We start from the raw sequence: 55,185 nt of genomic DNA, 5'->3' as shown, positions 1-55,185 counted from the left end.
CGCGGCGTGCCGATCTGCCCGTCGCGCACCCGGCCGACCACGTCCTGCACGAGCGGCAGGCACCGGGTCCACATGGCCTCCATGGCGAACCGGCCGGCGGCGCGGGCCGCCTCGAAGATCCGCTCGGTGTCCCGCACGGTCAGCGCGGTCGGCTTCTCCACCACGACGTGCTTGCCGGCCTGCAGGGCGGCGACCGCCTGGTCGGCGTGGAAGGGATGGGTGGAGGAGATGTAGACGACGTCCACCTCGGGGTCGGCGTACAGCTCCTCGTACCCGCCGTACGCACGGGGAACCCCCAGGTCGCGGGCGAACTCCTGGGCCCTGCCGGCGTCCCGGGCGGCGACGGCGACGACCTCGCCCCCCTCGGCGTCGGCGACGGCCGCCGCGAAGGCGCGGGCGATCCGCCCGGCGGCCAGCAGCCCCCAGCGGACGGGGCGGTCGGTGATCGGGGGGTATGCGGTGCTGCTCGGCTCGCTCACGCTCCCACCGTAGTCTCGGCCGCATGGAGCGCGCACTCGTCTACGTCCGCGGCCGGGTCCAGGGGGTCGGGTTCCGCTGGTGGGCCCGCGCCCGGGCCCTTGAGCTCGGACTGGTCGGGCACGCCCGCAACATGCCCGACGGCCGGGTCGAGGTCCAGGCGCAGGGGGAGCGGGCCGACGTCGAGCGCCTCGTCGAGCTGCTCTCCGAGGAGGTGTCGGTGCGCAGCCGCCCGGGCCGGGTCGACGGCGTCACGACCCAGTGGCACGCGCCGCGGGAGGGCCTGACCGGGTTCCTCGAGCGCTGAGCCTGCCGGGCGCCGGGCCGCCGCGCAGGTATCGTGACGGCACCACCGCCCGTCGACCGTGAGAAGCCCGCCCGCGTGTACGTCAAGAGCCTGACCCTCAAGGGGTTCAAGTCGTTCGCCTCGACGACGACGCTGCGCCTCGAGCAGGGGATCACCTGCATCGTGGGCCCCAACGGCTCCGGCAAGTCCAACGTCGTGGACGCGCTGGCCTGGGTCATGGGGGAGCAGGGGGCCAAGAGCCTGCGCGGCGGCAAGATGGAGGACGTCATCTTCGCCGGCACCTCCGGCCGCCCGCCGCTGGGCCGGGCCGAGGTGTCGATGACGATCGACAACACCGACGGGGCGCTGCCGATCGACTACGCCGAGGTGACCATCACCCGGACGATGTTCCGCAGCGGCGGCTCGGAGTACGCCATCAACGGCACCGGCTGCCGCCTGCTCGACGTCCAGGAGCTGCTCTCCGACTCCGGGATCGGACGGGAGATGCACGTCATCGTCGGGCAGGGCCAGCTCGACACGGTCCTGCGGGCCACCCCCGAGGAGCGGCGCGGCTTCATCGAGGAGGCGGCCGGCGTCCTGAAGCACCGCAAGCGCAAGGAGCGGGCCCTGCGCAAGCTGGAGACGATGGAGGGCAACCTCACCCGGCTGGCGGACCTGGTCGCCGAGATCCGCCGACAGCTGGGTCCCCTGGGCCGGCAGGCCGAGACCGCCCGCCGGGCGGCCACGATCCAGGCCGACGTCCGGGACGCCCGCCTGCGGCTGCTGGCCGACGACCTGGTCCAGCTCACCAGCGCGCTGGAGCAGGAGCTCGCCGACGAGCAGGCCCTGCTGCGCCGCCGGCAGGCGGTGGAGCAGCAGGTGGCCGCCGCCGAGCAGGAGGTCGCCGGCCTGGAGGAGGCGGTCGCAGCCTCGGCGCCGGTGCTGCAGGAGGTCCAGGACCGGTGGTACACCCTCTCGTCCCTGCTCGAGCGGGTCCGCGCCCTGGGGGAGCTGGCCCGGGAGCGGGTGCGGCTGCTGGGCGTCGAGGAGGAGGACCTGCGGGGTGAGGACTCCGGTCCCGGCCGCGGCCGCGACCCCGAGCAGCTGCGCGAGCAGGCCCGCCGGGTGCGTGCCGAGGAGGACGCCCTGCTGGCCCGCGTGGCCGAGCTGACCCGGACCCTGGCCGCGGCGGAGGACGAGCGGGCGCGGGCGGAGCGGGCGCACGCCGAGGAGCAGGACCGGCTCGCCCGGTTGGCGCGGGCGGCGGCCGACCGGCGCGAGGGGCTGGCCAGGCTCGCGGGCCAGGTCTCCGCCCGTCGCTCGCGGGTCGAGGGTGGTGAGGGCGAGATCGCCCGGCTCACCGCCGCCGCCGGAGCCGCCGTGGAGCGTGCGGTCCGGGCGGAGCGGGAGCATGCCGCGCTGGAGGCGACCGTGCTCGACGTCGAGCGGGGGGAGGAGGACCTGGACCAGGCCTTCGAGCGGACGGAGCGAGCCCGCGAGGAGGCCGGGGCCGAGGTCGGCCGCCTGGCCGAGGAGCTGCGGACCGCGCAGTCCGCCCAGGCCACGCTGCAGGCGCGCGTGGAGGCCCTCTCGATGAGCCTGCGGCGCACCGACGGCGCCTCCGCACTGCTGTCCGCCGAGGAGGTCTCCGGCCTGCTGGGACCCCTGACCGACCACGTCCAGGTCCAGCCCGGACGGGAGGCGGCGGTCGCGGCCGCGCTCGGCTGGGCGGGGGAGGCGGTCGTCGTGGAGGGCCACGGCGCCGCGGGACGCGCCCTGGCCTGGCTGCGCTCGCAGGACCAGGGGCGGGCCGGTCTGCTCGTGCCGGGCGATCCCTCGCCGGAGCCCGCGGACCGGCCCGGGCTGCCCGCCGGGGCCGTGTGGGCCGTCGACGTCATCGGACCCGCGGGAGGCTCCGCGACGCTCCTGCCGGCCCTGGGCACCCTGCTGGACCGGGTCGCGCTCGTCGACGACGCGGACGCCGCCCGTCGGGTCGTCGAGGAGCTGGACGGGACGACGGCCGTCACGACCGAGGGGGACGTCTACGGTCCGGGATGGGTGCGCGGGGGTTCCAGCGCCGCGCCGAGCCTGCTCGAGCTGCAGTCGGCGCTGGAGCAGGCCCAGGACGGCGCCGGAGAGGCCGCCGCGCGGGCCGAGCGGCTCACGTTCGAGCTGGCCGCCGCCCGGGAGCGGCTCTCCGCGGCCGAGGTGGCGGCCGAGGATGCGCTCGAGGCCCTGCACGAGTCCGACGCGCGGATGACGGCGGTCGCCGAGCAGCTGGCCCACCTGGGGCAGGTGGTGCGGGCGGCCCGGGCCGAGCACGAGCGGCACTCCGCCGCGGTCCGGACCGCCGAGGAGGCCCTGGCCTCCACCCGGGAGGAGCTCGCCGACCTGGAGCGGCGCCTGGCCGACGCCGAGTCGACGACCCAGGGGCAGCCCGAGGAACCCGACACCGCCGAGCGGGAGCGGCTGGCGGAGGCGGCCGCCCGGGCCCGCAGCGTCGAGACGGAGGCCAGGCTGACGCTGCGCACCCAGGAGGAGCGGGCCCGCGCCCTGAGCGGGCGGGCGGAGGCCCTGGAGGCCTCGGCCCGCAACGAGCTGGCCGCCCGGGAACGCGCGGCCGCACGGCGCCGCCGCCGCGTCCAGGACCGGGCGACCGCCGACGCGGTCGCCGCAGGAGCGGCATACCTGGCGGTGCGGGTGGAACGCCTCCTCGCCGGGGCCGCCCAGGAGCGGGACCGCCTGCGCCTCGAGCAGGGGGAGCGGGAGCGGTCGCTGGGGCTGGCCCGCGGCCGGGTGCACCAGCTCGGGGCGGACCTGCGCGAGCTGACCGACTCCGTGCACGCCGACGAGATCGCCAGGGCCGAGCAGCGGCTGCGGATCGAGGCGCTCCAGGCGCGCTCGCTCGAGGAGCTCGGGGTCGACCCCCAGGTGCTCGTGGACGAGTACGGCCCGCACCTGCCGGTGCCGGTGCTGACCGGGAGCGATCGAGGAGGATCCCCGGGGCAGGACGAGGCCCCCGACGCCGAGGCTCCCCGGGAGGTCCCCTTCGTGCGGACCGACCAGGAGAAGCGGCTGCGCCGGGCTGAGCGTCAGCTGTCCGCGCTGGGCCGCGTCAACCCCCTCGCCCTGGAGGAGTTCGCCGCGCTGGAGGAGCGCCACCAGTTCCTCACCACCCAGGTCGAGGACCTGCGACGGTCCAAGGCCGACCTGCTGGAGATCGTCAAGGAGGTCGACGAGCGGGTGGAGCGCGTCTTCACCGAGGCCTTCCACGACACCGCGGCCCAGTTCGAGCGGGTGTTCGCGCGGCTCTTCCCCGGTGGGGAGGGACGGATCACCCTGACCGACCCGGACGACATGCTCACGACCGGCATCGAGGTCGAGGCCCGGCCGCCGGGCAAGAAGATCAAGCGGCTCTCGCTGCTGTCCGGGGGCGAACGCTCGCTCACCGCCGTGGCCCTCCTCGTGGCGATCTTCAAGGCCAGGCCCAGCCCCTTCTACATCATGGACGAGGTGGAGGCGGCCCTCGACGACACCAACCTGGGCCGCCTCATCACCCTCTTCGAGGAGCTGCGCGACTCCAGCCAGCTCATCGTCATCACCCACCAGAAGCGCACGATGGAGATCGCGGACGCGCTCTACGGGGTCTCCATGCGCGGCGACGGGGTGACCACGGTCGTCAGCCAGCGGGTCCGGGACGTGGCACCGGCCGGTGCGCACGCACCCTCCGTGTGAGACCGGTCACGATCCACGTCCGGTCCGGGACACGCGCGGGACGGATTGGGGCACCCGCCGGTGCGCACGGCACACTGGGACCATGTTCGCTCTCGTCCTCGCCATGCTCATGTGCGTCGCCCTCGGTGCCGGGGTCGTCGGCTACGTCATGCTCGAGGCCCGGCGGGAGGGGCGCGGAGAGTTCTGGACGCCCGAGGGCGAGGAGCTGCTCGCCGGGGCCCGACGGACCGGTCAGAAGGTCGTGACCCGGAGCGAGCGGATCGCGGGGACCGCCACCCAGCGGACCCAGGCCCTGCGCTCGCGGGGAGCCGAGCGCGACCGGCGCACCGCTGCGGCCCCGGACCGCGGTGCGCCCACCGGCGGCGACCACGAGGACGACGACCGGCTGCGCGCAGCCAGCTGAGCATCGGACGCGCCACCGGCTGAGCACCGCCGGCTGAGCACCGCCGGGCCGCCTCGGCCGGAGGAGGCCGGGCCAGAGCGTGCTCCGGGGGGTCGGGTCCGGCTCCGGCGTCTGGGAGACTGTCACCCGTGGGACCGATCAATGAGCTCTGGGAGATCCTGACCCTCGTCAGCGTCATCGTGGTCGGCGCGCTCGTCGCGCTGGTCGCCCTGGTCCGTGGACGAGGAGGCGGTTCGTCGACCCTTCCGCGCACCCCCGGCCCCGGCCGGGGAGCGGAGCGCGAGGGTGACGTCCTCACCGAGGACCGGCCCGACGGCACCGGGGTGGAGGACCGCGGCGGGGGTGTGGCGGTCGAGCCCGAGGCCGGGCCCAGGGCCCCCACGCTGGAACGGCCCGACTCCGCGCGCGGGCGGCTCCAGCGTCTGCGCGCCCGGCTGGCCCGCTCCAACTCCGCCATCGGCAACGCCCTGCTGGCGCTGCTGTCCCGGGGCGGGCTCGGCGAGGAGGACTGGGAGGAGGTCGAGGACACCCTGCTGGCCTCCGACCTCGGGGTCGAGGCCACCGAGGAGCTGGTGACCTCCCTGCGGCGGCAGGTGAGCGTGGACGGGACGACCGACCCGGTCCAGGTCAAGCAGTGGTTGCACGACGACCTGCTCGCCCTCGTGGACCCCACCATGGACCGGCGGATCGCGGCCAGCCGCACCGACGGCCTGCCGGCGGTCATCCTCGTCGTGGGGGTCAACGGCACCGGCAAGACGACCACCGTGGGCAAGCTCGCCCGCGTCCTCGTGGCAGGACAAGGACGTCGTCCTGGGCGCCGCGGACACCTTCCGCGCGGCTGCCGCCGACCAGCTGCAGACCTGGGGGGAGCGCGTGGGCGTCCCGGCGGTGCGCTCCCACCAGGAGGGCGCCGACCCCGCCTCGGTGGCCTACGAGGCGACCAAGGCCGGCATCGAGATGGAGTCCGACGTCGTCATCATCGACACGGCCGGCCGCCTGCACACCAAGCGCGGGCTGATGGACGAGCTCGGCAAGATCAAGCGGGTGGTGGAGAAGCTGGCCCCCGTGGGCGAGGTCCTGCTCGTCCTGGACGCCACCACGGGGCAGAACGGCATGCGTCAGGCGGAGGAGTTCGCCAAGGAGGTGGCGATCACCGGCATCGTGCTGACAAAGATGGACGGCACGGCCAAGGGTGGCATCGTCGTCAACGTCCAGCGCAAGCTCGGCGTGCCGGTCAAGCTCATCGGCCTGGGGGAGGGCGCCGACGACCTGGCGCCCTTCGACGCGGAGGCGTTCGTCAGCGCGATCGTCGGCTGACCGCCGTCGTCAGCTCCGGGTCGGTCGGCGAGGGTTTCCAGGACCGGCCCGAGGAGGGCAGCTGCGAGCTGCCCGGCCGGTTGCGCGGGTCGGCCGGGTCGCTGAGCGCCCAGCGGACCCCCGCGGTGCCGAGCCGGCCCAGCGGCCCGGCGACGGTCCGCAGGGCGAGCGCGTCCGCCCTGCGCAAGGGCCCCGGCAGGTGCAGGTCGAGCATCTCGCGGGCCGAGGACGGCAGCAGCTCCACCGCACCGGCGGCCAGCATCCAGAAGCCGGGGCGGGCCAGGGGCGGCAGCGGGGGCTCGGCCAGCAGGAAGCGCGCCACGTCGCGGGCGCCCGGGGTGGCGCTGAGCTCCGGTCCGAAGGCGTCGAGCTCGGCCTGCAGCCCGGCGGTCGTCGTCGGCGGGTCCACGACGCCCAGCAGCGCAGCGACCGACCCGGCCTGGGCCACGTAGGTGTCGGCCTCGTCCGGGGTCAGCGGCGTGCGGGCGTAACGCTGGTGGGCCACCAGGAAGCTGTCGATCTCCGCGACGTGGACCCAGCGCAGCAGGTGCGGGTCGCCGGCGGCGTACCGTCGGCCGTCCGGAGCCGTTCCCTCGACCGTCGCGTGCACCCGGTTGATCCGCTCGACGACCCGGTCCGCGAGCTCGACCGGCCCGAAGGTGGTCGCGGCCAGGAACTCGCTGGTGCGCTGCAGCCGGCCCCACGGGTCCCCGCGGTAGCCCGAGTGCTCGCCGACCCCGGCCATCGCGAGAGGGTGCAGCGACTGCAGGAGCAACGCCCTGATGCCGCCGACGTACATCCCCGCGTGTCCCTGGACCCGGCAGATCGGGTCCTGGGGCGCGAAGCGTCGGGGTCCCGGGGCCAGCCAGATCGCCTGGGCGCGCCGCTCCGCGTCCGGGCCGGCCACCCGGTCGCGCAGGGCTCCGGCGAGCCGACGCCGGGAGCGTGCGAGCAGGGACGGGTGCGGGGCCACGCACGATCGCCAGTATGACGCAGGCCGGTCGCCCTCGACGCGGGTCCGGGCGGGCGGGGGTCACCGGGCGGCGTCCCGCCGCACGTATCCTTGCGGGGTGTTCAACTCCCTCTCCGACCGACTGACGCTGACCTTCAAGAACCTCAAGCGCAAGGGCACCGTCACCGAGTCCGACCTCAACGCGACGGTCCGGGACATCCGGATCGCGCTGCTGGACGCCGACGTCGCGCTGCCGGTGGTCAAGCAGTTCACGGGCCGGATCCGCGAGCGCGCCCTGGGGGTCGAGGTGCACCAGGCGCTCAACCCGGCGCAGCAGGTCGTCAAGATCGTCAACGAGGAGCTGGCCGCCATCCTGGGCGGGGAGACCCGTCGCCTGCGGCTGGCCAAGAACCCGCCGACGGTGATCATGCTCGCCGGCCTGCAGGGCTCGGGCAAGACGACCTTCGCGGGCAAGCTGGGCCGGTGGCTCGCCGAGCAGGGGCACACGCCGATGCTGGTGGCGGCCGACCTGCAGCGGCCCAACGCGGTGACGCAGCTCGAGGTCGTCGGCCAGCGCGCGAACGTCCCGGTCTTCGCCCCCGAGCGGGGCAACGTCTTCGGCCACGACGCCGCCCTGGAGTCCGGCGAGGGGACCCGCTCCTTCGGCGACCCGGTCGACGTGGCCGTGGACGGGGTGGAGGAGGCCCGGCGCAAGGGTCACGACGTCGTCATCATCGACACCGCGGGACGGCTGGCCATCGACGTCGACCTCATGCGCCAGGCCAGCGACATCAGGATCGAGACGAACGCCGACGAGGTGCTCTTCGTCATCGACGCGATGATCGGGCAGGCCGCCGTGGAGACGGCCAAGGCCTTCTCGGACGGCGTGGGCATCACCGGCTCGGTCCTGACCAAGCTCGACGGCGACGCCCGCGGTGGTGCGGCCCTGTCGGTGGCCACCGTCACCGGCCAGCCGATCCTGTTCGCCTCGACCGGCGAGGGCGTCAAGGACATCGAGCTGTTCCACCCCGACCGGATGGCCTCGCGCATCCTCGACATGGGCGACGTGCTCACCCTCATCGAGCAGGCCGAGAAGGCCTTCGACCAGGTGCAGGCCAAGGAGATGACGCGCAAGTTCCTCTCCGACGAGGACTTCACGTTCGACGACTTCCTGGACCAGATGGCCGCGATCAAGCGGATGGGCTCGCTGAAGCAGATGCTCGGCATGATGCCCGGCATGCAGGGCATGCGGGCCCAGCTGGACTCCCTGGACGAGCGCGAGTTCGACCGGGTCGAGGCGATGGTGCGGTCGATGACGCCCTTCGAGCGCAACCACCCCAAGCAGATCAACGGGTCGCGCCGGACACGGATCGCCCGGGGGTCGGGCACCTCCGTCTCGGAGGTGAACCAGCTCCTCGAGCGTTTCGGCGAGGCGCAGAAGATGATGCGCCAGCTGAAGAAGGGTGGCGGCATCCCGGGAATGCCCGGCATGCCGGGCATGGGGGGCGGTCCCGGAGGTGGCAAGAGGGGCAAGCAGACCACGAAGAAGAAGGGGAAGTCCGGCAACCCGGCCAAGCGGGCCCAGCAGGAGCGCGAGGCCGCGCAGAGGGCGGAGGCGGCCCGCGAGTCGTCCTTCGAGAACGCCTTCGGTGCCGGGGCCCTGGGTCTTGACGACGAGACCCCCCCCGGCCAGGGCGGCGACCTGTCCGGGCTCAAGCTGCCCCCGGGGTTCGAGAAGTTCCTCGAGGGCGGGCAGGGCGGCCAGAAGTAGGCGCGGGGAACACGCCCGTGACCCTCGTTGTTGATGCATCAACAACGATCTGAGGAGGGCCGGGCATGACCGTCGAGCTGGGGCTGGACACCTTCGGCGACGTGACCGTCCGGGAGGACGGCACCCCGCAGAGCGCCGCGCAGGTGCTGCGGGACCTCGTCGAGCAGGGTGTGCTGGCGGACGAGGTCGGCGTCGACGCCTTCGGCGTCGGTGAGCACCACCGCCCGGACTTCGCGGTGAGCGCGCCCGACGTGGTGCTCGCCGGCCTGGCGACCCGCACGTCCCGCATCCGCCTCGGCTCGGCGGTGACCGTGCTCAGCTCGGACGACCCGATCCGTGTCTTCGAGCGGTTCTCCACGGTCGACGCGCTCTCCGGCGGGAGGGCCGAGGTCGTGCTCGGTCGCGGCTCCTTCACCGAGTCCTTCCCCCTCTTCGGGTTCGACCTGCGCGACTACGAGACGCTCTTCGCCGAGAAGCTGGACCTGTTCACCCACCTCCTGCACGAGCGTCCGGTGACCTGGCGGGGGACCACGCGTCCGCCCCTGGTGGAGCAGGAGGTCTGGCCCAGGACGGAGTCGGGGCGGCTGGCGACGTGGATCGCCGTCGGCGGCTCCCCGCAGAGCGTGGTGCGGGCGGCGTCCTACCGCCTGCCCCTCATGCTGGCCGTCATCGGCGGGCCGGCCCGGCGTTTCGCACCGTTCGCCGACCTCTACCGCCGGGCCCTGGGCGAGGCCGGGGCTCCGGAGCTGCCGGTGGCCGTGCACTCCCCGGGGCACGTCGCCGACTCCGACGACCTGGCGCGCGAGCAGCTCTACCCCCACTTCAAGGCCAACCGCGACCGGATCGGGGCCGAGCGCGGCTGGGGACCGATGACCCGCGAGCAGTACCTCGCCGAGATCACCGACGGCGCCCTCTACGTCGGGTCCCCCGAGACGGTCGCCCGCAAGGTCGCCGCGACGGTCCGCACCCTGGGTCTGTCCCGCTTCGACCTCAAGTACGCCAGCGGGCCGATGCCCCACGCCCAGCTGATGCGCTCCGTCGAGCTCTACGGCACCCAGGTCGCACCCCGGGTGCGCGAGCTCCTCGCCGAGGGCTGAGCGGGTCCCTCCCACCGGCGCATGTCGGTGGGCCGTGCCAGGGTGCACGTATGTCGTTCCCGCACTGCTCGATCGTCCCGCCGTACCTGCTCCGGCGGCTGGTGCAGGCCGACCCGGGCCTGCGCCCCGCCGTCGAGTTCGCCCTGAGCGACGGTGCCCAGGTGCGTCACCGTCGCGAGGTGAGCGCCACGCGGTGGCCGCAGGGTCATCCTCCGTCCGGCCAGGGCATCATCGCCTGGCCGATGCAGGAGCGTGCGGCACGGACCCCGCAGGTCGCCGGGGACCTCGCCGCGGGTGTGCCGGCCACCGCGACGCCGCGCCGGGCGGTGCACGACGCGGGCCACGGGACATCCCTCCCCGGTGAGCTGGTGCGGGCCGAGGGCCAGCAGCCGTCCGGGGACGCCTCCGTGGACGAGGCCTACGACGGGCTCGGCGCGACCTGGCGGCTGCTCGCCGAGGTCTACGACCGCGACTCCCTCGACGGCCGCGGCCTTCCGCTCGTGGCCACCGTCCACTACGCCCGCGACTACGACAACGCCTTCTGGGACGGACGGCAGATGGTCTTTGGTGACGGCGACGGGGTCTACTTCGCCGGGTTCACCCGCAGCATCGACGTGGTCGCCCACGAGCTGGCCCACGGTCTGACGCAGTACACCGCCGGCCTGACCTACGTCGGCCAGCCGGGTGCGCTGAACGAGTCCGCCTCCGACGTCTGGGGCTCACTGGTGCGGCAGCGGGTGCGCGGGCAGACGGTGGAGGAGGCGGACTGGCTCATCGGGGCCGAGCTGTTCACCGACCGGGTCCAGGGGAGGGCGCTGCGCTCGATGGCCGCCCCGGGCAGCGCGTACGACGACCCGGTGCTGGGACGGGACCCCCAGCCGGGGCACATGGACGACTACGTCGTGCTGCCGCACGACGCCGACAACGACAACGGCGGCGTGCACGTCAACTCGGGGATCCCCAACAAGGCGTTCCACCTGTTCGCCACCGCTCTGGGCGGACACGTCTGGGAGCGGGCCGGGCAGGTCTGGTACGACACCATGACCACGCGCGGGCTGGTGCCGCGCGACGTCGACTTCGTCGGGTTCGCGGCGGCGACGCTGGAGGCGGCCCGGCGGCGCTACGGCGACGGTGCGGAGGGGCAGGAGGTGGCGGGGGCGCTGCGGTCGGCCTGGACGGGTGTCGGGGTGCCGGCCGGATGAGCCGACGCTTCACCCGGGAGGAGCTGGCCGGGTTCCGCGACGCGGAGGTTCCCGACCTGCTGCCTCCCGGCGGCCGGGTCCGGCTGCTGTTCGTGGGCATCAACCCCGGGCTGTGGACCGCGGCCACGCAGACGCACTTCGCCCATCCCGGCAACCGGTTCTACCCGGCCCTGCACCGGGCCGGCATCCTGCCCGAGCCGGTCGATCCCGCCGCCGGGCTGGACGACGAGCAACGCGCCGCCCTGCTGGACCGGGGGCTGGGGATCACCAACCTCGTGCGTCGAGCCACCGCCCGGGCCGACGAGCTGACCGCGGAGGAGCTGCGGGAGGGCGGCGCCCGGCTCCGCGCGCTCGTGTGGCAGGCCCCGCCCGTCGTCGTGGCGGTCGCGGGCATCACCGCCTACCGGACCGCCTTCGGCGAGCGTCACGCGGTTGCGGGCCGGCAGCCGGAGGACCTCGAGGGGGCGCAGCTGTGGGTGGTGCCCAACCCCTCCGGGCTCAACGCCCACGAGACGGTGGACACCCTCGCAGCCTGCTACGCCCGGGCCGCCCGGGCCGCGGGGGTGCTTCCCGCCTAGAGCACCGGCCGTCGGCGCGACGGCTTCCACAGCTGCTCGCTGCCCAGCGGCACGAAGCCGTGCCGCAGGAAGAAGCGCAGGGAGCGGGCGTTGCCCGGCGTCACCGAGGCGACCAGCACCTCGCCGGCGGGCAGGCGACCCAGGATGCCCTCCAGCAGGACGTCGGCCGCGCCCCCCTCCGCCTGGATGCCGACCTCGGGCAGCCCACCGATGCCCAGGGAAAGGGTGGCCAGCGCGCTGCTCGCCCGGTCGGGCAGCCCGTACACGTCGACCTGGTCGCGCCACTCGCCGGCGTGGGCGGCCCGGTCGGTCTCGGCGAGGTCGGGCCGGTGCACGAGCGGACCGCCCCGCCCGGTTCCCCGGCCCACCAGGAGGACGTCGAGGACGTTGACCGGCCCCTCGCCCGCCAGGGCCACCGTCACCCGGGGGTCGTGCGCGCCCCCGAACCCGTGCACCCCCAGCGCCGCGAGGTCGCCGTCGGTGATCTCCTCGTCGACCACCATGACCGCGTGCCCGGTGAGCGCGACCGCCGCCTCCACCCCCGGGACCCAGGGTGCCGACCGGGAGAACTCCCCGTCGGCCGCCGGGAAGCGCCCCTCCGCCGCGTCCCGGATCACCTGGCCCAGGTCGACCCGCGGCACCCGCAGCGGAACGCGGGAGGAGAGGGGAGGGGACTGGTCACGGGGGTCGGGCACGAGGGCCCAGTCTACCCGGGGGCGAGGCCCCGGTAGCCTGACGCCACGGCATACCCCGCGAGGAGGCGAGGCGCAGATGAGCTCACCGGTGCTGCACGTCAAGGGTCAGGTCCTGGTCGGGCCCGAGGAGGTGCTGGACGAGATCTGGGTCGTCGACGGGAGGGTGAGCCTGAGCGCTCCCGGCGGGGGCGAGGTGGAGACGGTGCACGGGTATGCCCTCCCCGGGCTCGTGGACGCCCACTGCCACGTGGGCCTGGAGGCCCACGGTGCGGTGGACGACGCCAGGGCCGAGGAGCACGCTCTCGCCGACCGGGACGCCGGGGCGCTGCTGCTGCGCGACGCGGGCAGCCCCGCCGACACCCGCTGGGTGCAGGAGCGCGAGGACCTCCCGCGGCTGATCCGGGCCGGTCGGCACATCGCCCGGACGAGGCGGTACCTGAAGAACTTCGCGTGGGAGATCGAACCGGAGGACCTCGTCGCGTACGTGCGCCAGGAGGCCAGGAACGGCGACGGGTGGGTCAAGCTCGTCGGTGACTGGATCGACCGGGAGACCGGCGACCTGGGCACCTGCTGGCCCGTCGACGTGCTCGCCGACGCGATCGCGGCCGCCCATGAGGAGGGGGCCCGGGTGACGGCCCACTGCTTCGGGGAGCAGTCCCTGGTCGACTTCGCCGAGGCCGGGACCGACTGCATCGAGCACGCGACCGGACTGACCGACGAGACGATCGGGACCTTCGCCGACCAGCAGATCGCGATCGTCCCGACCCTGGTCAACATCGACAACTTCCCCGCCTTCGCCGAGGCGGGGCGGGGCAAGTTCCCCACCTACGCCGACCACATGATGGACCTGTACGAGCGGCGCTACGAGACGGTCGCGAAGGCGCGCGAGGCGGGCGTGCCGGTGTACGTCGGCACCGACGCCGGCGGACAGCTGCCCCACGGGCTCGTGGCCCAGGAGGTGGAGGCCCTGACCCGGGCCGGCTTCGGTCCCCTGGAGGCGCTCGGCGCCGCGACCTGGGAGGCCAGGCGCTGGCTCGGGCGGCCGGGGCTGACCGAGGGGGAGTCGGCCGACCTGGTCGTCTACCAGGAGGACCCCCGGCAGGACGTGCGGGCCCTGGCCCGGCCGCACCGGGTGGTGCTGCGGGGTCGGGTGCAGCCGCACTCCGGCGCCCGCGGGTAGGACCGGGCTCAGGCCGCCGTCCCGCCGCCCTCCAGGCCGCCGGTCTGGGAGACGGTGAGCAGCACCTCGTAGGCGCGCACCGAGAGGAAGGCCGGCGGGTCCTCGGCCACGACGGCGTCCCGCAGCAGCCGGACGGCGTGCTGCAGCAGGTCCTCGCGTGCGCCGCGCCGACGGATCAGCGCGACCTCGTCCTCCAGCACGCGGTCGAGGAGGCGGGTCGACATCGTGGGCCCCTCGGCGAACCGGGTCCCGTGCGCCAGCCACTGCCACAGCTGCATCCGGGCCAGCTCGACCGTGCCGAAGTCCTCGATGTGCCCGGAGATCGTCGCGGTGCCCTCGCCCGCCAGCCACCCGGTCAGGTAGGTCAGGGAGGAGCGCAGGGCCGTCCGCATCCCGGTGAGGGTGGCGGTCCCGGGAAGCGCGCTCACGTCCCTCAGGGCCTCCGGGTCGACGACGACCTGGGGCTCGTCGGCACCCTCGGCCCGCCAACGACCGGTCGCGTCCTCGCCCGAGCGGCGGTCCCGCTCCTCGAAGGGAGCCCGTGCCACCGGCACCAGGGCCGGGTGCAGCGTCCAGGCGCCGTCGAAACCCTGCTTGGCCTCCCGGGCCTTGTCCCGGTGCACCCGGGCGTGGGTCATCGCCACCGAGTCGTCGAAGGGTCCGCTGGCGGCGAGCGCGATCGGTCCACCGATCGCCTGCACGCCCCGGCGGTGGCAGGTGCGCACGATCACCTCGGTGTAGGTCCGCAGGAAGCGGGTGTTCATCGTGAACGCGTCCCGGTCGGGGAGGGTGTGGTCGGAGCGGTGCCCGTAGGTGCGCAGGTGGGAGAAGACGTAGTCCCAGCGGCCGGCGGCCAGACCGGTGACGCGTCGGCGCAGCGCGTGCAGGATCTCCTCGAGCTGGTAGATCGCCTGCACCGTCTCGACGAGCACGCTGACCCGGGTGCACCCGGGCGGCAGCCCGAGGGCCTCCTCGGCGCGGGTGAGCAGCTCGTCCCACCAGGCGGCCTCCTCCCCGGTCTCCAGCTTGGGCAGGTAGAGGTAGGGGCCGGTCCCGCTGTCCAGCAGGCCCTGCCCGCACCGGGCCAGGAAGGTCACCACGTCGACGACCGGCGCGCTGGCCGGTTCGCCGTCGACGACCAGGTGGGCCTCGGGCAGGTGCAGGCCCCGCGGTCGGACCATGAGGGTGGGCACCATCGGCTCGGCGTTCCCCGTGCGGGAGGCCGCGACCTCGGAGATGACCTGGTGGGCCGACGTCAGCCGGTCAGGGGTGGGGACCAGCATGTCCTCCAGGTCGGCCACCCAGACGTCGGTGCCCGCGCCCAGGGCGGCCTTGGCCGCCTCGGCGGTGGCGGGCGTGGCCAGCTCGACCAGGCGGTAGGTCAGGTCCGCAGGCGGGGGGGACACCCGCCAGGAGGAGTCCTCCCGGACGGCGCGGGTCGCCGCCTGCAGGCCCAGGTCCTCCCCGGCCTGCACGCGGCGGTTGAGCTCCTTGCGCGCACGGACCAGGCGCACCCGTTCGGGGCGGGTGGCGCGCTCCACGTCGGTCAGCACCGCCAGGGCACGGTCGTCCAGCAGGTCGGTCAGGTAGCTGTCCATCAGGCTGTCCTTGCCTCCGGGGGTCGGTGGGCGGCGGTGGTCGTGGTCCGTCCCGCGTGGGCGGACGGCCGGCGCGGCTCCGCGACGAGCGGCACCCGGTGACCGGCCGCGAGCTCGTCGCGACCGGTCACCGGGTGCACCTGCCCCGGGTCGCTCAGTGCTGGAACTGCTCGGCCTCGGTGGAGCCGGACAGGGCCGTGGTCGAGGACTCGGGGTTGACCGCGGTGCTCACAGCGTCAAAGTACCCGGTGCCCACCTCGGACTGGTGGCGGACGGCGGTGTAGCCGCGCTCGGCGTCGGCGAACTCGGCCTCCTGCAGCTCCACGTAGGCGCTCATCCCGGAGCGGGCGTAGCCGTGCGCCAGGTGGAACATCCCGTGGTTGAGGGAGTGGAACCCGGCCAGCGTGATGAACTGGAAGGCGTAGCCCAGCTCGCCCAGCTTGTCCTGGAACTCGGCGATCTCGCGGTCGGAGAGCGCGGCCTTCCAGTTGAACGACGGCGAGCAGTTGTAGGCCAGCTTCTGGTGCGGGAAGTCCTTGTGCAGCTCCTCGGCGAACTCGCGGGCAAGGCCCAGGTCGGGGGTGCCGGTCTCGACCCAGATCAGGTCGGCGTAGGGGGCGTAGGCCTTGGCGCGCGCCAGCACCGGCTCGATGCCGTTGCGCACCCGGTAGAACCCCTCGGAGGTGCGCTCGCCGGTGGTGAACTGCTGGTCGATCTCGTCCACGTCGCTGGTCAGCAGGTCGGCGGCCAGGGCGTCGGTGCGGGCGATGACGACGCTGGGCACGCCCAGGACGTCGGCGGCCAGGCGGGCCGAGTTCAGCGTGCGCACGTGCTGGGAGGTCGGCACCAGCACCTTGCCGCCCAGGTGGCCGCACTTCTTCTCCGAGGCCAGCTGGTCCTCCCAGTGCACGCCGGCCGCGCCGGCGGCGATCATCGACTTCATCAGCTCGAAGACGTTGAGGGGACCCCCGAAGCCGGCCTCCGCGTCAGCCACGATCGGCACGAAGTAGTCGGTGTCGGTCTCGCCCTCCATCCAGGAGATCTGGTCGGCGCGCTTGAGGGCGTTGTTGATCCGCCGGACCACGGCCGGCACGGAGTTGGCCGGGTAGAGGCTCTGGTCCGGGTAGGTCTCCCCGGCGAGGTTCGCGTCGGCGGCCACCTGCCAGCCCGACAGGTAGATGGCCTCGAGCCCGCCCTTGACCATCTGCACCGCCTGGTTGCCGGTCAGGGCACCCAGGGCCCGGGTGAAGGGCTTGGTCTCCAGCGCCTCCCAGAGCCGCTCGGCGCCCCGGCGGGCCAGGGTGTGCTCCTCGACGACGGAGCCGCGCAGGCGGACGACGTCCTCGGCGGCGTAGCGCCGCTCCACGTCGGCCCACCGGGGGTCGGAGGCCCACTGCTGCTCCAGCTCGACGGCCATCTCGGCCGGGGAGAGGCTGGCGTCGTGCGTGCGGGTCGTGGTCGTCATTGATGAACCCCTGTCCTGTGGTGGTGATCGGTCCGTGTTGACAACACTGCCCCACCCGGACCCCCGATGCACCCCCCAGGAGGTGTGAAGTTTCGCACTTCTTTCGCTATCGTGCACAGATGACCACCGTGCACGAGCGCGTCCTGCCGTTCACCCCCTCGGTGCGCCTGGACGGGACCTCCCCACCGACGGCCGACGGGTCCGGCGACCCCGTGGCGCTGGGGCGGCGGGTGCGCCACCACCGGCGTGAGGCGGGGCTGACCCTGGCCGCCCTCGCCGAGCGCACCGGCCTGTCGGCCTCGGCGCTCTCGCTCATCGAGAACGGAAGGCGCGAGGCCCGGGTCTCCACGCTGACGACGCTCGCGCGGGCGCTGGGGGTGCAGACCGACCAGCTCCTGGCGGGCGCACCCCCCAGCCGTCGCGCGGCGCTGGAGGTCCGGTGGGAACGCGCCCAGCGCTCCCCGGGGTTCGAGAGCCTGGGCATCCCGGAGGTCCGGGTGGGGCCCAGCCTGCCGGACGACGCCCTCGAGGCCCTCGTGGGGATGTACGAGACCGTCGTGGGGCTGCAGCACCACCGCACCGCCACGCCGGAGTACGCCCGGGCGGCCAACTCCGAGCTGCGGAGGCTGATGCGCGAGGCGGACAACTACTTCCCCCTCATCGAGGAGCGCGCGGCCGAGCTCGTGGCGGTGGTCGACCACACGCACGGGCCGGTGACCCGGGAGGCGGTCAACCGGATCGCCCGCCACGTCGGGTTCGACATCGAGCCGGTGACCGACCTGCCGTCCTCCACCCGCACGGTGACCGACCTGGAGCACCGCCGCGTCTACGTGCCCGTGCGCGGCGGCCACGACCTGCGGGCGACCGCCCTGCAGGCGCTGGGCCACACCGTGCTCGGCCACGAACCCCCGCGGGACTACGCCGAGTTCCTCGCCCAGCGGGTGGAGATCAACTACTTCGCCGCCGCGGTGCTGCTGCCGCGCTCCAGCGCGGTCCCCTTCCTGCAGCGGGCCAAGCAGGACCGGGACATCGCGCTGGAGGACCTGCGGGACGCCTACGGTGTCTCCTTCGAGACGGCGGCGCACCGGTTCTGCAACCTGGCCACCCGGCACCTGGACCTGCCCGTCCACTTCCTGCGGACCAGCGCCGACGGGGTGGTCTACAAGGCGTACGAGAACGACGGCATCCGTTTCCCCATGGACGCCTCGGGCGCCATCGAGGGGGCCCGGGTATGCCGTTCCTGGACGGCGCGGGTGGTCTTCGAGCAGCCCACGGGGGAGGTCTACCACCAGTACACCGACACCGGCCGTGGCACGTTCTGGTGCACCGCGGTGGCCGAGCAGACCCCCGCCGGTCGGTTCTCGGTCGGCGTGGGGGTGCCCTACGACCAGGTGCGCTGGATGCGGGGACGGGACACCGGGCACCGGCGGGTGTCGGGCTGCCCGGACCCGCGCTGCTGCACCCAGCCCCCTCCCGAGCTGGCCCGGCGCTGGCAGGGCCGGGTCTGGCCCAGCGCCCGGGCGCACTCGCACCTGCTCGCCGTGATGCCGCCGGGCGTCTTCCCCGGGGTGGACGACACCGAGGTCCTGCGCTTCGTGGCCGAGCACGCCGGCCCGTGAACGGCGGTGGAGCGGCGGCGGTGTTGGGGGGCGCACGCAGGGTCTGGCACAATGGCGCGGTACCCGTCCGCGGTCGGCCCCTCTCTCCGTGCCCGGACGTGTCCATCAGCAGGCCCCGCGCCGCGCGTGTTCCCCACGTGGAACGCAGGGCCCTCGCACAGACCAAGAATGAGGAGACACCGCACACGTGGCTGTCAAGATTCGCCTGAAGCGCATGGGCAAGATCCGTGCACCGTACTACCGCGTCGTCGTCATGGACTCGCGCACCAAGCGCGACGGCCGGGCGATCGAGGAGATCGGGAAGTACCACCCCACCGAGGAGCCCTCGCTCATCGACATCGACTCCGAGCGGGTGCAGTACTGGCTCGGCGTCGGCGCCCAGCCCACCGAGCAGGTGGCCGCCCTGCTCAAGGTGACCGGTGACTGGCAGAAGTTCAAGGGCGAGCCGGGTGCCGAGGGCACGCTGAAGGTCAAGGAGCCCCGGCCCGACAAGAAGTCCCTGTACGAGGCCGCGCTCGCCGCCGCCGACAAGGACGACTCCGACTCGCCGGCCACCAAGCGCCGCAGCAAGAAGGCCGAGGAGCCCAAGGCTGAGGAGCCCAAGGCTGAGGAGCCCAAGGCCGAGGAGCCCGCGTCCGAGACCGCCCCCGCCGCCGACACCGACTCCTCCGCCGCGTCCAGCGGCGGCTCTGAGGGCACGGACGCCGGAGCGCCGGCGACCGACGAGACGGCGGCCGAGCAGACCGAGCAGGCCTGACCGTGCTGGAGGAGGCGCTGGAGCACCTGGTCAAGGGCATCGTGGACCACGACGGCGACGTCAGCGTCCGGACCAGGAGCGCCCGTCAGGGCGACATCCTGGAGGTCCGGGTGCACCCGGAGGACCTCGGCCGGGTCATCGGCCGACGTGGCCGCACCGCCAGCGCCCTGCGGACGGTCGTGGGAGCCCTCGCGGGTGGTCAGAAGGTCCGCGTCGACATCGTGGACACCGACCGTCCGCGCTGACCGCCCCCGCTCGACAGCACGGCCCGCCCGGCGCACCCGCGCCCGGCGGGCCGTGCTGCGTCGTGACCGGCAGCGCCCCACCGGCCCCACCGCACCGGGCGCCCACGGCATACCCTGCTCCCACCCCGTGGAGGACGTGCTGCGCACGTCCCCGCACCCCACCACCACCGGAGGGACGCCATGACCGAGGCCCGGCCCGAGCTCGTCGCCGCACGCATCGGCAGGCCGCACGGTCTGCGGGGCGAGGTCACGGTGCAGGTGCACACCGACGAGCCCGAGCGTCGGTTCGTGCCCGGGGCGGAGTTCACCACCGACCCGCCCGGTGCCGGGCCCCTGCGGCTGCGCAGCGTGCGGATCCACCAGGGGACCTACCTGCTGGGGTTCGAGGGTCATCCGGACCGCACGGCGGCCGAGTCGCTCCGCGGCACCCGTCTGCTCGTCGACGACCTCGACGACGACGCCGGCAACGAGGACTCCTGGCGGGAGGAGGACCTGGTCGGCCTGGCCGCGGTCCTCACCGACGGGACCGCCGTGGGGACCGTGACCGCGCTGCACCTGCGGCCGGTCCAGGACCTGCTCGAGGTGGACACCGGCCGCGGCCGCGTCCTGGTGCCCTTCGTGGAGGAGCTGGTGCCCGAGGTCGACGAGGAGGCCGGGCGGGTCGTCCTCGACCCGCCGCCCGGGCTGCTGGAGCTGGGGGAGGAGGGGTGAGCCTGCGGATCGACGTCCTGACGATCTTTCCGGACTACCTCGCTCCTCTGGATCTCTCACTGCTCGGGCGCGCCCGGCGCGAGGGGCTGCTGGAGGTGCACGTGCACGACCTGCGCCGCTGGACGCACGACCGGCACCGCACGGTCGACGACACCCCCTACGGCGGGGGTGCCGGGATGGTGATGCGCCCCGAGCCGTGGGGGGAGGCGCTGGACGAGGTCTGCTCCGGCCTGCCGGGCCGGACCCCACGGATCGTCGTGCCTGGTCCTGGAGGCGAGGTCTTCACGCAGGCCACCGCCCGGCGTCTGGCCGTGGAGGAGGACTGGCTGGTCTTCGCGTGCGGCCGCTACGAGGGCATCGACGAACGGGTCTACGAGGAGTTCGGGGCGCGCTACCCGCTGTCGGTCCTCAGCCTGGGGGACTACGTGCTCAACGGGGGCGAGGTGGCCGTGCTCGCGATGACCGAGGCGGTGGTCCGTCTCGTGCCCGGCGTCGTGGGCAACGAGGCCTCGCTCGTGGAGGAGTCCCACGAGGACGGGCTGCTGGAGTACCCCGTCTACACCAAGCCCCCCGTGTGGCGGGGACGGGAGGTGCCCCCGGTGCTGCTCTCGGGCCACCACGGCGAGATCGCGCGCTGGCGCCACGAGCAGCGGCTCGAGCGCACGGCCCGACGGCGTCCGGACATGCTGGGCGGCGGGGCCGGTTCCGGTGGCCACGGCTCTCAGCGGCCGACGAACTCCTCCTCCGCGTAGCCCTGCAGGTAGAGCAGCGCGGTGAGGTCCCCGTGGTCCACGCGGACGTCGCACTGGTCGGCCACCACCGGCTTGGCGTGCAGCGCCACCCCGGTGCCGGCCCGCCGCAGCATGTCCAGGTCGTTGGCCCCGTCCCCGACCGCCATGGCGTCCCGGGGCGTCAGCCCCAGAGCGGCCGTGATCTCCTCCAGGGCCGCGACCTTGGCCTCGCGGCCCACGACCGGCTCCTGCACGGTGCCGGTGAAGGCACCGTCCTGCTCCAGCAGCACGTTGGCGCGGTGCTCGTCGAACCCCACCCGAGCGGCGACCGCGGCGGTGAACGGCACGAACCCTCCGGAGACGAGCGCGGTCCGGGCCCCGTGGGGGCCCGCATGGTGGCCACGAGCTCCCGCGCGCCGGGCGTCAGCGTGATCCGCTCGGCCAGGACCGTGTCCACGACCGAGGTGGGCAGGCCGGCCAGCAGCGCGACCCGGGCCCGCAGGGCCGCGGCGAAGTCCAGCTCGCCGTTCATCGCGGCCGCGGTGATCGCGGACACCTGCTCACCCACGCCGGCGTGCGCGGCCAGCTCGTCGATGCACTCCTGCTGGACCATCGTGGAGTCCATGTCCGCGACCAGGACGCGTCGACGCAGCACCCGCGGCTGCACGACGGCGTCCACGCCGCGCCGCGACCACAGCTCGCGCAGCTCGGCCTGCTCCTCCGTGCGGACGGTCCCGGCCAGAGGGACCTGGACGGCCGTCCCCGGCGAGAGCCACCGCGGCTCGCCCGCACCCCAGGCGGTGGGGAGCCGCGCGGCCGCGTCGGCCGGGAGATCGGCCCGGGCGGGGTCGGTGAGCAGCGTCAGGACGGGCACGGGCCGATCGTAGGCCTCCGGGCGGACTTGGACGCGCGGCCGGGGCTCTGGCAGACTGGCCCCCTGCGTCCCGGTCCGGTTCGCCGAAGTCCCGTGCCCCTGCCACAGGGGGAGCTGTGCGGGAGGTCCGGACCGAGGGACGACCACCGACACCGTCCGACCGGGCCACGCGCCCGGCCGGGCCAGAGCGCCGTGACCGACCTGTGGCGGCCACGAGCAGCAGGAGAGATCATCATGCACCAGCTCGACGACGTCAACGCCGCCAGCCTGCGGGACGACATCCCCGCCTTCCGCGCCGGCGACACCATCGACGTCCACGTCCGGGTCATCGAGGGCACCCGCTCCCGGATCCAGGTCTTCAAGGGCGTCGTGATCCGCCGCCACGGCTCCGGCGTGGGCGAGACCTACACCGTCCGCAAGGTCTCCTTCGGCGTCGGGGTGGAGCGCACCTTCCCCCTGCACTCCCCGAACGTGGAGAAGGTGGAGGTCGTCAGCCGCGGTGCCGTCCGTCGCGCCAAGCTCTACTACCTGCGCGACCTGCGCGGCAAGGCCGCCAAGATCCGCGAGCGCCGCGAGTCCACCCCCGCGCAGGCCAGGTCCGCCAGGACCGCGGCCGCCGCGGCACCGGCCCGGAAGGCCGACGAGCAGGCCTGACCCGGTCCGCGCACCGCATACCCGATCCCCCGTCGGCACCTGACCGGCGGGGGATCGGTGCACTCCCAGCGCGGGGCGTTAGGGTCGACCCGGCGCCGATCGACCCGGTGCCACCGGGACCCGGGGACGATCCCAGCGAGCAGACAGGACGACGCAGGTGAGCGACCGCACCAGCCACGACGCGCACCCGCACGCCGAGGGTGCCGACCGGCCCCGGGGCGGGGGGTTCTGGCACGCGGTCCGCGAGGTCGTCCTCATCGCGGTGACGGCGCTGGTCATCTCGTTCGTCGTCAAGACCTTCCTCGCCCAGGCCTTCTACATCCCCTCCGGCAGCATGGAGGACACGCTGGCGGTGGGGGACCGCGTGATGGTGAGCAAGATCCAGGCTGGACCGATGAGCGTGGACCGGGGCGACATCGTCGTCTTCGAGGACCCGGGCGGCTGGCTCGGTCCGCTGCCCCGCACCGACCGGGGCCCGCTCGTGGAGGGCGTCATGGACGTCCTGCGCTTCGTCGGGGTCGCCCCCGCCGACGAGGGCAACCACCTCATCAAGCGGGTGGTCGGCACGGCCGGGGACGAGGTGGTCTGCTGCGACGACCGGGACCGCATCACCGTCAACGGCCAGCCCCTGGAGGAGGACTACCTCTTCCCGGGCGACCTGCCCAGCACCAGCCCGTTCGAGGTCACCGTGCCCGAGGAGCACGTCTGGTTGATGGGGGACCACCGGTCCAACTCGCGCGACTCGCGGGCCCACGACGGCGGCGGGGGTCAGGGCTCGGTGCCGATGGACAACGTGGTCGGGCAGGCCTTCGTGCTGCTCTACCCCTTGGACCACGCCACCTGGTTCACCGTCCCCGACACCTACGACGACGTGCCCGCACCGGAGGCGCGATGACCTCGACCACCGCCCGCCCCCGTCCCCCGGGCGGGGCCTCCCGCAGCCCCAGCCTGCGCGTGGAGCGCGCCCTGCACCGCGAGGGGTATGCGGTGCTCGCGGGCATGGACGAGGTGGGGCGGGGGGCGTTGGCCGGACCGGTGAGCGTCGGCGTCGTCGCGGTCGACCCCGGCTGCCGCAGCGCGCCGACCGGCGTGCGCGACTCCAAGCTGCTGGCCCCCGCGGCCCGCGAGCGACTGGTCCCGGCGATCCGCCGCTGGTGCGTGGGCTGGGGCGTGGGGCACGCCTCCGCCGACGAGATCGACGCCGTCGGCATCATGGCGGCGCTGCGGCTGGCCGGGGAGCGGGCGCTCGCCCAGCTGGCGGCCGACGTCGACCTGGTGCTGCTGGACGGCAACCACGACTGGCTCTCCGACCCGGGCAGGCAGGGACTGCTCGGCCTGCTGGACGAGCGGCCCGCCCCGCCGCCCGTGCGCACCCTGGTCAAGGCGGACCTGCGCTGTTCCTCGGTGGCCGCGGCCTCGGTGCTGGCCAAGGTCTCCCGGGACGCGATGATGGTGCAGATGGCGGCGGAGCACCCGGCCTACGGGTGGGACCACAACAAGGGCTACGCCGCGCCCGACCACCAGCAGGCGCTGCGCGCGCTGGGGCCGTGCGTGCACCACCGCCGCAGCTGGCGGCTGACCGGTGCGGACCTGGACGAAGGGAGTGCGCGATGAGCGCGGAGGACCTGGAGAAGTACGAGACCGACATGGAGCTGGCCCTCTACCGCGAGTATCGCGACGTCGTGGGGCTGTTCTCCCACGTCGTGGAGACCGAGCGACGGTTCTACCTGGCCAACGAGGTGGACGTGCAGGTGCGGACCGGGGGCGGGGAGACCTGGTTCGAGGTGACCATGGCCGACGCCTGGGTGTGGGACGTCTACCGTCCGGCCCGCTTCGTCAAGCAGGCGCGGGTCATCACGTTCAAGGACGTCAACGTCGAGGAGCTGGCCAAGACGGACCTGGAGATCCCCAAGGAGCCCCCCTTCGGCCGCTAGCCTCCTGCGCCGTCCCTCCACACCGTCGGCCCGCCCCCGGACGGGTCCACAGCCGCACCGCCCGCCCTGGCCGCAGGACCCTCCGGCGCGTTGAGATGAGGACGCCGCCCCGAAGGACGGGGACGGCGGACCGAGGAGGGGACATGTCCGGTGGGGGTATGCCGTGGCGGGAGGCCCGGCGGGTCGGGGACGACGGGGAGGAGCTGGCGAAGGACCACCTGGAGGCGCTCGGCTGGCAGGTGGTCGACCGCAACTGGCGGTGCCGGCACGGGGAGCTGGACCTGGTGGCCCGCGACGAGGACGGCTCCCTGGTCTTCTGCGAGGTCAAGACCCGGCGGTCGGCCCGCTTCGGCAGCCCCCTGGAGGCGGTCGACGACGCCAAGGCGCGGCGGCTGCGCCGGCTGGCGTGGGCCTGGCTCGCCGAGCACGGCGAGCGCTCGGCCGCGTTCCGGATCGACCTCATCGGGATCCTGGTCCCGGGGGGCGGGCCGGCGCGTCTCGAGCACCTGCGGGCGGTGGCCTGATGAGCCTGGCCCGGACCTGCGGGACCACCCTGGCCGGTGTCGAGGGACAGGTGGTCACCGTGGAGGCCCACGGCACCGACGGGCTGCCGACCTTCGTCATGAGCGGGCGTCCGGACAGCGCGTGCCGGCAGGCGCCCGACCGGATCCGGGCCGCCTTCCGCAGCCTGCGGCTCGAGCTCCCCCTGCGCCGCTGGACCATCAACCTCTCGCCCGCAGGCGTGCCCAAGGTCGGCAGCGGCCTGGACCTGGCCATCGCCGCCGCCCTGCTCGCCGCCCAGGAGCACGTGCCCGCCGGTCTGGTCGACCGGGTGGCCCACCTGGGGGAGATCGGTCTGGACGGCACGGTGCGTCCGGTGCCGGGCGTGCTGCCGATGGTGGTCGCGGCGGCCGCGCGCGGGGTCACCGAGGTGCTCGTCCCCGTCGAGAACGCCCGCGAGGCCGGGCTGGTCTCCGGGGTCCGGGTCCGCGCGGTGGGCACCCTGCAGGACGTGGTGCGGCACTACGCGGCCCGGGCGGCGGGGGAGGTGGCCGAGCTGCCCGTCCCCGCGCCTGCACCGGTCGAGGTGCACCGCCCGCCCGACCTGGTGGACGTGGCCGGTCAGGCGCACGCCCGCGCGGCCCTCGAGGTGGCTGCGGCGGGTGGGCACCACCTGCTGATGGTGGGTCCACCGGGGGCGGGCAAGACCCTCCTGGCCGAGCGGCTGCCCGGCATCCTGCCGCCCCTGACGCCGCAGGACGCCCTCGACGTCTCGGCCATCCACTCGGTCCTGGGGGTCCTGCCGGCCGGCGGGGGGCTGCTCACCCGGCCCCCGTTCGTGGCTCCGCACCACCACGCCTCCATGGCCGCGGTGGTGGGCGGCGGGTCCGGCACCGTGCGGCCCGGCGCCGTGTCCCGGGCCCACCGGGGGGTCCTCTTCCTGGACGAGGCCCCGGAGTTCCGCCGCGACGTCCTCGACGCCCTGCGGCAGCCGCTCGAGTCGGGGGAGGTCGTCGTCGCCCGGGCCGACCGGCACGTGCGGATGCCCGCCCGCTTCCAGCTCGTGCTGGCCTGCAACCCCTGCCCGTGCGGGGCGGCCGGTGGGCGGTGCACCTGCGCGCCGGCCCGACGCGCGGGGTACTTCTCCCGCCTCTCCGGCCCCCTGCTGGACCGGGTCGACGTCAAGGTGGCCCTGGGGGCGGTGACCCGGGCCGACCTGGCCCGCGGGCCCGGTGAACCGACCACGGACGTGGCCGCCCGGGTGTCCGGAGCACGCGAACGGCAGCGGGAGCGCTGGACGGGGCACCCCTTCTCGCTCAACGCCCAGGCTCCCGGAGCGCTGCTGCGGGACGGGCGGTGGCGGCTCCCGGCCGGGGACCGGCGTCCGCTCGACCGAGCCCTGGACCTGGGCACGCTCACCCTCCGTGGGTTCGACCGCTGCCTGCGCGTCGCCTGGACGCTGGCCGACCTGGCCGGTCTGGAGCGCCCCGGCTACGCGCAGGTCCACCACGCGCTGCACCTGCGCGACGTCCAGGGGGCGAGGGCGGCATGAGGACCCCGTCGCTTCCGGCACGACTGGACGAACGTCGTGCCAGGGCGCTGCTGGCCCGGTCGGCCGAGCCGTACGACGAGAAGATCCAGGGCCTCGTGGCCGACCTGGGGGTGGTCGACCTCGTCGGCCACGCCCTCCGGGACGGCCGTACCCCCGGCGGGGTGGGCCTGGAGCGCCTGGCCGCCCGGCTGCCGCGTGCCACGGGGGTGGACGAGGAGCGTCTCTGCCGGACGCTGGGTGTCCGGCTCGTCGTGCCCGGGGACGAGGAGTGGCCGGTCGAGGTGGACGGGTTGCGCGCACCCCCGTGGTGCCTGTGGGTGCGGGGTCCGCTGAGGGTGGACGAGGTGGGGGCCCGCAGCGTGGCCGTGGTCGGCGCCAGGGCCAGCACGGCCTACGGGGAGGAGGTCGCCGTCCGTCTGTCCTTCGAGCTGGCGGAGCGGGGCTTCACGGTGGTCTCCGGAGCGGCCTACGGCATCGACGGAGCGGCCCACCGGGCGGCGCTGTCCGCGGACGGCCGGACCGTCGCCGCGCTCGCCGGCGGGGTGGACGTGCCCTACCCGCGTGCCAACTCCGACCTCATCGCCGAGATCGGGGCCCGAGGCGCGCTCGTGAGCGAGACCCCGCCCGGCGGCGCCCCGGCCCGGATGCGCTTCCTGGCCCGCAACCGGATCATCGCGGCCCTGGCCGCGGGGACGGTCGTCGTCGAGGCCGGTCTGCGCTCCGGCGCCCGCTCGACGGTCAGGGAGGCCCGTGACCTCGGCCGGCACGTCATGGCCGTTCCCGGACCGGTGACCAGCGTCATGTCGGCCGGCTGCCACGAGGAGATCCGCGCGGGGGCGACCCTCGTCACGGATGCCGCGGACGTGGCCGAGCTCGTCGGCCGCATCGGCGAGGACCTCGCGCCTTCCCGGCGCGGCCAGGTCCTGCCGGAGGACGGCCTCTCCGGGGAGAACCGCCGGGTCTGGCAGTGGTTGCGGCCCCGCACCAGCCTCGGCGTGGACGAGCTCGTGGTCCGTTCGGGCCTGGGCCTGGGGGAGGTGCTCGTGGCGCTCGGTGAGCTGGAGGAGCGGGGTCTGGCCGAGCAGCTGCTGGACGGCTGGCGCCGCGCCGGCGCTGCCGGTCGCGGGGACCACGGCGGGCGGGGACGGCGGTGAGATCTGCCCACGTCCCCGGGCGGCGATGGAGCGCGGCGCTCCTGGCCCTGGCCGTCGGGTCAGGTCCGGCGGCCCTGCCCGGGGCGGTCGCCGACCGGGGCCCGTCGAGAGCGTCTGCCACCGTGGTTCCGCCCGGGGTGGCCGCCACCGTGGTCCCGCCCGGGGCGGCCCCCGGTCCCACCCCGGACCGGGCGTCCGGCGCGCACCCGACCGTCCGCACACCGCTCTGGGAGTGGCCGACCGGCTCGTTCCGAGCCGTCGTCCGGCCGTTCGATCCCCCTGCGCACCGCTGGCTGCCCGGCCACCGGGGGGTGGACCTGCTCGGCCTGCTGGGCGAGCCGGTGCGTGCCGTCGACCACGGCACGGTGACGTTCAGCGGGGAGATCGCCGGCGTGGGCATGGTCAGCGTCACGCACGGCGACGGGCTGCGCAGCACGTACCAGCCCGTCGGCGACCGGGCGGACGAGGGCACGAGGGTGGCGCGGGGCCAGCAGCTCGGCCGGTTGGACCCCGGTGGTCACTGCCTCCTGCTGACCTGCCTCCACCTGGGGGCGGTGCGGGGCCGGGACGACTACCTCGACCCCGCCCTGCTGCTCGGGCACGTGCGGCTGACGCTCCTGCCCTCGTCGACGCCGTGGAGCTGACGGGGGTCAGGCCCGCGGGTGCGCCTGCTGGTAGGCGGCCCGCAGCCTGTCGATGGACACGTGGGTGTACACCTGGGTCGTCGCCAGGCTGGAGTGGCCCAGGATCTCCTGCACCGCCCGCAGGTCGGCGCCGCCCTCCAGCAGGTGGGTCGCCGCGCTGTGGCGCAGTCCGTGGGGGCCCATGTCCGCCACGTCGGGGAGGTGCGCCAGCAGCTCGTGCAGCGCCTCGCGCACCTGGCGCTGACCCACCCGCCGCCCCCGGCGCCCCAGGAACAGGGCCGCTCCGGACTGCGGCGTCGCCAGCCGCGGCCGACCGGTCCGCAGCCACTGCTCGAGGGCGTCGGCGGCCGGTGCCCCGAACGGGACGATCCGCTCCTTGTCCCCCTTGCCCAGGACACGGGCCGTCCCCCCGGACAGGTCAACGTCGTCGACGTCCAGACCGGTCAGCTCGCCGACGCGCATGCCGGAGGCGTAGAGCAGCTCCAGGGCCGCGCGGTCGCGCAGGTGGACCGGGTCGTCGTCGTCGGCGGCCACCGCCGCCAGGTCCATCAGCTGCTGGGCCTGCTCGGCCCGCAGCACCCCGGGGAGCGAGGCGTCCCGTCCGGGTGCGACCAGTCGCACGGCGGGGTCCTGAGCCGTCCGGCCGCTGCGCCGGGCCCAGGCGAAGAAGGTGCGCACCGTCGCCGCCCGGCGGGAGACCGAGGACCGGGCTGCGCCGCCCGCACCCAGGGCCCCGAGCCAGGCCCGCAGGTGGACCAGGCGGACCTCCGTGAGCTCCTCCACCCCCTGCCCGTGCAGGAAGGCGTCCAGGGCGCGCAGATCACCGAGGTAGGCCCGCACCGTGTGCTCGGAGCGACCCTTCTCCACGCGCAGGTGCTGGGCGAAGGCCTGCACGACCACGTCCTCGACCGGCCCCTGGCTGCTCATCGGCCCTCCGTCGGGGGGACCGCGGCCGGAGCCGGCCCGTCCCCGCCGACCCGTTCGACCCTGGTGCCCGCCATCCGGTCGTGCACGCCACGGCCCCCGACGAGCGAGGGGACGGCGCACGCGGCCACGAGGGCCAGGGAGAGCACCACGAGGACCGCGGCGGCTCCCGGCTGCACGTCGAGGACGGCTCTGCTCACGCCCAGGTGGGCCAGCTGCCAGGGGGAGGCCTTGACGAGGTTGCGGACCCACACCGCCCCGTCCGCCGCTCGACCACCCTCGGCGCCGGCGACGGCCAGGTGGGCGACCCGCTTGCCCAGCGTCGCGCGGGCCCGTGACGTCTCGGTGAGGGACAGGTAGAGGACGTAGGGGACCACCGTGGCCACGGTCACGAGCAGGTCGGTCAGCAGCAGGGTGCCGGCCGTGGGGGTGGACGGCTGCGCGGACGCCCAGGGCGAGGGGGCCAGGAACGCCACGAGGGTGAGCACCCCCAGCCACCCGCCGACCACCGCCCAGTCGACGAGCCACGAGGTGACCCGCGGACCTGGCGCGGGGTGCCAGCGGCGGGGGACCCCGGCCCGGCCAGGACCCTCCCCGGCCCCGTGGGGGGTCGGCGGGCGGGACGTCATACCCCAGGCTCTCAGCGCGGACCGAGGACCTGCAGGCGGCGCGCCGCCTCCTCCAGCACCTCGTCCCGCTTGCAGAAGGCGAACCGGACGAGCGAGGCGACCGGTGCCGGGTCGCTGCAGAAGACCGACACCGGCACCCCCACGACCCCGATCTCCACCGGCATCCGGCGGCAGAAGTCGACGGCGTCCTCGACCCCGTGCCCGGAGAGGTCGGCGACGACGAAGTAGGTGCCCTCGCTCGGGGCGACCGGCACCCCGACCCGGGCGAGGGCCTCGACCAGCAGGTCGCGCTTGGCCTGCAGCTCGGCGGCGAACCCGGTGAAGAACGCCTCCGGCAGGCCCAGGCCGTGGGCGACGGCGGGCTGGAGGTGGGTGACGCCGACGAAGGTGAGGAACTGCTTGACGGCGGCCACGGCGGCGACCGCGTCGGCCGGTCCGGTGACCCATCCGGTCTTCCAGCCCGTCAGGGAGAAGGTCTTGCCCACCGAGGAGATGGTCAGGGTCCGCTCGGCCATCCCCGGCAGGGTGGCGATCGGCACGTGCCGGCGGCCGTCGAAGACGAGGTGCTCGTAGACCTCGTCGGAGACGACCCACAGGTCGTGCTCGCGGGCGACCGCCGCCAGACCCTGGAGCTCCTCGGTGGTGAAGACCTTGCCGGTCGGGTTGTGCGGGGTGTTGACCAGCAGCACGCGCGTGCGCGCGGTGACCGCGTCGCGCACGGTGTCCAGGTCCAGCGCGAGATCCGGGAAGCGCAGCGCGACCGGTCGCCGGACGCCGCCGGCCAGGGCCACGGAGGCGTCGTAGGAGTCGTACGCCGGCTCGATGACGACCACCTCGTCACCCGGCTCGACGAGGGCCAGCAGCGCCGCGGCGATGCCCTCGGTCGCGCCCACCGTCACCAGGACCTGGGTGTCCGGGTCCAGGGGTATGCCGTAGAAGCGCTGCTGGTGCTCGGCCACGGCCTGCCGCAGCACCGGCAGCCCGCGGGCCGGCGCGTACTGGTTCAGGCCGCCGTGCAGCCCCTCGGCCGCGATCTGCAGCATCCGGGAGGGACCGTCGGTGTCGGGGAACCCCTGACCCAGGTTCACGGCGTCGTGCTGCAGCGCGCGCTGCGTCATCTCCGCGAAGATGGTCGTGCCGAAGGGGCGCATCCTGGACACCAGTGGCGAGGTCATCGGCCCACCGTAGCCGCGGGCCCCGGGGATTGGGCCGGGCGGCCCGCCTGGCGTACCATGGGCACCACGTGTGGTGTGCCCTGCCCGCATCGCGGTCGGAGCCGCCACACGAATTCGCGCCCGGGCGCGGCCGACGGACCGGTGACGGTCGACAGCGGCGGCGCACCCCGCGGTCCCGTTCCGGCAGATCCGGCACGGGTGGGGCACGTCCCCGGGCCAGGACACCAACTGCACCTTCGACAGAGAGCGAGACCACGGCATGGCCGTCGTCACCATGCGCCAGCTCCTCGAGAGCGGCGTCCACTTCGGGCACCAGACCCGTCGCTGGAACCCCAAGATGAAGCGCTTCATCATGACCGAGCGCAACGGCATCTACATCATCGACCTGCAGCAGTCGCTGACCTACCTCAACGAGGCCTACGACTTCGTCAAGCAGACCGTGGCCCACGGCGGGACGATCCTGTTCGTCGGCACGAAGAAGCAGGCGCAGGAGTCGGTGGCGGAGCAGGCGACCCGGGTCGGCATGCCCTACGTGAACCACCGGTGGCTGGGCGGCATGCTCACCAACTTCCAGACCGTCTCCAAGAGGCTGACCCGCCTCAAGGAGCTCGAGGAGATCGACTTCGACGACGTGGCCGGCAGCGGCCGCACGAAGAAGGAGCTCCTCATGATGCGCCGCGAGTACGAGAAGCTGGCGCGCACCCTGGGTGGCATCCGCGACATGCAGAAGGTCCCCTCGGCCATCTGGGTCGTGGACACCAAGAAGGAGCACCTGGCCGTCACCGAGGCCCGCAAGCTGGGCCTGCCGGTCATCGCGATCCTCGACACCAACTGCGACCCGACGAGGTCGACTACAAGATCCCCGGCAACGACGACGCCATCCGGTCGGTCACGCTGCTGACCCGGGTCGTCGCCGACGCGGTCGCCGACGGCCTGATGTCGCGCTCGGGCGGAGGCTCCTCGGAGGAGACCGCTGCGGCCGAGCCGATGGCCGAGTGGGAGCGCGAGCTGCTGGCCGGGGCCGAGACCGAGCAGGGTCCCGCGGCCGGCGCTGACTCGCCAGCCGCTGACGCGCCAGCCGCTGACGCGCCGACCGCCACCACCGACGTCACCGCGGCCACCGCGGACGCCGGGACGGTCGCCGAGGACGCTCCTGCCGTCGACGAGGAGGCGCCCGCGGTCGAGAGCCCGGTCGAGGCGATCGGCACCTCCGCGGACGACGCGGAGGCCGTCCAGGTCGAGGCCCAGGAGGCCGTGGCCGAGCAGTCCCCGGCCGCCGACGACGAGTCCGTCCAGTCCTGACCACCGCCACCCGCATCCAGAAGGAGCGAAACCGTACTCATGGCGAACTACACCGCCGCTGACATCAAGACCCTGCGCGAGTCCACCGGCGCCGGCATGATGGACGTGAAGAAGGCGCTCGACGAGGCCGACGGCGACCTGTCCAAGGCCACCGAGATCCTGCGCGTCAAGGGTCTGAAGGGCGTCACCAAGCGCGAGGGCCGGTCGGCCTCCAACGGCCTGGTCCGGGCGCACGTCGACGGTGGCGTCGGCACCCTGGTCGAGGTCAACTGCGAGACCGACTTCGTGGCCAAGAACCCGAAGTTCGGCGAGCTGGCCGACCAGCTGCTGGCCCAGGCCGTCGCGGCCGGCGCCACCGACGCCGAGTCGCTGCTGGCCTCCGAGCTGGACGGCCGCAGCGTCAAGGAGATCGTCGACGAGGCCAACGCCGGTCTGGGCGAGAAGATCGAGGTCCGTCGGGTGGCGCGCGTCACCGGTGACCAGGTCGTCTCCTACCTGCACAAGACCAACCCCGACCTGCCCGCGCAGATCGGTGTCCTCGTCGCCACCAGCGGGGGCGACGAGCAGGTGGCCCGCGACATCGCGATGCACGTCGCCGCGTTCTCGCCCTCGGTCCTGTCCCGCGACGAGATCGACGCCGAGACCGTGGAGAAGGAGCGTCGGATCGCCGAGGAGACCGCACGCGAGGAGGGCAAGCCGGAGCAGGCGCTGCCCAAGATCGTCGAAGGTCGCGTCAACGGCTTCTTCAAGGAGAACGTCCTGCTCGACCAGGCGTTCGCCAAGGACAACAAGAGGTCCGTCGCCCAGGTGGCCCAGGAGGCCGGCGCAACCGTCACCGGTTTCGCCCGGTTCAAGGTCGGCGTCTGACCCGCACGAGCACCCCGTCCACGGGCCCGCAGCCGCACGGCTGCGGGCCCGTGGCACGTCCGTGCCCTCCCCGGGACCGGTCCCCGTCCCGGTCGGTCGAGGTGGGTCCGCACAGTCGCGGTGTGGCAGGATCGGGCGACCGCCCACCGCATACCCCGGAGGTTCTCCGCATGCCGACCAGCGCCGCGCCCGCGACCGTCCAGACCCCCACCTCCCCGGCCGCCACCGACGAGGAGCACTCCGCCCGTCGCGTCCTGCTCAAGCTGTCCGGCGAGGCCTTCGGCGGCGGTGCGGTCGGGCTGGACCCGGACGTGGTCCGGGGGATCGCCCGGCAGATCGCGGCCGCGCACCGCACGGGGGTGCAGATCGCGGTGGTCATGGGCGGCGGCAACTTCTTCCGGGGGGCCCAGCTGCAGCAGCGCGGGATGGAGCGGGCGCGGGCCGACTACATGGGCATGCTCGGCACGGTCATGAACTGCCTGGCGCTGCAGGACTTCCTGGAGAAGGAGGGCGTGGACACCCGGGTGCAGACCGCGATCACCATGGGCCAGGTGGCCGAGCCCTACATCCCCCGCAAGGCCATCCGGCACCTGGAGAAGGGGCGGGTGGTCATCTTCGGGGCCGGCGCGGGGATGCCGTACTTCTCCACCGACACCGTCTCGGCCCAGCGTGCCCTGGAGATCAAGTGCGACCAGGTGCTGATGAGCAAGCACGGGGTCGACGGCGTCTACACCGCCGACCCGCGGACCGACGACGACGCGGTCAAGCTGGAGGAGCTGACCTTCTCCGAGGCCCTCGCCGGCAACCTGCGGGTCGTCGACGCCGCCGCCTTCAGCCTCTGCATGGACAACGAGCTGCCGATGCTCGTGTTCGGCATGGACGACCAGGACGCCATCACCCGGGCGATCACGGGTGAGAGGATCGGGACCATGGTCACCGCCGGCTGACCCCCCGGGCACGCCCGGCGGCACCGCCGGCACACCGAACGACGAACGACGCAGAACCACCGACACGACGAAGGAGCGGTACCGAGGATGTCCGAGGTCATCGAGCTGGCCCTCATGGAGGCCGAGGAGAAGATGGACAAGGCGCTGGAGGTGGCGCGCGAGGACATGGCCTCGATCCGCACCGGCCGGGCCCACCCGGGGATGTTCGCCAAGCTGGAGGTGGACTACTACGGCTCGCCCACCCCGATGCAGCAGCTGGCCTCGTTCACCGTCCAGGACGCGCGCACCCTGCTCATCACTCCCTACGACAAGAGCGCGATGACGGCCATCGAGAAGGCGCTGCGCGACTCCGACCTGGGGGCCAACCCGGGCAACGACGGCAACGCCATCCGCATCGTCATGCCGCAGCTGACCGAGGAGCGGCGCCGCGAGTACATCAAGCTGGCCCACACCAAGGGCGAGGACGCCAAGGTCTCGGTGCGCCACGTGCGCCGGCACGCCAAGGACACCATCGACCGGGCCGTCAAGGACGGCGAGGTGGGCGAGGACGAGGGCACCCGGGCCGAGAAGGAGCTGGAGGCCCTCACCAAGCGGCACGTCGAGGCCGTCGACGAGATCCTCAAGCACAAGGAGACCGAGCTGCTCGACGTCTGAGCAGCCGGTCCGACCCGCCACCGTGAGCCCCGAACCGACGACGCAGGAACCCGGCCGGCCGACCTCCCGACGGGCCTACCGCGCCCGCGCGGCCGTGCGTCCTCCGGCCGGCGAGAAGAGGCCCCCGGGCCGGGCGGGCCGCAACCTGCCCGCGGCCACGGCGGTGGGACTGGGCCTGATCGCCCTCATCGTCGTCCTGCTGCTGTTCTCCCCGGCCGCGTTCGTCGCGCTGGTCACCCTCGTCGCGGTGATCGGGGTCTGGGAGCTGGACCACGCGCTGCGGCAGGGGCGGATCACCCCGCCGCTGCCCCCGATGCTGCTGGCCGCCGGGCTGGTCCCGCTGGCCTACCTGACCGGTCCGGACGGTCTGGCGCTGGGGTTCGCGGCCGCGGCGTGCCTGGTGCTGCTGTGGCGCTCGGTCGGTCCGCCCGAGGACGCCGTCCGGGACATCGCCGGCGGCGTGTTCGTCGTCGCCTACGTCCCCGTCCTGGCCGCCGTGGCTGCCCTCATGTTCGCCGAGCCGGACGGGGCGGGGCGCATCCTCACCTTCGTCCTGGTCACCGTCGCCAGCGACACCGGGGGGTATGCCGTGGGCGTCCTGAAGGGACGCACCCCCATGGCACCCTCGTTGTCGCCGAAGAAGTCGTGGGAGGGCTTCGCCGGGTCGGTCGGCACCAGCGCCGTGGTCGGCATGCTGGCCGTCGTGCTGCTCCTGGACGGGCCGTGGTGGGCGGGGCTGGTCGTCGGTGCCGTCGCGGCCTCCTTCGCCACGGTCGGGGACCTGGCCGAGTCCTCGATCAAGCGGGACCTGGGGATCAAGGACATGGGCCACCTGCTGCCCGGTCACGGGGGCATCATGGACCGCCTGGACTCCCTGCTGGTCACCGCGCCGGTCTGCTGGGCCCTGCTGCGCGTGCTCGTCTGAGCCGGCCCCGGTGCGACAATGGTGAGGATGACCACCGAGCTGCCGACCCCCGCCACCCGTCCCGCCCCCGGGACGCTGACCTTCAGCGCGCCCCGCCGCGGCAAGGCCCCCCAGCACCTGGCCGACCTGGACCTGGCCGGCCGCCGCAAGGCGTGGGCCGGCGAGCTGGGCGTCCCCGGGTTCCGCGCCGACCAGGTCTCGCGCCACTACTTCGAGCGGCTGGTCGCCGACCCGGAGCAGATGACCGACCTGCCGGGAGCCGGCCGTGCCGAGCTGGTCGGCACCCTGCTGCCGGAGCTGCTGACCCCCGTGCGGACCCTGTCGGCGGACGACGGGGCCACGCTCAAGCAGGTGCACCGGCTGCACGACGGAGCCATGGTCGAGTCCGTGCTCATGCGCTACCCCGGGCGGGTGACCATGTGCATCTCCAGCCAGGCCGGCTGCGGGATGAACTGCCCGTTCTGCGCCACCGGCCAGCAGGGTCTGACGCGCAACCTGTCGACGGCCGAGATCGTGGAGCAGGTCGTCGCCGCGGCCCGGGCGCTGCGGCACGGGGAGCTGGGGACCGGGACGGCCGTCGAGGGTGGGCACGACGCGTCCGCCGAGCAGAGCGTGGAGCAGGCCCTGCGGGTCTCCAACGTCGTCTTCATGGGGATGGGCGAGGCCCTGGCCAACTACCGGCGGGCGGTCGACGCGATCCGTCGGCTCGTCGACCCCGCCCCCGGCGGTCTGGGCATGTCCGCGCGGGGCATCACGATGTCCACGGTGGGCCTGGTCCCGGCCATCGACAAGCTCGCGGGCGAGGGCATCCCGGTGACCCTGGCGCTGAGCCTGCACGCCCCCGACGACGAGCTGCGCGACGAGCTCGTCCCGATCAACACCCGCTGGAAGGTGGACGAGGCGCTCGACGCCGCGCGCCGCTACTTCGACACCACCGGGCGCCGGGTCAGCATCGAGTACGCGCTCATCAAGGACATCAACGACCACGCCTGGCGGGCCGACCTGCTGGGGGAGAAGCTCAACGCCCGCGGCCGCGGCTGGGTGCACGTCAACCCGATCCCGCTGAACCCCACGCCGGGCTCGAAGTGGACCGCCTCCCGCCGGGGGGTCGAGCAGCAGTTCGTCGAGCGGCTGCTCGCCCACGGCATCCCCACGACCGTGCGCGACACCCGTGGCTCGGAGATCGACGGAGCGTGCGGCCAGCTGGCCGCGGTCACGGACTGAGCAGGTCCGCCGCCTCCTCGACCGTGTCGACCAGGTGCACGGCCCCGGCCATCGCGCGCCCTCGCCCGAGCGACCGCAGCAGCGGCCACACGGGCAGGTGCCCGGTCCAGTGCTCGCGTCCCACCAGGACCAGGGGAGCGAGGGGACCGAGCTCCACGTCCACCTCGTAGTAGAGCCGGGTCGCCGCCTGGAAGACCTCCTGCACGGTCCCGGCGGCCCCCGGCAGCACGACCAGGCCACCACGGGAGTGCGCCAGCAGCAGGTCCTCGCGCACGGCGTTGGAGAAGAACTTCGCGACGAGCTGGGCGAAGGCGTTGGGCGGCTCGTGGCCGTAGAACCACGTCGGGACGCCCAGGCTGCGCAGGGCCCGCGGCCCCTCTGCGGGCGCACCCGAGCGCAACTGCAGGGCGGGGGAGACCCAGGCGGCGATGTCGGGCGCGAAGTCCGGCACCCGGGCGACCTCGGCCAGGGCGTGGTCGAGCACGTCGCCGTCCGGGGCCCACGCGCCCAGGTTGGCCGCCTCCATGGCCCCGGGGCCGCCACCGGTGACCACCAGCGTCCCGGCGCTGGCCAGGCGGTGCCCCAGCACGGCAGCCGTGGCGAAGTCCCCGGTGCCCCGGCGCAGCGCGTGGCCCCCCATCACCCCGACGACCCGGCGGCCGGCGACGACCGCGGCGAGGGCGTCGGCCATCGCGTCGTCGTGGATCGCGCGCAGCGCCGTGACGTAGGCGTCGTGCGCCACGGACGCGTCCCGCGACCAGGCGTAGGCCCTGGCGTCCACGGTGTGGGCGTAACCGACCTCGTCCAGACCGGCGTAGAGCTCCTGGGGCGTGTAGAGCCGGGCCCGGTAGGGGTCCACCGGTGCACGGGGATCGGCCGGGAAGACGATCGCGCCGTGCCGGCGCAGGTGCTCCTCGACCTCGTCGTCCAGGTGGCCGCCCAGCACGACGATGTCGCCCAGGTCCTCCCGCCCGAGCAGCAGGTCGCGGTGCGAGCGCAGGTCCAGGCCCTGCAGCCGCAGGTTGTGCAGCGGTTCGGGGGAGCGCAGCGCCCGCTCCCAGGCGTGCTGGTCCTCGATCTCGCGGCCGGCGCCCACCCGCACGCCCTGCGCCCGGCCGTACCGCACCTCGCCGCCGACGCCGACGTCCTGACCCGACCCGCCGGCACCGGGGGGGACCTGGCGGGGACGTCCGCTGCCGCTCTGCATACCCTGAGGGTAGTCACCGACCTCATCCCGACCCGGGTGGCGGCGGTGCGGAACGATCGGAGTGGAGAGCCATGGACAACGACGCCCGGCAGAGCTACCGAGACCTGGTCGCCGCGAGCCTCACGGACCCGCAGGACTTCTGGGGGGAGGCCGCCGGGCTCATCGACTGGACCACCCCGCCGCGCACGGTCCTGGACGACAGCAACCCGCCGTTCTACCGCTGGTTCGCCGGAGGCCGGCTCAACGTCTGCTTCAACGCCCTGGACCGGCACGTCGTCCACGGCCGGGCCGACCAGACGGCGCTGATCTACGACAGCCCCGTGGCCGGCACGAAGCGCAGCTACACCTACGCTCAGCTGCTGGACCTCGTGGCCCGGTTCGCCGGTGTCCTGCGCGACCTGGGCGTGGCCAAGGGCGACCGGGTCGTCGTCTACATGCCGATGGTGCCCGAGGCCGTCGTGGCGATGCTGGCGTGCGCCCGCATCGGTGCCGTCCACTCGGTCGTCTTCGGCGGGTTCGCCCCGGCCGAGCTGGCGGCTCGGATCGAGGACGCCGAGCCCAGGGTCGTCGTCTCGGCCAGCTGCGGCATCGAGCCCAGCCGCACGGTGCCCTACAAGCCGATGCTCGACGAGGCGATCCAGCGCTCAGCGCACAAGCCCGACCACTGCGTCGTCCTGCAGCGCGAGCAGCTCCCCTGCGAGATGGGGGAGCGCGACCTGGATTGGGACCGGCTCATGCACCCGGACGCGGTCGCCCCTGCGGCGTGCGTGCCCGTGGAGGCCACCGACCCGCTCTACGTCCTCTACACCTCGGGCACCACCGGGAAGCCCAAGGGCATCGTGCGGGACAGCGGAGGGTATGCCGTCGCGCTGCGGTGGTCGATGACCAACCTCTACGGCGTGCAGCCCGGGGAGGCCTGGCTGTGCGGTTCCGACGTCGGCTGGGTGGTCGGCCACTCCTACATCGTCTACGCGCCGCTGCTCACCGGAGCCACGACGGTCCTCTTCGAGGGCAAGCCGGTCGGCACCCCCGACGCCGGCACCTACTGGCGCCTGATCGACGAGTACGACGTGGTCGCCGCCTTCACCGCCCCGACCGCGATCCGGGCGATCAAGAAGCAGGACCCGGACGCCACCCTCATGGCCGGCCACGACCTGTCCTCGCTGCGCACGCTCTTCCTCGCCGGCGAGCGGCTCGACCCCGACACCTGGCAGTGGGCCACCGAGCACCTAGGGGTGCCGGTCGTGGACAACTGGTGGCAGACCGAGACCGGGTGGCCGATCGCGACCAACCCGGTGGGGATCGCCCCGTTCGAGATCAAGCCGGGCAGCCCCACGCTGCCGACGGTGGGCTACGACGTGCGCGTCCTCGACGAGGTCGGCCGGGAGGTGGAGCGCGGCACCGAGGGCGCCATCTGCCTGAAGCTGCCGCTGCCGCCGGGGACCCTGCCGACCCTGTGGGGCGACGACGAGCGCTACGTCTCCTCCTACCTGTCCGCCTTCGAGGGCTACTACCTCTCCGGCGACGGCGGGTACGTCGACGAGGACGGTTACGTGTTCGTCATGGGCCGTACCGACGACGTGCTGAACGTCGCCGGGCACCGGTTGTCCACGGGGTCGCTCGAGGAGGCGCTGGCCGGGCACCCCGCGGTCGCCGAGTGCGCGGTCATCGGCGTCAGCGACCCGCTGAAGGGGCAGGTGCCGCGGGCGCTGGTCGTGCTCAAAACCGGCATCGACCCCGACGAGGAGGGGCAGGAGCAGCTCCGCGCGGAGCTGGTCCAGCGGGTGCGCTCGGAGGTGGGCGCGGTGGCCGCCCTGCGGCAGGTGGACATCGTCGAGGCGCTGCCCAAGACGCGCTCGGGAAAGATTTTGCGCAAGACGATGCGCCAGATCGCCGACGGCCAGGAGGCCCTGGTCCCCTCCACGATCGAGGACGTCTCGGTCCTGGACGACCTCGGCCCGGTGCTGCGGGGCCGCTGACCCGGCCGGCCCGGCCTGGGCGCCACCCCGGCGCGGAGCGGGCCTGGACGCCTGTGGACGACGGGTGCGCCGGCGGGTCGCCGCGTCCTACCCTCGCACCAGGTCGCCGGGCAGGGGCCCGGTCAGCGAAGGAGGGGTGGGTCGATGGTGGACCGGATCGGCGTGGACGTGGGCGCGGTCGAGGCGCTCGCCGGCAGGCTCGACCGCGCCGCGGGGGCGCTGCAGGAGGTGCTGCTGCGGCTCGTCGGGCCCGGATGGGAGCGGGCGGGAGCGGCGGTCGGGGACGCCGCCCTGAGGTCGGCCGTGACCGAGGCCGGCCAGGAGTGGACGCGGTATGCCGTGGCGCTGGGGACCGCGCTCGACGCCCTGGCGCGGGCGACCAGGGAGTCGGCCCGCGCGTACGCGGAGACCGAGGGCCGGGTCGCCACGGGCTGGGACGTCCTGGGCGCGGGGGCATCGCGGTGAGCGGGACGGGCGCGGCCCTGCGGGCCCGTCCGGAGGAGCTGCGTGAGGTCGCGTCCCTGCTGCGGGCGGCGGGGACGGAGGTGCAGGGCCTCGCCGACGACGTGGGGTCCGCCCGCGCAGCGGGTCCGGCGTGGGTGGGGCTGGCGGCCCTGGAGCAGGCGGCCCGCGCCGAGGCGACCGCCCGTCTCGTGACCGCCCTGGCCCTGCCGGGGGAACGGGCGGGCGTGATCCTCTCCGAGGTCGCCGACGCGACGGCCCTGGCCCGGGAGGAGATGACCCGCTGGCAGCGGCAGGGGGAGGAGCTGGCCGAGGAGCTCGCCCGTCTGCGCGTGACGACGTCCACCTGCGACCCGTCGGTGCTGCCGGTCCTGACCGCGCGGATCGAGCAGCTCCAGCTCGAGCTGGAGCGCGCCCGCGACCAGGTGCGGACCGCGGGGGAGGAGCTGGAGCTCGTCCTGGGCGTCGCCGCCCGGCAGCTGCGCGACGCCGTGCTGCCCCTGCGGGCGGTGGTCGAGCAGGTGACCACGCTGGGGACGGCGGGCAGGAAGCTGGCGGCCGCCCGGCGGCCCGCGCGTCGGGCCGCGGTCGCGGTGGCGGGACTGACGACGCTGGCCCAGGCCCGCTGGTCGCGCGACGGACGGGTCCGGGAGGCGGCCCGGACCCGCCTGCAGGGTGCGCCCGAACGGTGGGCGCAGGCGGGACGTCCCGCCCCGCCGGGACGGTTCGTGCCCCGTCGGCTGCACGGTCCCGTCGCCCTCGTGGGACGGCTCGCCCCGTGTGGACCTGGTTCGGCGCCCTCTCGGACCTGCGGGACGGGGGCGGCCAGCAGGGCTGGCGGGGGACGGTGACCAGGGTCGCCGCGGGCGGAGCGCTGGTCGGGATTCCGGCCATGGCGCTGACGGTCCTGCCGCCGGTCGCCCTCGCCGGGGCGGTGGCCGTGGGGGCCTACACGGTCTGGACCACCGGGTCCTGGCTCTACGACCACCGACGACCGATCGGCAGGGCGGCCCGTTCCGCCTGGTCGCGGGCCCGGAGCGCGGGAACCCGGGCGGGTGGCTGGGTCCGACGGTCGGGGGAGGCCGCGGTCGCCCGCGCCCGGTCGCGGGCCGGTGAAGGGCTGCGTCGCCTGGCGCAGACCGGACGCCGCGCCGGCGACGGTGCCACCCGGCTCGGAGGGGCGGCGGGGCGCTGGAGGTCCGAGGTCGGTCGGGTGGTGGGACGGACCGGGGTGGTGCCCGACCTTCCCCTGCGCCCCGGGCCGAGGTCGCCGGTGCTGCCCCTGCGGTGGTCCTGGTGAGCGGCCCGCACCCCTTCGTGACCCTCACCGACTCCGAGCTGGCGGTCCTCGAGGAGGCGCACCTGCGGGAGCTGGCGGGGGGACCGGAGCCCGGCGGGACCGGCCCGGGCGGGGCCGACCTCGGCGGGACCGACCCGGACGGCGCCTCCGAGCACGCCCGCCGGACCCTGCGCGCGCGGGGGCTGCTGACCGCCGACGGTGACCTCGTCCCCGGGGACGTCGCCGAGGACGGGGCGCCGGACCTGCCCGCGGCCGTCGGGCTGGCCCTGGACGTTCGGCTCTCGGCCGACGTCCGTGTGGTGGCCTCCCGCCTGGTCGGGCCGCTGCTCGGAGTCGGACCCGAGGAGCACCGGCCCGTGCGCTCCACCCGGGTCCTGCACCTGGTGGCCCAGGGTGCCTGCGTCGAGGACCTCGACGAGGAGGGCCTGCACTCGCTGGCCCTGACGACCGACCAGGAGCAGGCGGCCAGGTCCCTGGAGGAGGCCCTGCTGCCCCCGGACGCGGCCGACGGCCGGGGCGGGCCGGTGCAGGTCGACACGGCCCGGGTCGAGCATCTGGTCGAGGCCCTCGGTCGACCCACGGTCCTCGCCGAGCTGGCCGTCCTCGTTCCCAAGGGCGACGGTCCCGGAGCACCAGCCGCGACGGGCGTGCTGCTCGCGATGGGGCCCGGAGGGTGCTGGGCGGGTCCCACGGCGGTCGACGAGGACGGCCGCACCACGCTCCACCCGGTGCCGCGCACGTGGCTGGGCGACCGGGCCCGGCTCACCGTGGACGCTGTGCTGGGCAGGGTGGCCGACGGGGCGGAGGGCACAATGGCCCGGTGACGTCCCGCTCCGTGACCATCCTCGGCTCCACCGGCTCCATCGGCACCCAGGCGGTCGAGGTGATCGACGACCACCCCGGCCTCTTCTCCGTGCGGGCCGTCGCCGCCGGAGGAGCCGACCTGGTTCAGCTGGCCAGGCAGGCGGTCCACCTCGGCGCCGAGCAGGTGGCCGTCGCCCGGGAGGGCCGGCACGTGCTGGACGAGCTGCGCGAGGCCCTCGAGCACGCGGCGCGGGCCGCGGGGCGCACGGCATACCGTCCCGAGGTGCTCACCGGGCCCGACGCCGCCACCGCGGTCGCCGGGAACGGGGCGGAGGTCGTGCTCAACGGGATCACCGGCAGCATCGGGCTGCGGCCCACGCTCGCGGCGCTCGCCGCGGGCAGCACCCTGGCCCTGGCCAACAAGGAGTCGCTCATCGTCGGTGGTCCCCTCGTCACCGCAGCGGCCGCCCCCGGACAGATCGTCCCGGTCGACTCCGAGCACAGCGCCATCGCCCAGTGCCTGCGGGGCGGACGGCGCGAGGAGCTGCGCCGTCTGGTCGTCACCGCCAGCGGCGGACCCTTCCGCGGCATGACCCGCGAGCAGCTGATGGACGTCACCCCCGGGCAGGCGCTGGCGCACCCCACCTGGGACATGGGTCCGGTGGTGACGACCAACTCGGCCACGCTCGTCAACAAGGGGCTGGAGGTGATCGAGGCGCACCTGCTCTTCGAGGTGCCCTTCGACGACATCGAGGTCGTCGTCCACCCGCAGTCCGTCGTGCACTCGATGGTCGAGTTCGTGGACGGCTCCACCCTGGTGCAGGCCTCCCCGCCCACGATGCACATCCCCATCGCCCTCGGCCTGTCCTGGCCCGGCCGGCTCGTGGACGTCGCCGCACCGTGCGACTGGACCACCGCCGCCACCTGGGAGTTCTTCCCCCTCGACCACGACGCCTTCCCCGCCGTCCGCCTCGCCGAACGGGTGGGCCGCGCCGGGGGGACCTTCCCGGCGGTCTACAACGCGGCGAACGAGGAGTGCGTCGAGGCCTTCCACGCCGGGCGGCTGCGCCTTCCCGAGGTCGTCGACGTCGTCGCCCGGGTCGTGGAGGACCACGCCGCCGGGAACGGATCGGCGGCCCCGGGAGTTGACCTCTCCGTGGACCAGGTCCTGGCGGCCGACGCCTGGGCCCGTCGGGCCGCGTCCTCCCGGATCGGCGGGACGGCCCCGCCCCGGCAGGCCCACCCGTGACCCGTCGGGAGCAGCACCAGGAGGACCAGCCGTGATGTACCTGCTCGGCGTGCTGATGATGGTCGTCGGCGTGGCGGTCTCGATCGCGCTGCACGAGGTCGGGCACCTGGTGCCCGCCAAGCGGTTCGGCGTCAAGGTCACCCAGTACATGGTGGGTTTCGGACCGACCCTGTGGTCCCGCCGCCGGGGAGAGACCGAGTACGGGGTCAAGGCGGTCCCGCTGGGCGGCTACGTCCGGATGATCGGGATGTTCCCGCCGCGCGCCGCCGACGGCGGGCGGCTGCGCCGGTCCTCCTCCAACCCTTTCCACCAGATGATCGAGCAGGCCCGCACCGACTCGCTGGACGAGGTCGAGCCGGGGGAGGAGCACCGCACCTTCTACCGGCTGCCGGTGTGGCAGCGTCTGGTCGTCATGGCGGGCGGCGTTGATGAACCTGGCCATCGCGGCCGTGCTGGTGACGCTGCTCCTCACCGTCCACGGGGTGGGGACCCTCACCCCCACGGTCTCCGCCGTCGCCGCGTGCGCCAACACCGACGTCGCCGACGACAGCTGCGAGGGGCAGGACCCCTCCCCGGCCCGGGCTGCGGGCCTGCAGGCCGGGGACACGATCCTGGCCGTCGACGGCACCCCGGTGCAGACGTGGGCGCAGACCACCTACGCGATCCAGAACGCCGGGGACACCGCGACCTTCACCGTCGAGCGGGAGGGTGCCGAGCGCACGCTCGAGGCCGACCTCGTGCTCCGCGAACGGCCGTTGATGACCCCCGACGGGCAGTACCAGGTGGACGAGGAGGGCGAGCTGGTCCTGGGTCAGGTCGGCTTCCTGGGGGCCAGCCCCACGTTCGTCTACGAGCCGCAGCCGGTCACGGCCGTGCCCGGCTTCGTGGGCGAGATGTTCACCGGGACCGCACGGATCGTGCTGACGCTGCCCCAGCGCATGGTCGACGTCGCCCAGGCGGTCGCCGGCGTGGAGGACCGGGACGCGGAGGGCCCGATGTCGGTGGTGGGCGTGGGCCGCGTGGCGGGCGAGGTCGCCGACGGGGCCCTCGGCGACGCCGGCGAGTCGGTCGCGGACCGGTTCTGGATCCTGCTGTCGTTGGTCGCCTCGCTCAACATGGCCCTGTTCGTCTTCAACCTCATCCCCCTGCTGCCGCTCGACGGCGGGCACATCGCCGGAGCGCTGTGGGAGGGCGTGAAGAAGGCCTGGCACCGGGTCCGGGGGCTGCCCGCCCCGGGGCCGGTCGACACCGCCAAGGCGCTGCCGGTCGCCTACGCCGTCGCCGTCGGGCTGCTCGGCATGACCGCCCTGCTCATCTACGCCGACATCGTCACCCCGATCCGGCTCACCTGACCCGGACCCGACCCCCGCGAAGGAGGGCACCGCCCCCGGGCGGTGCGATACTCGATCCCATGACTGCTGGCAACCCCATCTCGCTCGGTATGCCGTCCGCGCCCCCTCCGGTGCTCGCACCGCGGCGCCCGACCCGCAAGATCAGGGTGGGCAAGGTCGAGGTCGGCGGCGACGCGCCGATCTCGGTCCAGTCGATGACCACGACGCCCACGACAGACGTCAACGCCACCCTGCAGCAGATCGCCGAGCTGACGGCCACCGGCTGCGACATCGTCCGGGTGGCGTGCCCCAGCCAGGACGACGCCGACGCCCTGCCGGCCATCGCCCGCAAGTCCCAGATCCCGGTGATCGCCGACATCCACTTCCAGCCCAAGTACGTCTACGCCGCGATCGACGCCGGCTGCGCGGCGGTGCGCGTCAACCCCGGCAACATCCGCAAGTTCGACGACCAGGTCAAGCAGATCGCCCGGGCCGCCAAGGACGCAGGGGTCTCGATCCGCATCGGCGTCAACGCCGGGTCGCTCGACCCGCGGATCATGAAGAAGTACGGCAAGGCCACCCCCGAGGCCCTCGTGGAGTCCGCCGTCTGGGAGGCCGGCCTGTTCGAGGAGCACGACTTCCACGACTTCAAGATCTCGGTCAAGCACAACGACCCCGTCGTCATGGTGCGCGCCTACGAGATGCTGTCCGAGCGCGGCGACTGGCCCCTGCACCTGGGGGTGACCGAGGCCGGGCCCGCGTTCCAGGGCACCATCAAGTCCTCGGTGGCCTTCGGGGCGCTGCTCTCCAAGGGCATCGGCGACACCATCCGGGTCTCGCTCTCGGCGCCGCCGGTGGAGGAGGTCAAGGTCGGCAACCAGATTCTGCAGAGCCTCAACCTCAAGCCGCGCAAGCTGGAGATCGTCTCCTGCCCCTCGTGCGGGCGGGCCCAGGTCGACGTCTACACGCTCGCCGACGAGGTGACCGCCGGCCTGGAGGGCATGGAGGTGCCGCTGCGGGTGGCGGTCATGGGGTGCATCGTCAACGGCCCGGGGGAGGCCCGTGAGGCGGACCTGGGCGTGGCCTCCGGCAACGGCAAGGGTCAGATCTTCGTCAAGGGCGAGGTCATCAAGACCGTGCCGGAGTCCCAGATCGTGGAGACGCTCATCGAGGAGGCCATGCGGATCGCGGAGGAGATGGAGGCCAGCGGCGAGCTGGAGGCCAGCGGCGGCTCGCCGTCCGTCCAGATCGGCTGATGACCCGACCCGGCCGCAGCCGGTAGCGTTCACCCATGGTCCCGGACCCGATCAGCCCCGACACCGCCCGGCGGTCGACCTGGGACGACGGGTGCACCGTCTGGCACCTCGTCGACCGTTCCGACCTGTCGGTCGTGCAGGAGTCCGTGCCCCCCCGCAGCGAGACCCGCACGCACGCCCACGACCGTTCCCGGGAGTACTTCCACGTGCTCGCGGGCCGGGCCGTGGTCTCGGTCGGGCCGCAGACCGCGGAAGTGGTGGCCGGTTCGGGCATCGAGGTCCCGCCTCGGGTGCGTCACCAGATCCGCAACGAGGGCGACGAGGAGCTGGTGCTGCTGGTCGTCTCGGCCCCCAAGGTCACCTCCGGACGCAACTCCCACCGGGCCCGGCCGCTCCGCCGCGACTACGGCGGCGTCGTGGTGGGGTCCTACCTGCGTCCCACCCGGGTCGGCGACCTGGACGTGGTCGTGGAGATCGAGAGCGCCCAGGACACCGGCCAGTGGCTGGGCCAGGGCGGCCGGGAGTGGCACGAGCAGGTGCTGGAGGACCCGGACAAGGAGCACTGGGTCCTCGTCGACCGCCTCGACCGGGTGGTGGCCTTCGGGATCCTGGCGGCGCTCGACCGGCCGGAGGAGGTGGAGCTGCGCCGGATGGTCGTCGCGCCCGAGGGCCGGGGCCAGGGTCTGGGACGCCTCCTGCTGCGCAAGCTGCTCGAGCACGCCGCGGGGCGGCCCCAGGTGCAACGGGTCTGGCTGGACGTGGGGGCCGACAACACCCGGGCCCGCAGCCTCTACCGGGCCTTCGGGTTCGTCGAGAAGGAGGCGCCGCCGGGGGCGATCCTGCTGGAGAACGGTCTGTACATGGAGTGGTGCCCGGACCGGCACTGACCCGCCGTCCCCCGTCCGGTCCACGGCGAACGGTGCGGGGCGGGGCGCGCGGACGGCATACCCTGGGGCCCATGCCAGCCCCGGACCTGCCCGTCCGCCAGCTCGTCCTCGTGGACCTGCTGTCCCTGATGCTCGCCACCGGTCCCGGGCGGCGCGCCGTGGTCGCGGTCGACGGTCCGGACGGGGTGGGCAAGACCCGCATGGTCGCCGAGCTGGTCGCGCTCGCGGAGCACGTCGCCGGACGTGAGGTGCTCTCCGTCGCGATGGACGACTTCCACCACCCCCGGGCGCTGCGGTACGCCATGGGCAGGGACGCCCGGACCCACTACGAGGACGCCTTCGACCACGCCGCGCTGCGGTCCCGGGTGCTGCAGCCGTTCCGCGACGGCGGCCCCGTCGTCCCGGCGTCGTGGGACCTGGAGGAGGACCGTCCGCTGGACCCCGACCCGGTGCAGCCCTCCGAGGACGCGCTCCTCGTGGTCGAGGGCGTCTACCTGCGCCGCCCCGAGCTGGTGGGGGAGTGGGACGCGACCTGCCTGGTCACCGCCCCCGCCCGGATCACCGTGCCCCGCGGGAACGCGCGTCTCCCGCACCGTCGCGTCCCCGGCGACGACGACCCGGCCCATCCCGCGAACGCGCGGTACACCGGGGCCCAGGCGCTCTACCGGCAGCAGGCGCGGACGGCGCCGCCGACCTGGATCGTCGACAACACCGACCTGCAGCGGCCCGAGATCATCGTCCCCGACCCCGACGAGCCGCAGTGGTTCGAGCAGGGGTGAGGCACGGGCAGGGGCCTCAGGACGGGTCCGGGTCGGGCTCCAGCTGCTCGGTGTCCTCGTCGACCCAGTCGAAGGTGCGGGTGACGGCCTTCTTCCACGTGCGGAAGAGCCGTTCGCGCTGCTCCTCGGGCATCTGCGGGGTCCACCGGCGGTCCTCCCTCCAGCGGGACGCGACGTCCTCGGTGCCCTCCCAGAACCCCACGGCGATGCCGGCGGCGTAGGCCGCGCCCAGGGCGGTGGTCTCGGTCACCTCCGGGCGCACCACGTCCAGACCGAGGACGTCGGCCTGGAACTGCATGAGCAGCTCGTTGCCGACCATCCCGCCGTCGACCCGCAGCTCGGCCACGGGGGTGTCGGCGTCGGCGTCCATCGCCTCCACCACCTCCCGGGTCTGGTATGCCGTCGCCTCCAGCGCGGCCCGCGCCAGGTGGTGCCGGGTCACGTAGCGGGTCAGGCCCACGATCGCGCCGCGGGCGTCGTCGCGCCAGTAGGGCGCGAAGAGGCCGGAGAAGGCGGGCACGACGTAGCAGCCGCCGTTGTCCTCGACCTCGCCGGCCAGGTCCTCGATCTGGGCCGACTCGGAGATGAGGCCGACGTTGTCGCGGAGCCACTGCACGAGCGATCCCGTCACCGCGATCGACCCCTCCAGTGCGTAGACCGGGTCCTGGCCCTCGAACTGGTAGCAGACCGTGCTCAGCAGCCCGTGCTCGCTCGGCACGATCCGTGAGCCGGTGTTGACCAGCAGGAAGTTGCCGGTCCCGTAGGTGTTCTTGCTCATCCCGGGCTCGAAGCAGGCCTGGCCGACCATGGCCGCGTGCTGGTCGCCGAGCACGCCGGCGATGGGCACGCCGAGCTTCTCGCTCGTGCCGTAGACCTCCGAGGAGGTCCGGATCCGCGGCAGCATGGACAGGGGCACGTCCATCGCCCCGGCGACCTCCTCCGACCAGGACAGGGTGCGCAGGTCCATGAGCATCGTGCGCGAGGCGTTGGTGACGTCGGTGACGTGGACCCCGCCGTCCGGGCCGCCGGTGAGGTTCCAGACGAGCCAGGTGTCCATCGTGCCGAAGAGCAGGTCGCCGGCCTCGGCACGCTCCCGTGCCCCGGCCACGTGGCGCAGGATCCAGGCGAGCTTCGGACCGGAGAAGTAGGTTGCCAGCGGCAGCCCGCAGACGTCCTTGAACCGGTCGGCGGCACCGGGCTCCTCCGACCCCGCCAGCTCGGCCACCAGTCCCGCCGTGCGCGTGTCCTGCCAGACGATCGCCGGGTGCACCGGCTCGCCGGTGCGCCGGTCCCAGACCACGGTGGTCTCGCGCTGGTTGGTGATGCCGACGGCGGCCAGGTCCTGCCCGGTGAGGTTGGCCCGGCCCAGGGCCAGCCCGATCACCTCGCGGGTGCGGTCCCAGATCTCGACCGGGTCGTGCTCTACCCACCCGGCCCGGGGCAGGATCTGGCGGTGCTCCTTCTGGCCGACCGAGACGGTGCGGCCCCCGTGGTCGACGACGACCGCCCGGGTGCTCGTCGTCCCCTGGTCCACGGCCAGCACGAACCTGCTCATGGCCGCGCCCCCTCGGACGCCGCTCCGGTCGGGGTCCGGGGGACCTCCTCGGGCCAGGCGCCGGTGGCGGTCGGCTCGCCGCGGAGCACGCGGTCCCGGGCCGCCAGCGCGGCCAGGTCGTCGGGCTCGCGGGCCGCGGCCTCGTCGGCGCGCACCCGTCGGGAGTAGTCGTCCAGCTCACGGGCCGCCTTCTCCTCGCCCCAGCCGAGCCACTGGACCGCGATGTCGGCGATCTCCGGGGCGGCCTGCAACCCCTTGCGGGGTGCCTCGTAGTAGAGCCGGGTGCGCCGCATGAGGATGTCCTCCAGGTGCAGGACGCCCTCGCTGATGCAGGCGTAGGCGATCTCGGCGCGCAGGTAGGCCGGTGCGTGCTCCAGCGGCACGGCCAGCGAGGAGTCCTCGGCGATGAGGTCGAGGAGCTGCTCGACGAGGGAGCCGTACCGGTGGAGCAGGTGGTCGGTCGTCTGCTCGTCCCAGCCGAAGCGGTCCCGCAGCGCGGGCATCCGCCGTCGCATGGCGGCCTCGCCGACCGCGCCGACGAGGGGCACCTGGGCGGTGATCGAGGGCAGCTCCTGCGCGCGGTCGCCCAGGGCCAGGTCCACGGCGTCGGAGGCCATGACGCGGTAGGTGGTCAGCTTGCCGCCGCCGACCAGCGTGAGGCCGGGGACCGGTGAGGCCACGGTGTGCTCGCGGCTGATCTTCGAGGAGTCCGGCTCCCCCCGGGTCCCGGGCTGCAGGAGGGGCCGCAGACCGGCGTACCACCCGACGACGTCGTCGCGGGTCAGCCGGGTGGTCAGCACCTCGTTGGCGTGGTCGAGGACGTAGTCGATGTCGGTCGCGGTGGCCACCGGGTGCCGCAGGTCCCCGTGCCAGGGGGTGTCGGTGGTGCCGATGATCCAGTAGCGTGACCAGGGGATGAAGAACAGCACCGAGCGCTCGGTCTGCAGGAACAACCCCTGGGACCCCCGGATGCGGTCGCGGGGGACGACCAGGTGGATGCCCTTGGAGGCCATCACCCGCAGCCCGCCCTCGGCGCCGGCCAGGTCGCCGACCTGCTCGGTCCACACCCCGGCGGTGGAGATGACCTGGTGCGCACGCACGTCGACCGTCTCACCCGTCTCCTCGTCGCGCACCCGTGCCCCCACGACCCGGTCACCGTCGCGCAGCAGGTCCAGGACGCGGGTGCGGCTGGCGACCTGGGCGCCGTAGGTGTGCGCCGTGTGCACGATGGTGGTGACCAGCCGAGCGTCGTCGACGGTGGCGTCCCAGTAGCGGACCGCGCCCACGGCGCGGCCGTCGCGCAGGTCCGGGAAGTCCCGGTGCAGCCCCCGGCGGGTGGTGTGCTGGTGCACCGGCAGCGCCCGCTGGCCGGGCAGCACGTTGGCCAGCAGGTCGTAGAGGGTCACGCCCGCCCCGTAGTAGAGGCGCTGCCACCAGCGGTGCTCCAGCGGGATGAGGAAAGGCATCGGCTTGACCAGGTGCGGAGCCAGGGTCCGCAGCAGCAGACCGCGCTCGGTGAGCGCCTCGTGCACGAGGTGCAGGTCCAGCATCTGCAGGTAGCGCAGGCCGCCGTGGACCAGCTTGGTGGACCACTGCGAGGTCCCGGAGGCCCAGTCCTCGGCCTCGACCAGCACGGTGGACAGGCCGCGGGTGGCCGCGTCCAGGGCCGTCCCGGCCCCCGTGACGCCGCCCCCCACGACCAGCACGTCGACGACGGGCCCGCCCCGCCCGCTGTCCCGCAGGACCTGCCACGCCTCGTCGCGCGAACGTCCGGTGAGTGCCTTCGACTGCATGGGACCGCCTTCCCCGTGGTCTGGGGCACCACTTTCTCACCCCGCCCCGACGGACCGCCCACCCGGCCTCCCCACCCCGCCCGCGGGTCCCTCTCGCCCGGCGCCACCGCATACGGCACCCTGGGACCATGCTGCGCGGCCTGACTCCCGTGCGGGCCTACGGCAGGCCCGACGTCCAGGCTGCCCTGGAGGTCTGCGCCCAGGACCCCGTGGCCAACGTCTTCGTGGCCGCCCGCATCGAGGAGACCGGGCTGGCCGGCACCCGGGGACCGCTGTTCGGCTACGAGTCGGGCGGGGAGCGGGCGCTGTGCTGGTGCTCGGCCAACGTCGTGCCCGTGCAGGCCCACGACCGGGCGCTGGCCGCCCTGGCCGCCAAGGTGGTCAAGCGGCGGACCTGGGCCAGCTCGGTGTTCGGTCCGGCGGACCAGGTGCTCGACCTGTGGGGGCGCCTGGAGCGCCAGTGGGGACCGGCGCGCGAGGTGCGGCCCACCCAGTACGTCATGACGACGAGCTCCTCGCCGTTCCTGGCCGGCGTCCCGGTCGACCCCGCGGTGCGCCCCGCCCGGGCCGAGGAGCTGGACCTGCTCGTGCCGGCGGCGGCCGCGATGTTCACCGAGGAGATCGGCTACCCCCCCTACCAGGGCAGCGGGCTGTCCTACCGGCAGGGCGTGGCCGGCCTGGTCGAGCGGGGCCACTCCCTGGTGCGGGTCGAGGACGGCCGCGTGGTGTTCAAGGCCGACCTGGGCTCGGTGGCGCTGGGGGTCGCCCAGGTCCAGGGGGTCTGGGTCCACCCCGAGCTGCGCGGGCGCGGCATCGCCGTCCCGGCCATGGCCGCGGTCGTGGAGCACACGCTGCGGCACGTGGCCCCGACCGTGACGCTCTACGTCAACGACTTCAACGAGCCGGCCGTCCGCACCTACGCCCGGGTCGGGTTTGAGCGGACGGGCACCTTCGCCACCGTCCTGCTCTGAGCCGCGACCCGTCGGTGCCGGTCTCCTGCGGCCACGACCGAGCGCACCCTCGGAATGTCCAGCGCGCCCGGGGCGTTGGGAGCCTGCGGGCCGTGCGGCCCGCCACCGGCGAAAGAGGACCTGCGTGACCAGCACCACCACCCGCCCGGCCACCCCGACGTCGGCCGCGTCCTCCGAGATGCCCGAGGGGGCGGCCCGGCTGATCGGCCTGCTCGTGGCCGCGGCCTTCGTGGTCATCCTCAACGAGACCATCATGTCGGTCGCGCTGCCGGAGCTGATGGAGGAGTTCTCCGTCGGCGCCGCCACCGCGCAGTGGCTGACCACGGCCTTCATGCTGACCATGGCGGTGGTCATCCCGGTCACCGGCTACCTGCTGACACGGCTGAGCCTGCGGACCGTGTTCGTGGCGGCGATGTCCTTCTTCAGCCTCGGGACGCTGGCCGCCGCCCTGGCCGTCAGCTTCCCGCTCCTCGTCGGTGGTCGGGTCGTCCAGGCGGTCGGCACCGCGCTGATGATGCCGCTGCTGTTCACCACCGTCCTCAACGTGGTGCCCGCGCACCGGCGGGGTCGCACGATGGGCGTGATCTCCATCGTCATCGCCGTGGCCCCCGCGGTCGGCCCCACCGTCGGCGGGATCGTGCTGGACGTGCTGACCTGGCGCTGGATGTTCTGGCTCGTCCTGCCCGTGGCGCTGACCGCCCTGACCGTCGGTGCCGTGCTCGTGCGCAACGTGACGACCCCCCGCAGGGTCCCGCTGGACGTGCTCTCGGTGGTCCTGTCGGCCGTCGGCTTCGCGGCCACGGTCTACGGGCTCAGCAGCATCGGCTCCGCCGCGGAGGGGACCGCCGCGGTCCAGCCGTGGATCCCGCTCGTGGTCGGGCTGTCCGCGCTCACGCTCTTCGTGCTGCGCCAGACGTCGCTGGGGGACGGGGCCCTGATGGACGTCCGGGCGTTCACGACACCGGCCTTCAGCCTCGCCGTGGCGCTCGCGGCCGTGACGATGATGGCGCTGTTCGGCACGCTCATCCTGCTGCCGATCTACCTGCAGAACGTCCTGGGCCGCTCCACGCTGGAGACCGGCCTGGCCCTGCTGCCGGGCGGTCTCGTCATGGGGCTGCTGGGGTACGTCGTGGGCCGCACCTTCGACCGGACCGGGCCCCGGCCGCTGGTCCTGCCCGGCGCCGCCGTCGCCTCCGCCGCGCTGTGGGGGATGACCACCACGTTCGGGCCGCAGACCTCCCTGACGACCGTGGTGGCCTGGCACGTGGTGCTCAACACCGGTCTGGCCCTGATGTTCTCCCCGCTCATGACCAACGCCCTGGGGTCGCTGCCCCGCCGTCTCTACCCGCACGGCAGCGCGATCGTCTCCACGATGCAGCAGGTGGCCGGGGCCGCCGGCACCGCCCTGTTCATCACCGTGATGACCACCGCCCAGGTGGCCGGGGCGCAGGCCGGGACGGACCCGGCGGACGCGCTGATGAAGGGCGTGCACGCCGCGCTGCTCGCGGGGGCGCTGGTGTCGCTCGCGGCCGTGGCGGGCAGCCTCTTCGTCCGGCGGGCGGAGCCCCCGGCCGAACCGGTCGACGCCGCCTGAGCGGGCGGCCCGGCCGGCCCGCGTCAGCCGGTCAGCCGCTCGTGCAGGAACGTCCAGGCGAGGGCGTGCCAGGTCGCCCACTGGGCCGCCGTGCTCGCCCCGCCGTGCCCGCCCTCGGTGTTCTCCCAGTAGGTCACGTCCCGTCCGTGCTCCTGCAGGAGCGCCGCCATCTTCCGGGCGTGCCCGGGGTGCACCCGGTCGTCCCGGGTGGACGTGGCCAGGTAGACCGCGGGCGTCGGGCGGGAGGGGTCGAAGCGCTGGTAGGGGGAGTACGTCTGCAGCCACTCCCACTGCGCGGGATCCTCGGGGTCGCCGTACTCCGCCGTCCACGACGCCCCGGCCAGGAGCAGGTGGTAGCGCCGCATGTCGAGCAGGGGCACCTGGCAGACGACCGCGCCGAAGTCCTCGGGGTAGCCGGTGATCATGTTGCCGACGAGCAGCCCGCCGTTGGACCGGCCGGTGCAGCCGAGCCGCTCCACCGAGGTCACCCCGCGGGCGACGAGGTCGCGGGCCACGGCGGCGAAGTCCTCGTAGGCCCGGTGCCGGTGCGGACCCAGGGCCGCCCGGTGCCAGCGCGGCCCGAACTCGCCGCCGCCCCGGATCCCCGCGACGACGTGGACGTGGCCGGAGGCGAGCCAGGCGCGGCCCACGACCGGGTCGTAGGCGGGGGTCAGGGCGTGCTCGAACCCGCCGTAGCCGTGGAGCACGGTGGGGGTGGAGCCGTCCGTCGGCAGGTCGGCGGGGCCGACCTGCCAGTACGGGACGCGGGTGCCGTCGGCGGAGGTCGCCCAGTGCTGGGACACCTCCAGGCCGATGGCGTCGAACCGGTCGGGCGCCTGCCGCACGGGCTCGAGGGCCACCCGTGGGCCTGTCTCTGCGCCCGTCCCTGGGCCCAGGTGCGCCACCGAGAGCTCCATCGGCTCCAGGAAGCCCGTCGTAACCACCCACAGGTCGTCGCCGCGATGGGCGTCGACCGCGGACACGCTCACCGTGCGCAGTCCCACGTCGAGGGTCGCGGTGAGGTCCTCGCTGGTCCAGGTCCCGTCCGGTGCGGGGGAGTGCACCCGGACGGTATGGCGCACGTCGACGAGCGCGGTCGTCACCAGGCGGGAGGCCGTCCAGGTCAGGTCCACGAGCGCCGAGCGCTCGTCGGGGACGAAGACGGCCGACCAGTCGGCCTCCCCGCCGAGGACGTCCGCCAGCGGGGAGACGAGCAGGCTGCCCTGAGCCCAGGTGCGC

General features: G+C 74.2%; 52 protein-coding genes and 4 pseudogenes (2 of these 56 running past the window's edge). 41 read left to right on the top strand and 15 right to left on the bottom strand.

Annotation, left to right across the window (positions count from 1 at the left end; genetic code table 11):
* On the bottom strand, positions 1–479 hold the 5' end (the start) of the coding sequence (locus ACQ95T_RS13255) for a Gfo/Idh/MocA family protein (protein ID WP_425941296.1). 556 nt of this gene lie to the left of the window's left edge; 479 of the gene's 1,035 nt are visible here — the first part of the coding sequence; its start codon is at positions 477–479; the stop codon falls past the left edge of the window.
* A gap of 23 nt (positions 480–502) precedes the next feature.
* On the opposite strand from ACQ95T_RS13255, the gene ACQ95T_RS13250 reads away from it, so the two are divergent.
* The 4 genes and pseudogenes from ACQ95T_RS13250 (at position 503) to ftsY (ending at position 6,218) form a co-directional block, all read left to right on the top strand.
* Entirely contained in the window at positions 503–784 is a 282-nt protein-coding gene (locus ACQ95T_RS13250; RefSeq protein WP_425941295.1) for an acylphosphatase, read from the top strand.
* A gap of 75 nt (positions 785–859) precedes the next feature.
* Positions 860–4,498, top strand: a complete 3,639-nt coding sequence (gene smc / locus ACQ95T_RS13245) for a chromosome segregation protein SMC (RefSeq protein ID WP_425941820.1) — start codon at positions 860–862, stop codon at positions 4,496–4,498.
* An 82-nt stretch (positions 4,499–4,580) separates the two neighbouring features.
* The gene (locus tag ACQ95T_RS13240) at positions 4,581–4,901 is read left to right on the top strand and encodes a hypothetical protein (protein WP_425941293.1); all 321 of its coding nucleotides are present in this window, start codon (positions 4,581–4,583) and stop codon (positions 4,899–4,901) included.
* 128 nt (positions 4,902–5,029) lie between these two features.
* Positions 5,030–6,218, top strand: a pseudogene (ftsY, locus tag ACQ95T_RS13235) (signal recognition particle-docking protein FtsY).
* Here the strand turns inward: ftsY and ACQ95T_RS13230 are convergent.
* Complete coding sequence (locus ACQ95T_RS13230; RefSeq protein ID WP_425941290.1) at positions 6,199–7,191, bottom strand: oxygenase MpaB family protein; 993 nt, start codon at positions 7,189–7,191, stop codon at positions 6,199–6,201. The pseudogene ftsY and the gene ACQ95T_RS13230 overlap by 20 nt on opposite strands.
* Positions 7,192–7,288: 97 nt before the next feature.
* Between ACQ95T_RS13230 and ffh the strand changes: the two genes are divergently transcribed.
* The 4 genes from ffh (at position 7,289) to ACQ95T_RS13210 (ending at position 11,818) form a co-directional block, all read left to right on the top strand.
* The gene (ffh, locus tag ACQ95T_RS13225; protein WP_425941288.1) at positions 7,289–8,941 is read left to right on the top strand and encodes a signal recognition particle protein; all 1,653 of its coding nucleotides are present in this window, start codon (positions 7,289–7,291) and stop codon (positions 8,939–8,941) included.
* A 65-nt stretch (positions 8,942–9,006) separates the two neighbouring features.
* A complete protein-coding gene (locus tag ACQ95T_RS13220) occupies positions 9,007–10,038 on the top strand; it encodes an LLM class flavin-dependent oxidoreductase (protein ID WP_425941286.1) in 1,032 nt (343 codons plus the stop codon).
* Positions 10,039–10,088: 50 nt separating this feature from the next.
* Complete coding sequence (locus ACQ95T_RS13215) at positions 10,089–11,240, top strand: M4 family metallopeptidase (RefSeq protein WP_425941284.1); 1,152 nt, start codon at positions 10,089–10,091, stop codon at positions 11,238–11,240.
* Positions 11,237–11,818, top strand: a complete 582-nt coding sequence (locus ACQ95T_RS13210) for a mismatch-specific DNA-glycosylase (protein ID WP_425941282.1) — start codon at positions 11,237–11,239, stop codon at positions 11,816–11,818. Before ACQ95T_RS13215 ends, ACQ95T_RS13210 begins: the two co-directional genes overlap by 4 nt.
* On the opposite strand, the gene ACQ95T_RS13205 is transcribed toward ACQ95T_RS13210, so the two are convergent.
* Entirely contained in the window at positions 11,815–12,513 is a 699-nt protein-coding gene (locus tag ACQ95T_RS13205) for an N-acetyltransferase (protein ID WP_425941281.1), read from the bottom strand. The genes ACQ95T_RS13210 and ACQ95T_RS13205 overlap by 4 nt on opposite strands.
* Positions 12,514–12,589: 76 nt before the next feature.
* Between ACQ95T_RS13205 and ACQ95T_RS13200 the strand changes: the two genes are divergently transcribed.
* Entirely contained in the window at positions 12,590–13,693 is a 1,104-nt protein-coding gene (locus ACQ95T_RS13200) for an amidohydrolase family protein (protein ID WP_425941280.1), read from the top strand.
* An 8-nt stretch (positions 13,694–13,701) separates the two neighbouring features.
* Here the strand turns inward: ACQ95T_RS13200 and ACQ95T_RS13195 are convergent, their stop codons facing one another.
* Genes ACQ95T_RS13195 through aceA form a run of 3 tightly spaced genes read right to left on the bottom strand, consistent with a single transcriptional unit; the run spans position 13,702 to position 16,756 of the window.
* Positions 13,702–15,291, bottom strand: coding sequence for an aldolase/citrate lyase family protein (locus tag ACQ95T_RS13195; protein ID WP_425941278.1), 1,590 nt, complete (start codon positions 15,289–15,291; stop codon positions 13,702–13,704).
* Complete coding sequence (locus ACQ95T_RS13190; RefSeq protein ID WP_425941277.1) at positions 15,291–15,422, bottom strand: hypothetical protein; 132 nt, start codon at positions 15,420–15,422, stop codon at positions 15,291–15,293. Before ACQ95T_RS13190 ends, ACQ95T_RS13195 begins: the two co-directional genes overlap by 1 nt.
* A gap of 23 nt (positions 15,423–15,445) precedes the next feature.
* The gene (gene aceA, locus ACQ95T_RS13185) at positions 15,446–16,756 is read right to left on the bottom strand and encodes an isocitrate lyase (RefSeq protein ID WP_425941275.1); all 1,311 of its coding nucleotides are present in this window, start codon (positions 16,754–16,756) and stop codon (positions 15,446–15,448) included.
* 119 nt (positions 16,757–16,875) lie between these two features.
* Here aceA and ACQ95T_RS13180 point away from each other — a divergent pair, with 119 nt between their 5' ends.
* The 5 genes and pseudogenes from ACQ95T_RS13180 to trmD all read left to right on the top strand — a co-directional run.
* Positions 16,876–18,375, top strand: coding sequence for a helix-turn-helix domain-containing protein (locus ACQ95T_RS13180; RefSeq protein WP_425941273.1), 1,500 nt, complete (start codon positions 16,876–16,878; stop codon positions 18,373–18,375).
* A gap of 187 nt (positions 18,376–18,562) precedes the next feature.
* Entirely contained in the window at positions 18,563–19,132 is a 570-nt protein-coding gene (rpsP, locus tag ACQ95T_RS13175) for a 30S ribosomal protein S16 (RefSeq protein ID WP_425941271.1), read from the top strand.
* A gap of 2 nt (positions 19,133–19,134) precedes the next feature.
* On the top strand, positions 19,135–19,377 hold the full coding sequence (locus ACQ95T_RS13170; protein WP_425941269.1) for an RNA-binding protein: 243 nt from the start codon (positions 19,135–19,137) through the stop codon (positions 19,375–19,377).
* A 180-nt stretch (positions 19,378–19,557) separates the two neighbouring features.
* A complete protein-coding gene (gene rimM, locus ACQ95T_RS13165) occupies positions 19,558–20,088 on the top strand; it encodes a ribosome maturation factor RimM (protein WP_425941267.1) in 531 nt (176 codons plus the stop codon).
* A 2-nt stretch (positions 20,089–20,090) separates the two neighbouring features.
* Positions 20,091–20,777: pseudogene (gene trmD / locus ACQ95T_RS13160) on the top strand (tRNA (guanosine(37)-N1)-methyltransferase TrmD); the annotation flags it as partial.
* Between the two features lie 32 nt (positions 20,778–20,809).
* Here trmD and ACQ95T_RS13155 read toward each other — a convergent pair.
* Positions 20,810–21,166 carry an HAD family hydrolase gene (locus ACQ95T_RS13155; protein ID WP_431472996.1) on the bottom strand — a complete coding sequence of 119 codons (357 nt, stop codon included), beginning with the start codon at positions 21,164–21,166 and terminating at the stop codon, positions 20,810–20,812.
* Between the two features lie 761 nt (positions 21,167–21,927).
* Here ACQ95T_RS13155 and rplS point away from each other — a divergent pair.
* The 8 genes from rplS to ACQ95T_RS13115 all read left to right on the top strand — a co-directional run bounded on the left by rplS (position 21,928) and on the right by ACQ95T_RS13115 (position 28,132).
* A complete protein-coding gene (rplS, locus tag ACQ95T_RS13150) occupies positions 21,928–22,347 on the top strand; it encodes a 50S ribosomal protein L19 (protein WP_425941264.1) in 420 nt (139 codons plus the stop codon).
* Positions 22,348–22,504: 157 nt separating this feature from the next.
* Positions 22,505–23,242 (top strand): signal peptidase I, encoded by a 738-nt coding sequence (gene lepB / locus ACQ95T_RS13145; RefSeq protein ID WP_425941263.1) that lies wholly within the window; start codon positions 22,505–22,507, stop codon positions 23,240–23,242.
* The gene (locus tag ACQ95T_RS13140) at positions 23,239–23,961 is read left to right on the top strand and encodes a ribonuclease HII (protein WP_425941261.1); all 723 of its coding nucleotides are present in this window, start codon (positions 23,239–23,241) and stop codon (positions 23,959–23,961) included. Before lepB ends, ACQ95T_RS13140 begins: the two co-directional genes overlap by 4 nt.
* Positions 23,958–24,281 (top strand): DUF2469 domain-containing protein, encoded by a 324-nt coding sequence (locus tag ACQ95T_RS13135; RefSeq protein ID WP_425941259.1) that lies wholly within the window; start codon positions 23,958–23,960, stop codon positions 24,279–24,281. Before ACQ95T_RS13140 ends, ACQ95T_RS13135 begins: the two co-directional genes overlap by 4 nt.
* Positions 24,282–24,424: 143 nt before the next feature.
* Complete coding sequence (locus tag ACQ95T_RS13130) at positions 24,425–24,805, top strand: YraN family protein (RefSeq protein ID WP_425941258.1); 381 nt, start codon at positions 24,425–24,427, stop codon at positions 24,803–24,805.
* Positions 24,805–26,334: a YifB family Mg chelatase-like AAA ATPase gene (locus ACQ95T_RS13125; protein WP_425941256.1), complete on the top strand. Its 1,530-nt coding sequence runs from the start codon at positions 24,805–24,807 to the stop codon at positions 26,332–26,334. The genes ACQ95T_RS13130 and ACQ95T_RS13125 overlap by 1 nt, the downstream gene beginning before the upstream one ends.
* Entirely contained in the window at positions 26,331–27,488 is a 1,158-nt protein-coding gene (dprA, locus tag ACQ95T_RS13120) for a DNA-processing protein DprA (protein ID WP_425941255.1), read from the top strand. The genes ACQ95T_RS13125 and dprA overlap by 4 nt, the downstream gene beginning before the upstream one ends.
* Positions 27,485–28,132, top strand: a complete 648-nt coding sequence (locus ACQ95T_RS13115; protein ID WP_426947776.1) for a peptidoglycan DD-metalloendopeptidase family protein — start codon at positions 27,485–27,487, stop codon at positions 28,130–28,132. The genes dprA and ACQ95T_RS13115 overlap by 4 nt, the downstream gene beginning before the upstream one ends.
* A gap of 6 nt (positions 28,133–28,138) precedes the next feature.
* Here the strand turns inward: ACQ95T_RS13115 and ACQ95T_RS13110 are convergent, their stop codons facing one another.
* From ACQ95T_RS13110 to ACQ95T_RS13100, 3 genes are read right to left on the bottom strand one after another with little or no spacing between them, the layout of a single operon-like run.
* Positions 28,139–29,059 carry a tyrosine recombinase XerC gene (locus tag ACQ95T_RS13110; RefSeq protein ID WP_425941252.1) on the bottom strand — a complete coding sequence of 307 codons (921 nt, stop codon included), beginning with the start codon at positions 29,057–29,059 and terminating at the stop codon, positions 28,139–28,141.
* A complete protein-coding gene (locus ACQ95T_RS13105; protein ID WP_425941250.1) occupies positions 29,056–29,685 on the bottom strand; it encodes an RDD family protein in 630 nt (209 codons plus the stop codon). Before ACQ95T_RS13105 ends, ACQ95T_RS13110 begins: the two co-directional genes overlap by 4 nt.
* A gap of 11 nt (positions 29,686–29,696) precedes the next feature.
* Positions 29,697–30,860 carry a pyridoxal phosphate-dependent aminotransferase gene (locus ACQ95T_RS13100; RefSeq protein WP_425941248.1) on the bottom strand — a complete coding sequence of 388 codons (1,164 nt, stop codon included), beginning with the start codon at positions 30,858–30,860 and terminating at the stop codon, positions 29,697–29,699.
* 259 nt (positions 30,861–31,119) lie between these two features.
* Between ACQ95T_RS13100 and rpsB the strand changes: the two are divergent.
* From rpsB to rlmN, 6 genes and pseudogenes are all read left to right on the top strand, one after another.
* Positions 31,120–32,162, top strand: a pseudogene (rpsB, locus tag ACQ95T_RS13095) (30S ribosomal protein S2).
* A gap of 39 nt (positions 32,163–32,201) precedes the next feature.
* Positions 32,202–33,029, top strand: a complete 828-nt coding sequence (gene tsf / locus ACQ95T_RS13090; protein ID WP_425941244.1) for a translation elongation factor Ts — start codon at positions 32,202–32,204, stop codon at positions 33,027–33,029.
* A 170-nt stretch (positions 33,030–33,199) separates the two neighbouring features.
* On the top strand, positions 33,200–33,976 hold the full coding sequence (gene pyrH / locus ACQ95T_RS13085) for a UMP kinase (RefSeq protein ID WP_425941243.1): 777 nt from the start codon (positions 33,200–33,202) through the stop codon (positions 33,974–33,976).
* An 87-nt stretch (positions 33,977–34,063) separates the two neighbouring features.
* Positions 34,064–34,630 (top strand): ribosome recycling factor, encoded by a 567-nt coding sequence (frr, locus tag ACQ95T_RS13080; RefSeq protein ID WP_425941241.1) that lies wholly within the window; start codon positions 34,064–34,066, stop codon positions 34,628–34,630.
* Between the two features lie 22 nt (positions 34,631–34,652).
* Entirely contained in the window at positions 34,653–35,555 is a 903-nt protein-coding gene (locus ACQ95T_RS13075; RefSeq protein WP_425941239.1) for a phosphatidate cytidylyltransferase, read from the top strand.
* Positions 35,556–35,582: 27 nt separating this feature from the next.
* On the top strand, positions 35,583–36,779 hold the full coding sequence (gene rlmN, locus ACQ95T_RS13070; protein ID WP_431472995.1) for a 23S rRNA (adenine(2503)-C(2))-methyltransferase RlmN: 1,197 nt from the start codon (positions 35,583–35,585) through the stop codon (positions 36,777–36,779).
* Here the strand turns inward: rlmN and ACQ95T_RS13065 are convergent.
* Positions 36,769–37,986 carry an LOG family protein gene (locus tag ACQ95T_RS13065; protein ID WP_425941236.1) on the bottom strand — a complete coding sequence of 406 codons (1,218 nt, stop codon included), beginning with the start codon at positions 37,984–37,986 and terminating at the stop codon, positions 36,769–36,771. The two genes, rlmN and ACQ95T_RS13065, sit on opposite strands and share 11 nt — an antisense overlap.
* Before the next feature lie 71 nt (positions 37,987–38,057).
* On the opposite strand from ACQ95T_RS13065, the gene ACQ95T_RS13060 reads away from it, so the two are divergent.
* From ACQ95T_RS13060 to ACQ95T_RS13010, 11 genes and pseudogenes are all read left to right on the top strand, one after another.
* Positions 38,058–39,965, top strand: a complete 1,908-nt coding sequence (locus ACQ95T_RS13060) for a propionyl-CoA synthetase (protein ID WP_425941234.1) — start codon at positions 38,058–38,060, stop codon at positions 39,963–39,965.
* Positions 39,966–40,109: 144 nt separating this feature from the next.
* Complete coding sequence (locus ACQ95T_RS13055; protein ID WP_431472994.1) at positions 40,110–40,430, top strand: WXG100 family type VII secretion target; 321 nt, start codon at positions 40,110–40,112, stop codon at positions 40,428–40,430.
* Entirely contained in the window at positions 40,427–41,278 is an 852-nt protein-coding gene (locus ACQ95T_RS13050; RefSeq protein ID WP_431472993.1) for a hypothetical protein, read from the top strand. The genes ACQ95T_RS13055 and ACQ95T_RS13050 overlap by 4 nt, the downstream gene beginning before the upstream one ends.
* A complete protein-coding gene (locus tag ACQ95T_RS13045; RefSeq protein WP_431472992.1) occupies positions 41,206–41,727 on the top strand; it encodes a hypothetical protein in 522 nt (173 codons plus the stop codon). The genes ACQ95T_RS13050 and ACQ95T_RS13045 overlap by 73 nt, the downstream gene beginning before the upstream one ends.
* The gene (locus ACQ95T_RS13040) at positions 41,724–42,551 is read left to right on the top strand and encodes a hypothetical protein (protein ID WP_425941229.1); all 828 of its coding nucleotides are present in this window, start codon (positions 41,724–41,726) and stop codon (positions 42,549–42,551) included. Before ACQ95T_RS13045 ends, ACQ95T_RS13040 begins: the two co-directional genes overlap by 4 nt.
* A complete protein-coding gene (dxr, locus tag ACQ95T_RS13035) occupies positions 42,548–43,780 on the top strand; it encodes a 1-deoxy-D-xylulose-5-phosphate reductoisomerase (protein WP_425941227.1) in 1,233 nt (410 codons plus the stop codon). The genes ACQ95T_RS13040 and dxr overlap by 4 nt, the downstream gene beginning before the upstream one ends.
* Positions 43,781–43,814: 34 nt before the next feature.
* A pseudogene (locus ACQ95T_RS13030) lies at positions 43,815–44,144 on the top strand (site-2 protease family protein); the annotation flags it as partial.
* 64 nt (positions 44,145–44,208) lie between these two features.
* On the top strand, positions 44,209–45,132 hold the full coding sequence (locus ACQ95T_RS13025; RefSeq protein ID WP_431472991.1) for a site-2 protease family protein: 924 nt from the start codon (positions 44,209–44,211) through the stop codon (positions 45,130–45,132).
* A gap of 59 nt (positions 45,133–45,191) precedes the next feature.
* Positions 45,192–46,367, top strand: a complete 1,176-nt coding sequence (gene ispG / locus ACQ95T_RS13020; protein ID WP_425941225.1) for a flavodoxin-dependent (E)-4-hydroxy-3-methylbut-2-enyl-diphosphate synthase — start codon at positions 45,192–45,194, stop codon at positions 46,365–46,367.
* 35 nt (positions 46,368–46,402) lie between these two features.
* Positions 46,403–47,254, top strand: coding sequence for a GNAT family N-acetyltransferase (locus ACQ95T_RS13015; RefSeq protein ID WP_425941223.1), 852 nt, complete (start codon positions 46,403–46,405; stop codon positions 47,252–47,254).
* 71 nt (positions 47,255–47,325) lie between these two features.
* Entirely contained in the window at positions 47,326–48,033 is a 708-nt protein-coding gene (locus ACQ95T_RS13010) for a uridine kinase (protein WP_425941222.1), read from the top strand.
* Between the two features lie 16 nt (positions 48,034–48,049).
* Here the strand turns inward: ACQ95T_RS13010 and glpK are convergent, their stop codons facing one another.
* A complete protein-coding gene (gene glpK / locus ACQ95T_RS13005) occupies positions 48,050–49,588 on the bottom strand; it encodes a glycerol kinase GlpK (RefSeq protein ID WP_425941221.1) in 1,539 nt (512 codons plus the stop codon).
* Entirely contained in the window at positions 49,585–51,381 is a 1,797-nt protein-coding gene (locus tag ACQ95T_RS13000) for a glycerol-3-phosphate dehydrogenase/oxidase (protein WP_425941219.1), read from the bottom strand. The genes glpK and ACQ95T_RS13000 overlap by 4 nt, the downstream gene beginning before the upstream one ends.
* A 128-nt stretch (positions 51,382–51,509) precedes the next feature.
* Between ACQ95T_RS13000 and ACQ95T_RS12995 the strand changes: the two genes are divergently transcribed.
* Both ACQ95T_RS12995 and ACQ95T_RS12990 read left to right on the top strand, forming a co-directional pair.
* The gene (locus ACQ95T_RS12995; protein ID WP_425941217.1) at positions 51,510–52,352 is read left to right on the top strand and encodes a GNAT family N-acetyltransferase; all 843 of its coding nucleotides are present in this window, start codon (positions 51,510–51,512) and stop codon (positions 52,350–52,352) included.
* Positions 52,353–52,530: 178 nt separating this feature from the next.
* The gene (locus ACQ95T_RS12990) at positions 52,531–53,946 is read left to right on the top strand and encodes an MDR family MFS transporter (RefSeq protein ID WP_425941816.1); all 1,416 of its coding nucleotides are present in this window, start codon (positions 52,531–52,533) and stop codon (positions 53,944–53,946) included.
* A gap of 23 nt (positions 53,947–53,969) precedes the next feature.
* Here the strand turns inward: ACQ95T_RS12990 and ACQ95T_RS12985 are convergent, their stop codons facing one another.
* Both ACQ95T_RS12985 and ACQ95T_RS12980 read right to left on the bottom strand, forming a co-directional pair.
* Positions 53,970–55,079, bottom strand: a complete 1,110-nt coding sequence (locus ACQ95T_RS12985) for a prolyl oligopeptidase family serine peptidase (RefSeq protein WP_431472990.1) — start codon at positions 55,077–55,079, stop codon at positions 53,970–53,972.
* Positions 55,070–55,185 carry the end of a hypothetical protein gene (locus ACQ95T_RS12980; protein WP_431472989.1) on the bottom strand. 874 nt of this gene lie beyond the right edge of the window, so the window shows 116 of its 990 coding nt (coding positions 875–990); the start codon falls outside the window, past its right edge; the stop codon is at positions 55,070–55,072. The genes ACQ95T_RS12985 and ACQ95T_RS12980 overlap by 10 nt, the downstream gene beginning before the upstream one ends.

Source organism: Ornithinimicrobium carbonis, assembly GCF_050703245.1.
In the GTDB taxonomy this organism is placed as follows: domain Bacteria; phylum Actinomycetota; class Actinomycetes; order Actinomycetales; family Dermatophilaceae; genus Ornithinicoccus.
The sequence above is the reverse complement of the archived record's forward strand: the minus strand, read 5'-3'. Positions and strand labels throughout refer to the sequence as shown.

Excerpts from the sequence above, each read along its gene's own strand:
- ACQ95T_RS12995 (WP_425941217.1), top strand. The coding sequence starts at position 51,510 with ATGCTGCGCGGCCTGACTCCCGTGCGGGCCTACGGCAGGCCCGACGTC.
- ACQ95T_RS13055 (WP_431472994.1), top strand. The coding sequence starts at position 40,110 with ATGGTGGACCGGATCGGCGTGGACGTGGGCGCGGTCGAGGCGCTCGCC.
- ACQ95T_RS13195 (WP_425941278.1), bottom strand. The coding sequence starts at position 15,291 with ATGGACAGCTACCTGACCGACCTGCTGGACGACCGTGCCCTGGCGGTG.
- ACQ95T_RS13215 (WP_425941284.1), top strand. The coding sequence starts at position 10,089 with ATGTCGTTCCCGCACTGCTCGATCGTCCCGCCGTACCTGCTCCGGCGG.
- ACQ95T_RS13100 (WP_425941248.1), bottom strand. The coding sequence starts at position 30,860 with ATGACCTCGCCACTGGTGTCCAGGATGCGCCCCTTCGGCACGACCATC.
- ACQ95T_RS13250 (WP_425941295.1), top strand. The coding sequence starts at position 503 with ATGGAGCGCGCACTCGTCTACGTCCGCGGCCGGGTCCAGGGGGTCGGG.
- ACQ95T_RS12990 (WP_425941816.1), top strand. The coding sequence starts at position 52,531 with ATGCCCGAGGGGGCGGCCCGGCTGATCGGCCTGCTCGTGGCCGCGGCC.
- ACQ95T_RS13240 (WP_425941293.1), top strand. The coding sequence starts at position 4,581 with ATGTTCGCTCTCGTCCTCGCCATGCTCATGTGCGTCGCCCTCGGTGCC.
- tsf (WP_425941244.1), top strand. The coding sequence starts at position 32,202 with ATGGCGAACTACACCGCCGCTGACATCAAGACCCTGCGCGAGTCCACC.
- ACQ95T_RS13000 (WP_425941219.1), bottom strand. The coding sequence starts at position 51,381 with ATGCAGTCGAAGGCACTCACCGGACGTTCGCGCGACGAGGCGTGGCAG.
- ACQ95T_RS13200 (WP_425941280.1), top strand. The coding sequence starts at position 12,590 with ATGAGCTCACCGGTGCTGCACGTCAAGGGTCAGGTCCTGGTCGGGCCC.
- ACQ95T_RS13105 (WP_425941250.1), bottom strand. The coding sequence starts at position 29,685 with ATGACGTCCCGCCCGCCGACCCCCCACGGGGCCGGGGAGGGTCCTGGC.
- ACQ95T_RS13135 (WP_425941259.1), top strand. The coding sequence starts at position 23,958 with ATGAGCGCGGAGGACCTGGAGAAGTACGAGACCGACATGGAGCTGGCC.
- glpK (WP_425941221.1), bottom strand. The coding sequence starts at position 49,588 with ATGAGCAGGTTCGTGCTGGCCGTGGACCAGGGGACGACGAGCACCCGG.
- dprA (WP_425941255.1), top strand. The coding sequence starts at position 26,331 with ATGAGGACCCCGTCGCTTCCGGCACGACTGGACGAACGTCGTGCCAGG.
- ACQ95T_RS13130 (WP_425941258.1), top strand. The coding sequence starts at position 24,425 with ATGTCCGGTGGGGGTATGCCGTGGCGGGAGGCCCGGCGGGTCGGGGAC.
- ACQ95T_RS13220 (WP_425941286.1), top strand. The coding sequence starts at position 9,007 with ATGACCGTCGAGCTGGGGCTGGACACCTTCGGCGACGTGACCGTCCGG.
- rimM (WP_425941267.1), top strand. The coding sequence starts at position 19,558 with ATGACCGAGGCCCGGCCCGAGCTCGTCGCCGCACGCATCGGCAGGCCG.
- ACQ95T_RS13140 (WP_425941261.1), top strand. The coding sequence starts at position 23,239 with ATGACCTCGACCACCGCCCGCCCCCGTCCCCCGGGCGGGGCCTCCCGC.
- frr (WP_425941241.1), top strand. The coding sequence starts at position 34,064 with ATGTCCGAGGTCATCGAGCTGGCCCTCATGGAGGCCGAGGAGAAGATG.
- ACQ95T_RS13125 (WP_425941256.1), top strand. The coding sequence starts at position 24,805 with ATGAGCCTGGCCCGGACCTGCGGGACCACCCTGGCCGGTGTCGAGGGA.
- pyrH (WP_425941243.1), top strand. The coding sequence starts at position 33,200 with ATGCCGACCAGCGCCGCGCCCGCGACCGTCCAGACCCCCACCTCCCCG.
- aceA (WP_425941275.1), bottom strand. The coding sequence starts at position 16,756 with ATGACGACCACGACCCGCACGCACGACGCCAGCCTCTCCCCGGCCGAG.
- ACQ95T_RS13180 (WP_425941273.1), top strand. The coding sequence starts at position 16,876 with ATGACCACCGTGCACGAGCGCGTCCTGCCGTTCACCCCCTCGGTGCGC.
- ACQ95T_RS13210 (WP_425941282.1), top strand. The coding sequence starts at position 11,237 with ATGAGCCGACGCTTCACCCGGGAGGAGCTGGCCGGGTTCCGCGACGCG.
- ACQ95T_RS13025 (WP_431472991.1), top strand. The coding sequence starts at position 44,209 with ATGAACCTGGCCATCGCGGCCGTGCTGGTGACGCTGCTCCTCACCGTC.
- ispG (WP_425941225.1), top strand. The coding sequence starts at position 45,192 with ATGACTGCTGGCAACCCCATCTCGCTCGGTATGCCGTCCGCGCCCCCT.
- ACQ95T_RS13010 (WP_425941222.1), top strand. The coding sequence starts at position 47,326 with ATGCCAGCCCCGGACCTGCCCGTCCGCCAGCTCGTCCTCGTGGACCTG.
- ACQ95T_RS13060 (WP_425941234.1), top strand. The coding sequence starts at position 38,058 with ATGGACAACGACGCCCGGCAGAGCTACCGAGACCTGGTCGCCGCGAGC.
- rplS (WP_425941264.1), top strand. The coding sequence starts at position 21,928 with ATGCACCAGCTCGACGACGTCAACGCCGCCAGCCTGCGGGACGACATC.
- ACQ95T_RS13110 (WP_425941252.1), bottom strand. The coding sequence starts at position 29,059 with ATGAGCAGCCAGGGGCCGGTCGAGGACGTGGTCGTGCAGGCCTTCGCC.
- rlmN (WP_431472995.1), top strand. The coding sequence starts at position 35,583 with ATGACCACCGAGCTGCCGACCCCCGCCACCCGTCCCGCCCCCGGGACG.
- ACQ95T_RS13065 (WP_425941236.1), bottom strand. The coding sequence starts at position 37,986 with ATGCAGAGCGGCAGCGGACGTCCCCGCCAGGTCCCCCCCGGTGCCGGC.
- ACQ95T_RS13015 (WP_425941223.1), top strand. The coding sequence starts at position 46,403 with ATGGTCCCGGACCCGATCAGCCCCGACACCGCCCGGCGGTCGACCTGG.